Origin of the sequence: Vibrio sp. 10N, assembly GCF_036245475.1 — a bacterium.
Taxonomy (GTDB): Bacteria; Pseudomonadota; Gammaproteobacteria; order Enterobacterales; family Vibrionaceae; genus Vibrio.
This window is the reverse complement of sequence record NZ_BTPM01000002.1, coordinates 403,699-461,369: the sequence shown is the minus strand read 5'-3', so window position 1 is coordinate 461,369 and position 57,671 is coordinate 403,699. Positions and strand designations below refer to the sequence as shown.

Below are 57,671 nucleotides of genomic sequence, written 5' to 3'. Positions count from 1 at the left end.
AACTCGGCGTTGGTGGCATGAGACCTAGCCCCAGGTAATCCAGAGCAGTCAAAGCGGTAATATTGGCGGCAATCGTAAATGGGGCAAGGGTTACGATCATCACCATGGTATTTGGCAATATATGGTTAAAGACGATGCGAATATTGGAAGCTCCGAGCGCTTTAGCGGCCGAAACATACTCTCGAGCGACTTCTTTGTAAGTCATCGTACGCATGTACCATGTTATTCCCATCCACCCAAACATAACGTTAATGGCCACAAACAATGTGAAGCTAGGTTGAACAATCGATACTAAAATCATGATGACATATAGAAATGGCACCATGGACCAGATCTCAATAAACCGCTGAACAAACAGATCAAACTTGCCTCCCAGAAAGCCCATTGCACAACCTACTGCTACCCCAATAGCGTATGACGCGGCCATAGTAAGCAGCGCGAACCCCATGGCAGTCCTAAAGCCATAAACTAAGCGAGCCAGAATATCGCGCCCTATCACATCAGTGCCCAAGAAGTGCCGTGAATCAGCACTTGGCGCATTAGGTGGATAATCGCCGGAGAAATCTTGCTCATATGGGTTCCAAGGCACTAGGGGCATGACAACAAAGTCCTCCCCCTTCTGAGCCTCGAAAGAGAGCTGAAGTGCGCGATAATCAGCCTCACCAGCATTGGCTTGGCCGAACTCAGTACCTAATCGCACATCACTGATTACTGGGAAATAATAATTTCCTTGATACTTCACCAACAACGCTTTGCTATTTATTAGCAACTCCGAAAATAAAGACAACACTAACATTGTGGAAAGTATAATAAATGACCAGTATCCTCGTTTGATGCGTTTGAAGTTAATGAGCTTCTTCTTAGTAAGCGGACTAATAACCATGAACTAACTCCCAAACTTCACACGTGGGTCGACAAATGCGACGCATATATCGGAAATGATGTTCCCGAAAAGTAATAAAATTGCGTTTATCGCCACTATTCCCATAACGACAGGATAATCTCGCTCCATAATAGATTCGTAACCAAGAAGACCTATCCCATCGATATTAAATATCACTTCTATCAAGAAAGCGCCTGTCATAAAGAACAATAGGGAATTACCGAAGTGGCTAGCAATAGGAATAAGGCTATTGCGAAGTGCGTGCTTTCTAACGGCCTGTTTGAAAGGCAACCCTTTGGCAATGGCAGTTCTTATATAGTCTGCGGATAAGTTTTCCATCAGATTATTTTTCATCGTCATCGTCAACGTGGCAAAATCACCAATCAAATAACAGATAAGTGGTAATATTGCGTGCCACATAATGTCTTTCACTTGCTCCGACACTAGCTCATAGTCTTCAAAGTCATCACTGGTAAAGCCACCCATTGGCGTCCACTCAAGGTGATAGCTGAAAAGCGTGATCAGCAACACGCCAACCACGTAGCCAGGCAGTGCGTAACCGACGAAGATTGCAACGGAAGACAAGGAGTCAAAAACTGAGCCATGCTTCAATGCTTTATAGTAGCCAAGAGGAATAGAGATAAAGTAACTGATAAAGAAGGTCATCCCTCCGTAAAACAGCGATACAGGCAGGCGCTCTGCGATCATATCCGTTACAGGCTCGTAATATCGAGTAGATTCACCAAGGTCTAATTTAACCAGGTTAGTGATCCATTCTAAATAAGCCACATGGACGGGCTTGTCGAGACCATAAAACGCGTTGAGCTCTTGAATTTGCTCTTCAGATAATGCGGAGTTTGTACCAGACATAGACAGTGAACTACCACCGTCTCCTTGCGAATGCATATTTGCCAGCATTCTTTCAACAGGACCACCAGGGACGAATCGAGTAATGGCAAATATCAGGATAGTCACGCCCAAAAATGTCGGCACTACTAGAGCCAGACGACGAAGAAAATAAGACAGCATTAATCAACTTCTCCATGTTTGCTGTTCACTAAATGACGAGATGATGAGACCTATATTTTCAGCCTCCAAAATAATATTTTGCGTCCTTGCTTCAATAATTATTTCTTGCCTCATTATTATCGACAACGTTTTTATCACAAACAAACAACAGTGTCACTTTTAATTAATGACACTCATAATTTAAAAAAAAGGACATAATTTCATAAATAACTCATCATCAATATTTCAAACTCCCACATAGAGCAATGACTCTACACAAAAATGTAAGAAACGTTCCATAATTAATGCATAAATATTCACGATGCAAATATGAACTCCGTATCACATGACCACTCAACCCGCCCATTTAAAAGGCTCTAAAGCCTCATTGTTCGAATTATAGACGAACCTTCTAAGTAGTGAATTACCGCTTGATTTTACAATTAGAACATCAATCTAGTTGAATCAGCAAAGAGCAGAATAAAACACCAAATGTTTAAGTCTAGATCGAATTATGATCTGAATTTACCTCACTTGCTAGATTCTACGAGATTTTTTATAAATCCGTCTGCGTTTCACAATTTATTTACAAGAAAACACCGTTTTAATGATTAATCAGAGAATAAATCACTTTTTACAAACTAACGTTCTATTTAAATGGCTGATTTGACATTACTTTTCCAACCCGTCATAAGTTGCGCTTGTTGTTAACACCGAATTAACGACTTAATCAAAAATGCAATACACAACAGAAGCCAGCAGAAACTGGCGCAATGGAGTACAAGGATGTTAAGAAAAAGCACATGCCTCTCGGTAGCAGTGAGTCTTGCGCTTGGCACCGCGAATTTATTCGCAGTGCCGATAGCGTTTGCTGAAGAAACGGGACAACAAGACGTAGAAAAGCTTCAGAAAATGAAAGTGACCGGGTCACGTATTTCTCGAGTGGAAATGGAAGGCGCAGAGCCAGTTCAGGTCCTTTCATCAGAATACATTGAAAATACAGGTCTAGTTGCCATAGGTGATGTCTTGAACCAATTACCTGGCGTGGGTGGTACGGTACAAAGCACATCGGTAAACAACGGCAGTAACGGTGCTGCAACAGTAAACCTGCGCGGTTTAGGTGCTGAGCGTACACTCGTTCTAGTCAATGGTCGCCGCATGGTAAATGGTGGTACGGGGGCAGACGCATCTGTTGACTTGAACATGATTCCTGCCGCAATGGTAGAGCGCATCGAAGTGCTGAAAAACGGTGCATCTTCTGTCTACGGCTCTGATGCCATCGGTGGTGTTGTTAACATCATCACCAAGCAAAATTTCGAAGGCTTTGAGCTTAATGCTAAGCGTGGTACAACCTCAAACAGCGATGGTCAAGTGACTGACATCAGCATGCTAGCTGGTGCGTCTAACGATCGCGGTAATATCACCTTTTCTGCGGGCATGACCAAAGAAGACGAAATCATGGCCGGTGATCGTGGTTTCGCCAATACTGACCTACAACACGATGGGTACGGTGGTCAGTTCCAAAGTGGTAGTTCAGCGCCACCATGGGGCTATTATGACGGTAAGACATTTGGCCCAGAAGGCAGCGATACGCTTCGTGACTTTAATGCGCCTGGTGATCTTTATAACTATGCACCGGACAACTACTTAAAGCGTCCAGCACAACGTCGCTATCTTGCCGCTCAAGGTAACTACCTACTAGGTGAAACCAGCATTCTTGGTCCAGTTACCGCGACATTCGAAGCCCTGTACTCAAACTCAGAGTCTAACTATCTACTGGCTGCCGAGCCTATCTTTGGTAAGTTCAGCGGCTACGACCCAATTTCAAAAGACAATGAGTTCAACAATACAGGGGCTGATATCGTTGACTGGCGTCGCCGTATGGTTGAAACAGGCGGTCGTAACCGCTTCTTCGAATCAGACACAGGCCGCGTAGTACTTGGTTTGGATGGTGAATTCCAAAATGGTTGGACTTGGGATGCTAACTACAACTGGGGCAAAACTAAGACCAAACAAATCGAAGACGGTGTATTCATTAAAGATCGCGTCAGCAACGCGGTTGGCCCATCTGCAAACGGCCAGTGTCTGGATGCGGGCGGCAACGTCATTCCTGGCTGTGTACCAATGGACATTCTTGGCAACGTCAGCCAAGAAGCACTGGATTACGCAACCTTCACTCGCCAAGATACTGGCTTTAACCAACAGCAAATCATTAACTTCAACGTAACGGGCGACATCTACGAGACCGAGATGGGTACCATCGCTTTTGCTGCCGGTTACCAAAACCGTGACGAGCAAGGTGCAAACCAACCTGATGCGTTAGTTGTTCTGGGTAACGCTTCGGGCAATGCGGAATCGGAAACCTCGGGTGGCTACACTGTTGATTCGTTCTACGGCGAATTACTGGTTCCAATTCTGTCTGAAGTGACGATGGCAGAGTACTTAGAAGCTAAGATCACCGCTCGTCACGATAAATACTCCACATTTGGTGGCGCGACGACCATGGGTTACAGCTTCTTGTACCAGCCGATTGGCGATTTGATGCTTCGCGGTACCTACAACGAAGTATTCCGAGCCCCATCCATTGCCGACCTGTACGGTGGTGCAACAGAAAGCTTTGACGTCTTATCCGACCCAACAGGTCAAGACACCAGTGGCCGTACCCAGTTCCCTGTTTTCTATGGTTCAAACAAAGAACTTCAACCTGAAGAAGGCCATACTGCGTCGGTTGGTTTTGTACTGTCACCATCATTTGTAGAGGGTTTCTCTGCCACGGTTGATTACTGGCAAGTAGAACTTGAAAACCTGATTGATGCCGTTGACCCTCAACTGATGCTGGATCAATGTGCCAAAACAGGCGAGTACTGTGACAAGATCACTCGTGATGGAAACGGCGACATTGTTTCTATCGATGCGCGTACCACAAACCTAGGTAAGCTTGAGAAAAACGGTATCGACTTCAACTTGCGCTACGTGCATGACTTTGACGTCGTTGTCTTCAAAGCGAACTGGGACAACACCTATAACTTCAAACACGAAGTGACACAGGCGGATGGCTCTGTTGTCGATTACGCTGGTAAATTCATCAGTGACCAAATCGGTCTATACAGTAAGTACCGCTCTACGCTTAACTTGGGTGTCACTCGTGACGCATGGCGTGTGAACTGGAATACTCGCATGATTGCGGGTGTTGATTACGAACTACCAGGTGCTGCTGACGCCCCACAAGAGACATACAACTTTAGCGTACCAACCATGTTCTACCATGACTTGAGCGCTGGCTATGCCTTTGATAACGGCTTCACTTTGTCTGGTGGTATCAACAACCTGTTTGATGAAACACCGCCACTTATCCTAGACACCATCTCGGGTAACACAGACGCCACAACCTATGACGTTATCGGCCGTTACTTCTACGCCAACGTAAACATGAAATTCTAATTAATCCCTTCCTCCTGTTTCCGGCACGTTCGCGTGCCGGCTTTTTACGACTGACAAAACACAAGGATGCACATATGAAAATTAAGGATATCGCGTTGAGTAGCCTCACCATAGCCATGCTCGCTATAGGTGGTTCTAGCTACGCTGCGGATAGTGGCCAAGTCGTCGCTACACAAGCAAAAGCAAACAAAAACGCACAAACGTCACAAGCAAAAATCGATAAGTACGCAGAGAACACGGATTCAATGCTGGCGGAATACAAAGGTTTACTTCGCCAAATAGACAGCATGAAAGCGTATAACCAACAAATCGAGAAGATGGTGAACTCACAACAAGGCGAGATTGACTCGCTAAATAACCAGATCTCTCAAATCGACCAAACTGCAATGGAAGTGGTGCCACTGACTCTCAATATGGTTCAAGCACTGGAAGACTTCATTGAACTTGATCTCCCCTTCCAAGTAGAAGAGCGCGGCAAGCGTGTCACCGAGCTTAAACGTCTTATGGATCGCGCTGACGTTACGACCTCAGAGAAGTACCGAAAAGTCATGGAGGCTTACCAAATTGAAGAAGGCTTCTCTCGCTCCATTGAATCCTATAAAGCCAGCCTAGAACGTGATGGCGAAGTCGTCACTTATGACTTCTTGCGCATCGGACGTACAGCGCTGCTTTATCAATCTCCAGACGGTCTAGAAACAGGCATGTGGAATCAGCAAACTCGCGAGTGGGAAGCACTCCCAGAGCAATACCGCGGCGCAGTTCAACAAGGTCTGCGCGTTGCTAAGAAGCAAGCGCCACCAGCACTGATCAAGCTACCAATCTACACCGGGGAGAATCAATAATGACTGCATTTAAATCTATGGCCTCACTTGTGCTCTCTGGCCTATTGCTTTTGCCAACCGTTGCGAGTGCAGAAACCAAACCTATCTCTATGAATGAGCTTTTAAAAACGGTTAAATCGCAAAGCTCATTAGAGTCCAAAGAAAATAAACAACGTGAAGCTGAATTCTTAGCCGATCGTAATAACCAAAAGGCATTGCTCGAAAAAGCACGTGCCCAACTTGCACAAGAGACAGCACGTGGTGACACACTCAAGGCAACATTTGATAGCAACGATGTGCTACTCACCGAACTCACTGAAACTCTTCGCCAACGCTCAGGCACACTCGGTGAAATGTTTGGTGTCCTAAGACAGTACGCGGGGGAGTTTAAAGGGCTATTTAATGCCTCTCAAAACGCGGTTAAATTCCCAGAACGTGATGCACTTTTGACTAAACTCGCTGAGAGTAAAGAGCTACCATCTACTGCGGAGCTTGAAGGTTTCTGGTACACCATTCTTCAGCAAATTGTAGCCTCGGGTGAAACCTCAAAAGCCAACGCCACCGTGGTTTATGGTGAAGGTAACGAAGCACAAACTGAAGTGACTTTAGTCGGCGAGTTTAATGCCATCGCTGACGGTAAGTACGTTACTTACGTCCCACAAACGGGCAAGTTTGAAGAGCTTTCTCGTCAACCTTCAGCCAACATCACTACCCTAGTATCACCGTTTGAAACCACAGCAGACAGTTATCAACCTCTATTTGTTGACCCATCTCGTGGTGTGATCCTTTCACTATTGGTTCAAAGCCCAACTGTGAAAGAGCGCGTCGATCAAGGCGGTATCGTCGGCTATATCATTTTAGGCATGGGCCTAATTGGCGCTCTAATAGCGGTGGCTTGTTACCTACGCCTTCTGGTTATCGGCGGCAAAATGCGCAAGCAAGCGAAGTCTGATCAAGTACTTAAGAGCAACCCTCTTGGCGAAGTTATCGAAGCATACCAATCGCATAAAGGCAGCAACCTTGAAGATCTGGAAGCGAAACTGGATGAGATCATTATGCGCAACGCACCGCGAATCGAACGTTTTGTCGGCTCTATAAAACTGTTTGCCTCCGTCGCTCCCCTACTCGGCCTTCTTGGTACAGTAATGGGGATGATCGGTACGTTCCAGGCCATCACGCTATTCGGTACTGGCGATCCAAAACTCATGGCAGGCGGTATTTCAGAAGCCCTCGTAACGACCATGCTTGGCCTAGTTGTGGCTATTCCACTGCTGTTCTTCTACACCCTTGTCCATAGTAAGGCACGTCGACTGGTTCAGACGCTGGAAGAGCAAAGCGCTGGATTTATTGCTCGCTACCAAGAAAAACTGCACTCATCAGAGGCATAAGGAGCGGCTATGTGGTGGTTAGTCGAAGAATTTGAGTCGATAAGACGCTTTTTAGGAATGGGTGGCGATGTCCTATTCGCCATCTTTATTCTCAGCTTTTTACTTTGGAGTGTGCTACTTGAGCGCTGGTTCTATTTCTTAGCCGTTGCTCCGCGCATGGCAAAGAAAACACTCGAAGAGTGGACTGCACGCCCCGAACATCAAAGCTGGAACGCAAAAATGATCCGCCAAGAGCTTGTCTCTCGCCAGGATATCGAGAACAAGAAAGGACTACCGGTGGTCAAAGTATTGATCGCACTGTGTCCGCTGCTCGGTCTACTGGGTACGGTTGTCGGCATGATTCACGTGTTTGACATCCTTGCTGTCGTAGGCACGGGAAGCCCGCGAGCCATGGCTTCAGGCATTTCCAAAGCAACCATACCTACCCTTGCGGGAATGGTCGCTTCTCTGTCTGGCTTATTCTTTAGCACTCGATTGGATCATCTTGCCAAAGTGACCACGCAAAAGCTGGAAGACCAGCTAAAACACGTCGCTTAGTAAACGGAATTATAAGGATATAGGTCATGAAAAGACGCTATAGCAGTGAAAGCAATGAAGAAGCGGCGATCGATATGACGCCAATGCTGGACATTGTTTTCATCATGTTGATTTTCTTCATTGTTACGACTTCTTTCGTCAAAGAAGCCGGTATAGAAGTCAGTAGACCAAGTGCCAACACAGCACAGGTGGTCAAAAACGGTAACATCATGGTCGCCATTGGTGCGGCTGGCGATGTCTGGGTAGATAAGCGTCGTATCGAAGTTGATGCTGTACGCGCTAACATCGAACGACTCAAAGCAGAAAGCCCGGAAGGCGCTGTGGTGATTCAAGCGGACCAAGAAGCCAGTGCTGGTGTCGTGGTGAAGGTGATGGATCAGATCAAAATGGCTGGGGTAGAAAACATCTCCATCGCCGCTACAGATAAGGGGTAACCTATGCGTTATCTGGCCTCTGTAGCACTGGCGCTCGTTGTCGCCCTCGGACTCTTCTGGGGGATGGACAAGCTAGTAAACAAAGAGCGCCACGAGTTAGCGTCGAGTGACGATCTGCGTATGGTCGATTTTATTCGCGTTAAACCGCAAGAAAATGTACAGGAGAAAAAGCGAGAGCTACCAAAACCACCACCACCGAAACGTCCGCCACCGCCACCAGAAATGAAAGTGGCATCAACGGTCAAACCGGTGATGGAACAAATTGCCATGGATATGCCTAATCTCAACCTACCCGTCAATGTCACAGGCGGTTCGGTGTTAGGTCACTACACCCAAGGTGGTAGTGCTCAGGTTGTGGGTAATAACGGCCCGGTACCATTGGCTACTTTCCAACCGCAAATGCCACGTAAAGCAGCGCGTTCTGGCATTGAGAAAGGTGTGGTACTGGTAGAGTTTACTGTTAACGAACGTGGCACGGTTGAGGATGTCAAAGTCCTCAAAGAGACCCCACGTAAGCTCGGTCTTGGCCGCGCGGCTAAAAAGACTATTGCTAAATGGACATTCAAACCTAAGCAAGTCGATGGTCAGGCGGTCAGTACTCGTATGTCTCAAGAAATTGAGTTTTCTACCAACTAAGGAGTCGAACATGAATACGTTCAAAAAATTGGCTTCTGTGTTGCTTATAGCGGGCTGTTTAAACAGCCCAGCTATCGCTCAGGATCCACCACAGCTTTCGGACAAGACCTTTCGCACAGTAAACAAGGTGCAAAAGTGGATTGCCGAAGAGAAATACGCGTACGCGATAGAAAAGCTAGAAAGCGCTATTGAATCAACCAAGAAGAAAAAGTACGACCGAGCAGTGTTACTGCAGCAAATGGGTTTTTTGTATTCACTTCGAGAGGACTATAAACAAGCGGCGAACTATTTTGCAAAAGCACTGGAGGTCAATGCCCTCCCCGTGCCAGTCGCGCAGCAGGTTCGCTACAGTTTGGCTCAGCTCTATCTCGCCGAGGAGCAATACCAAAAATCGGTCAATACCATGAAGGCTTGGTTTAAGGTGGCGGAAACCACGGAAGACAAACCTAACGCTCATGCGTACATCACATTGGCAAGCGCATACGTGCAAATGGGCGATTACAAAAACGCCATTACACCGACCAAAAAAGCCATTTCGATGACCAAAGAGCCGAGTGAGTCTTGGTACCTGTTGCTGCTCGCTTCGCACTATGAGCTAAAGCAGTACAAGAGCACGGCAGGTGTACTCAAGACACTCACTTCCAAATATCCACAGAAGAAGCGTTATTGGATGCAGCTTTCTGGGATTTACATGGAAATGAACCAGGATCGAAACTCGCTAGCAGCTCTAGAAGCCGCGTATGAGCTCAACCTACTGGAAAGTGAAAAGGAGTACTTAAGACTTGTAAACTTTATGGCTTATCAGGGCATACCCTACCGTGCAGCGAAAACACTTAAGCTCGCTATGGAACAAGGAAATATAGAGACAACGCAAAAGCATGTTGAAAAGCTAGCGTCTTTCTACCATCAAGCGCAAGAAGTAGACCAAGCGATTTTGGCCTACCAACAAGCGTACGAGATGGGCCCAACGGCCACGAGTCAAATCCGTATTGCTCGCCTAATGCTGCAAGACAAGCAGTATAAAGTAGCCTCTGAATACACTAAGACTTATGCACCCAACGCGACTAAGGATGAAGTAGCAGAGCTGCAATACATAAAAGGCATGGCACACTTTGAGATGAAGCAGCCCAAACTCGCGCTCAACTCAATGAAAAAGGCCGCAAGCTCAAAGCAGCTACATCCAACGGTTAGCCCTTGGATCAGTTTTTTGGAGCAGTAAGACTGATAAGAATATCGAGAGGAGATGGTTGTGTTCTTCTCTTGGTTAAGTGTGAGTCAGTCGCACGTTTAGGGAAGCTTCGGCTTCCCTTTTTTCTTTTTTGAATCTCACGGAACACAATTACACTTATAAATTACAAAAACTTACAGACATAAAATAACTGTACTTCCAACACAATAACTACATCTGCCCAGATGCTATTTTCTGTTGAGCATCAGTTACTGATTCAAGCCCAAACAGCAAATCTAGCATCATCATAATACGTTTACTATCGTTACCCCATTTCTTGGGATTAGTATTATTTGGGGCGACGAACTCAACCTCACCAACCTTTTTACGGTCTTTATAGGCATTCACTTTGGCGTCTGCGATAAATGTCTTAAAATCCCAGCTCCAGCGCGATACATACGTTAAGGTAAGCTCATTGTCTTCCGGTGGTGTTCCATCACTCACGACTTTGCATTTATGAGCAGTATCCAAACACCACTCCTGCATTGAGTCTAAAAAGATGTCTCGGGTTGCGTCATCTCTAATAATCGTAACCCTATCACTCTGTTCCGACGGCTCGATTGGGGCGACACTGTATCTTGGCGCCGAGCACGCAGTTAACAGTAAAGTGAACACGAATACTACGTAGTTCCTTCTCATAGATTAATCTCTTTGTTGGGTATTAAAAAAGGGGAAGCCTCTCGGCTCCCCTAAAGTTTATATAAGCTGAAGAGCCATCCTATTTTAGTGAGACCACTTTGCCTGTTAAAGCAACACCAGCAACAAAAGTACCCGCACCACATTGAAATGTTTCTTGGCTTGATGTGAGGTTGTTCTTGTAGTTCGACTTAATATCCACCACCGCATTTGCACCTTCTTTGAGCGCGCGTTCTTGCAGCGTAATCATGGCTGATAAAAACACCCACTCACAAGCTTCTTTGTCTGACTTGTTAAATGCATTGGTTTTTTTGTTAGTTTTAAATGTGCCAAAATCATGAACTACCTTTCCGTAGTCTTGGTCACCAAAGTAAAACTTCACGCTACCACCCAGTTTTGCTATTGCGTCTGGAGAACTCAGCGCATTCTTTATGTCATAACTGCCGACATCATCCCTAGCCATTGCAGAGCTGCATAAAAGGGCGCTTGCTATCGCTACTGTCGTTGTGATTTTATTCTTCATTCTTATCCCTACTCAATCAGTTTGCGGCTAACAACGTACGTTGAATATCGCTGTTTAAGTTTTTCACCCAGCCGTTGTATTTTCTGTGAATCGTGCCGTCGGGTTTGTACTTCATATTCTCGCTATCACGATAGTCGATATCGTAAGTATCTTTATGGAGGGTAATAAGAACCGATACATAGTGTTTTCTTACCCAAATATCGGCAATGAGCTTGCTCTCATCTTCAGCTTGCTTCACGACCCAACCACGCTTTGCACCAGCTTTCGCAAAAAGCGATTTCGCTTCATCAAAACTAAATGATGAATGCAATGGTTGTCCTGTAACAGGAATTACTTTTGCTGCATGTGCCATTGGAGCAAACGCTATAAGCGCCAGTAATACCAGTTTTATTAGGTTCATGATTTTCATTGTTACCTCTTTTATTATTACAAGTAGTTGTTATAAATATTTTGCACCACAACATAAAATTGCTCCAACTCCGCCTGGTTCGGGCGTGCCATTACTTCAAACTGCTGTAGCGTTTCGATAAGTTTCCATGGTACCTCGACTTCATTACCAACAATTTCCGCATGTCCTGCGGCAACCGTAGTAGACTCACTTCGCCTCATGTTATCAACAGATAATTGACTCTGCTCATTAAGTGAGAAAACATAGTCATCTTGCGTGCATTCGCCTGATGAACTATTTGAACGACAAGTGCCAGATTCGTCAGTTTTGATTATTAGATGTCGAGAAACCTCCGGTGCTAAGTCACCGGGATAATTAATAAAGTCTGTTTGCGGCGGAATCTGTAAATATTTCTCACCTGTTACCAAATAACAAATACCATCAATAATTCCAAGTGTCGCTATTCGCAACCAGTTAATACCACAGTGTGATGATGCTTCAATACCATTAAAGGGGGCGGACACGGTAACTAACTCTAAATCAGCGTGAGTAACGGTTTTTCCATCCTGACGATCTGCCGTCACCGCCCGACGCGAAATTAGACCACCTTGGCTATGCCCTATAATAGTTAATTTTTCGCCACCAACAACTGTGTTAAGTTTATTGATACTTTGCGCTAGTTCGCCTGAAACCCGCTCCAGGCTATCTCGGTCATCATATTCAAAGCAAGCAACCTGTTGGTCTAAGTGTTCATATACACCTGCAAGCGCCTTAAATTGCCCCGCTGAAGCAAAACAACCGTGCACGATAAGCACTAAAGGCTGCTCTCTATTGATATTCAGCGGCTGTTTCGAGTTGTCGCAGCGCTTAACTGACTGTTCTGGAAATAATGTAGTCAAGTCGACTGCAGCAGAAATATCTTCCGCAGTAGCGCTTATTGTGAATATTAAGGATAAACAAGCAAGCCAATATTTGAAACTATTCATCATGCCCTCCATGGCGAGGTATCAATTGATGCGTTATTGCAGCCGCGATATTCACTGTTCTTTTGCGGCTGCTTTGTTAGCTGTCTAAATCATTTTAAATATCATTGACGTATTAATACCACCAAAGGCAAAGTTGTTGGTCATCACGTACTCACATGATATCTCACGACCCTTACCTTTAATGTAATCTAAGTCACCACATCTGCTATCTATTGATTCCAAATTTAGCGTCGGAGCAAACCACTTCTCACGCATCATATTAATAGTAAGCCAAGCCTCAATAGCACCACATGCTCCTAATGTGTGACCAAAGTAGCTTTTCAAGCTCGAAATAGGCATACGGGAACCAAACACATTATAGGTTGCTTGGGTTTCGGCAATATCCCCTAATTCTGTTGCGGTACCATGACCATTGACGTAGCCAATTTGATCAGCGGTTAGGTTGGCGTCCTGCAGCGCCATTTCCATACAAATCTGCATCGTTTCGGCACGCGGTTGAGTCACATGAGCAGCATCACAATTCGAGGCAAAGCCAACCAACTCAGCAATGGGCTTTGCACCGCGAGCCATGGCATGTTCATATTCTTCTAGCACTAAAGCGCCAGCACCCTCACCAATCACCAAGCCGTCGCGGTCGCTATCATACGGACGAGGGCTTAACTCTGGTTGTGAGTTATATTGACTGGTCGCGAACAAGGTATCAAATACCGCCGCTTCAGTCGGGCAGAGCTCTTCCGCTCCCCCCGCTACCATCGCCTTTTGCATGCCATACTTTATCGCTTCATAGGCATAGCCAATTCCTTGAGAGCCCGATGTGCATGCCGATGATGTCGGAATAACGCGTCCACGCAATCCAAAGAACAGTCCAGTATTCACTGCGGTAGTATGTGGCATCATCGCCACATACGTATTGGCGTTGATATTACGGGTGCTGTGATCGAGCAACATGGTAGCAAAGGCGGACACTGGTCCAGTACTGCCGGTAGATGAGCCGAAGGCGATACCCGTTGAGCCGTCTGTCAACGCTGACTCATCAAGGAGACCCGACTGTTGCAGTGCATACTCAGATGCTCTGGTGGAAAGTAACGATACTCTCCCCATTGAACGAATTTTCTTTCTGGTGTAATGCTTTGGTAACTCGAAGTTTTGAATAGGCGCTGCGAGACGGGTTTGTAATCCATCATATTTGTCCCATTCATCCATCGTCACTACTGCATTTTTGTACTGTTTCAGGTTTGACCAGACGGTGTCGAGAGTCTCACCTAGCGCGGTGACCCCTGCCATGCCCGTTACCACTACTCTATTTGTCATTAGTAAAGCCCTCCGTTGACTCCGATAACCTGACGATTAATGTATGCTGCTTTGTCTGACATTAAAAATGCTGCCAATTCAGCCACTTCCTCGGGCTTGCCCATTCGTTGAACCGGTATTTGAGGCATAACTCGATCAACGACGTGAGGCTCTACCATGCCGGTATCAATGAGACCAGGTGCGATACAGTTGACAGTGATTTGACGGCGTTTATTGCTGAGCTCGAGTGCCAATGCTTTCGTTGCGCCTATAATCCCCGCCTTTGCAGCTGAGTAGTTAACTTGTCCTCTATTGCCAATCTGACCGCTAAGTGATGAAAGCGTGATGATTCGCCCCTGCTTCAAGGCAATCATCGGCATAATCAATGGGTGGATCACGTTGTAAAATCCATCTAGGTTGGTATGTACCACCCCTTGCCACTCTTCACTGGTCATCGATGGGAATGCATTGTCTCTCGACATCCCGGCATTGTTAACAACACCGTAATAGCCGCCATATTGCTCGATTTGTGCTTCAATCTCCTGCTTGCAGGCTTCTCTATCGCTGATATCAAACTGAACCAATCGGCAGTGACCACCCAATGCCTCGATCGTTTGCGCCGTCTGCTCGGCTCCAGCACGATCTCGACCATAGTGGACAGTGACGCAATAGCCCTCTTCTGCCAGCTTTACCGCAATCGCTTGTCCGATGCCTTTACTGGCCCCCGTTACTAGCACATTTTTCATCGTATCCGTTCTCTCTTTTAATTCTTTTTCGATAGTTCGGCGAGCATTTCATCACTCGCGACCACGGTGTTCACCTGCCCTGTGCTCATCACGTTGCCGTTAACATCGACAATGTCACATTGATAGACAGCCATGTTGTCATCTCTCACCAGTTCATTTGCTGTGATTAGGTAAGTCATACCCTCAGCAAAGGGGCCACCTTGGTGTTGATAACGCCTCGCTCCGAGCAAAAAGCCAATCGGTGGTTTCTGCCCTTCATCGCTGGCTTCGATTCCACCCAATGCAGCGATGGTTTGCGCCATGTACTCAATGCCGACCTGTGCTGGCACACTGCTATATTGAGGCTCATAAAGAAAACTGTCTGGAGTGATCGTCACCTCACAGCAAATGTGCTTCGCACTGTGCTCTACCACATTATCGAGCAAGATCAGTGGAGCGTTATGCGGCAACAGTGCCGCAATATCTGGGTATAATTTGTTACTCATCGCATTGACCTACTGCGCTTAATACTATTGATGCATTGTTACCGCCAAAAGCAAACGAGTTAGACATCACATGGTTTAGCGGTTCAATCTGGGTATCTTGTACAAGGTGGATGTCTGCTAAAGCAGGATCTGTCTTACGTTGCAAAGGCCACTGTTTCGGAATCGGCTCATTGTTAGCACGTAACAACAGCGTGCAGATCGCAGCCTCAACGGCGCCAGCAGCACCTAAACAATGGCCTGTTAAGGCTTTAGTAGAACTCACAGCAACCTCTGTACCAAAAAGCTTATGAATCGCTGTACTCTCCATGGCGTCGTTTTGCTGAGTTGATGTGCCATGAGCATTGATGTAGCCCACATCCCTTGGCTTTACTGCCGCTTTTGTCAGTGCCATCTGCATCGCTTGATAGGCCCCGCTGCCGCAAGGCATCGGACTTGATAGATGGTGAGCATCTGCAGACTCACCAAAGCCGCTAAGTTGCACATCACTTTTGTCTTTTGTCACAATGAGCAGCGCACCACCTTCGCCTACATTAATTCCGTTGCGCTGCTGATCAAACGGACGACAAGGCTCAGCCGACACCTGCTCCAGCGAGTCGAAACCGTTCACAGTAAGCTGGCAAAGCGTGTCAACACCACCGCATACCACCGCATCACAAATGCCACTTTGGATAAGTTTACTGGCACTGATCATCGCACGCGCAGATGAAGTGCATGCTGTCGACACGGTGTAAACAGGCCCTTTCGCTCCGATGAGCTTCGCCACCACCTGAGAAACATCACCCATATCTTGATGCTGATAGTCATAAGTCAGCGGCATTTCACCCGTTTCTGCCTGCTGCTCTGTAAAGGATTCTGTCGTTTCAATCCCAGAGGTACTGGAGCCAATCACCACGCCAATACGCTCGGCAGCGTAGCGTTGATGTAATGAAACAACCCCCGCTTCTATTCGCTGGCACAAGAAGTGCGCTAGCCGGTTGTTGCGGTTGTTGGCATAGTCTGCTTCATTTGCTGTTGGAAGGTCATGGATAACCCTTGCAACGTGCGCCTCTCTCCCGGAATACACCGGTTTATCCCAAGCCATGAGGCCCGGTGCTTCACCTGCGCGTAAATTGGCAAGCAGTGCTTCGGGCTCAAAACCTAAACTGCAACTGACTGCAATATCTTCTATGTATATCTTTTTATTCACTCACTACCTTCCATTGAAGAGTTTGCAATTGGTAACTCACACCATACTCTGGATAACTCACAGAGATTGATCCATGAGCACTGTGATGATTGTCATACTCGATACTCATCACCAAATCATTGGCTGAGTCATAAAACTGTCGTCGATTTTCGCTGCTGTCTAAGCGCCATTCCTTTGCTGCTAGTAGCGGGGCTAGGCTTGGTGTTGGCCAAACAGCCAGCATCATATCGCTCATAACATTTCGCGGTTGTATCGATGCCTTATCTAAACCCGGCATTGACTCACTTTTCAGCTCAGATCCGTCCCATGTCACAGTAAACAGTGGCACTGACAGCGTTGAGAACCCAGCCAGCTTTACCTCATTGGCATCAACCTGTAATAGAGTGCGAACTCGGTGTTGCTGCTGTTGATAATCCACCGTAAGCAATTGCTGGGTGAACAGCGTTCCACCATAAGACTCAGGGGACAACAAAACCTGAGGTGTGGAGACACTCGAGGAACTCATGAGTGAACCACAGCCCGATATCCACATCACACCAATACATAACAATGTCTTAATAAACCCAGCTCGTGTCATGCTTGCTCCCTTGAATAGGCATGCTTGGTGCTGTTGGCATTTAACAACACGATTGCTGCTACGAGCCAGCTAGACAAAATGCCTATACCGACCGTGAGACCAAAGCTGGCAATAGCGTAGTTACTTGAAAGGGCCATCAAGCCAAATGACAGCAATGAGCTTATCCCAGCGACAAACACTGCCAATATCGTATGTTCAGAGTCGCCATGGCAATGAAGGAATAGACTGTAGTCGATGCCAATGCCAAAGATCAGAAATAGACCCAGTGCGTGGAACAGCGTTAATGGCTGTCCCAGTGCCGCTGGCAATGCGGCAGCGATAACGACCGCGAGCAGAGGGGCGGCCATCAATCTAGGCAGAGCACGCCAGCCAAAATAGACCCCAACGATTGCCACGACAGCAGCAATCGCCACAATAAGCAATCGAGAAACACGCTCACGGTAGTGACCTAACATCGCGCCAATATCATCCACGTAGTTGATATAGAACTGTCCTTCGTCAAGCATATGACTGTCAATCTCGCCGGTCATGCCAGATAACTGCACTAAGGCGAAGTGACGACCGTCATCAAGCTGGCTAGAGAGCGCAGGGATACCCGTAAGGCGCTGGTGGGCAGTTAAAGGCTCAAATGGATTCACTGTCGGCGCTGTATCTAGCGACGCAAGACTTGCTAACTTTTGGCTTTGCTCTGCCACTAATCGTTGATAGTGTTTCCAGTTACTGGTTTGCTTAGCGATCGATGGGATCCATTGACTCGATGCAACATAGCCTTGCAACTGGCCGTTATCGATCATCTGGTCTAGTTTGCGCGTTAATTGCTCTTCGCTTTGTGCCACACGCTCGGCACTCTCACCAACAACGATCAACCAGTCTGAGCCACCGAAGCTTTGCGTCAATGCCTTAATACGCTGTTCATCGTTGACCAGCGCTGGGTCTGGCGACTGCAGCATCCGCACATCATCATTGGTCTCAACCGCGTGCCAAGCGTACACAGCAATGCCGCAATAGATCAGCGCTACCCACCATACCCGCTTGGGATGACATAGACGTTGAGTGATCCTCATTAATCCAGAGGCTACACGAAGTGGTCGTGGCGATGTGTTCCACACTCGCATAAATGGATACCAGAACAGCACGGTCGCCAAGGCGCCAAACAGCCCAAACACCGAAAAAACCGCCATCTGATTTAGCACTGGCAGGTTGGCAAATAATAGGAAACTATAGGCTATTGATGAACTCACCACACCGGCCAACAAGGCGGTACGTAGCTTGGTCACTACGCTCTGACCATTCATCAAGCTGTCATGGCAAGCGCGATAACTTAGGTAGTGAAACGAATAGTCAAAGGAGAGGCCAATCAGGCTGCTTCCCATTACAATGGCGAGTACATGTATCTCCCCAAACCATGCTAGCGTGGCAGCAAGCCCGAAAATGACCCCGCTAATAATGGATAACAGCGTCATAACGAGGGGCTTGGTATTGGCGAATACCCACATCACGACCACTACCACCAGCAGCAAGGCTCCACCACCAATAATCGATACCTCAGAGGTAGCTTTATTCATTGCACTAGCGGAAAAGAACCCCGCTCCAGTGCGATAAACCACGACCTGATGCTGCTCGGACACCGACGCAAGGATGTCGTTAAGCGTTGCGATTGCCCCAAGTGAGTCACTACTAAAGGCACTGCTGGCTAACGTTAACTGCATCAGTGCTTGAACTTTTTGATCTTGATTGCCGATTAAAAGGTCATCTTGATAGCGAAAGGTATTCTGGTCGACAATCGCTAACATGTAACGCTCAAAGGTTTGCCAAGGATCGTTGACAAATGCTTGGCCACTGATCCCCGCCGGAGAGTACAGGCGGCGAAGGGAAGACGCGGTCAAAGCATCGCTGTTTCCGCTGCTTATCGTCTGGCTATCGGCCTCAGTAAGCAACTGATGGCGATAGCGAAATAGTGTCTCGATAAACTCAAATCGCTGCTCTGCCCCTACCACAGTAACGTCATCGATAGTTGCAGTTAACTCTGTGATTTGCTGAGCCGCTTGCTTAACCTGAGATAATTGCTGGCCCTCGACCACGACCAGTAGGCTATGCTCAAATGCTTTTGAGGCATGCTTCAGCGCGATATCGAGCGCTTCGGTCTGTGTCTCTGAGGGAAACATACTAAACAGACTAGTTTGCACCGCACCGCCGGCAAGCCACCGACCACCACTAAACAGCAGTGCGGCACCTAGCACGGCAGCCCATAACCAAGGGACCAAAGCGCGGCGCATTACTGACCGCCTCGCTGTAACCAAGACGCCAGCGCGTCGCTAGTGGCGGTTGGTAGTAGCTCTACCACCGTATGGTCACCCGTCACCTCATACATGGTGATTTGTTCAATCGCCTGCTCGGTGCCTTGCAGCACCACAAGTGAAAAAATCGCATTTAATGGTGCCGAGATTGGGGTCATCTCGATGCCCCAACCAGCGGGCGATTTAACACCTTCAGGATTGTCGATAACGGACAGCTCAAAGCTACGTTGTAATGCTTGTCTATCACCCGCAAGCATTGCAGTAAACACCTCAGCCATCAGCGAAGATACACTGGCGGGAACATCCTGCAGCACCAGTTGGTCACCTTGGCCGCTATACAACTTTCCTGCTTTAATGACCAGCAAGTCTTCAAACGGCACTCGCTGTTGCCATACCACACCATTTTCTAGCTCAATGCGGTACGTCCCCTCAGACATCAGTGGCTCGCTAAATCCTTTGATAGATTTACGCTGTTTATAGTGGCCAACTTGTACCGTTTCTCCGCCCAAGGCGGATAGAACGGCGTCGAGCTGATCCACTGTCTCAGCTGATGTTGGCAGAGCAAGAACAAGCGCCAGCGCGCCTAGCATCAGTTTACGCATGCTTGGACCTTGTCTAACAGGCACTGCGGTGAGGCAAACAGCATCTCTTGTGTTGTCAAACAGACCGCACATTGAATGGTGTGTGCTTTAATGCTTACCTTTCCCGTGGTGTGGTTAAACACCACAAAATCCATCTTGACTCGATTTTCCCACTCCGTCAGTGTCGCGGTGATCTCAAGCTTATGCGCATGTTGACTCGGAGAGACAAATTTCATTCGCGTGTCAACGATGGGAAAGGCATAACCTGCACGCTGCATGTCCGCATAAGAGAAGTCGATACGATCGAGCAAAGCACGGCGTGCCTCTTCTAGATAGCGATAATAGTTGCCATGCCACACTACCTGCATCGGATCGCAGTCTTGGAAGGCAACAGTGACAAACGCATTAGAGCTGATCATCTAATACCCCTTAAAATAGCGACCGTTAAGTCGGGTTACACACTCACGCAGTTCTGCTTCGAGCGGGCGATCGTGAGTTAAAAATGGAGAAAACTCTCGCACCTCAGCAATCGTGGTCGCAATCACAGAGCTCAGTTCACCCGATTCCAACTCTTTGCTGCTCAAACGCAGTTCGACCCCTTGCGTAGCCGCAAATAGGCAGGCTGCGGTTACTTGCTCGGTCAGTTCAATCACACGTCGGCAATCACGAGACGCGATAGTGCCCATACTGACTTTGTCTTGGTTGTGACTTTCAGTTGAGCGCGAAAACACCGAGGCTGGCATAGTGTTTTTTAGCGCCTCTGCTGTCCATGCCGAAACACCAATCTGCACCGCTTTAAAACCGTGACTGATTGGCAAGGTAGCCTCGTCAGCACCCGTTAGGTTGTATGGGAGACCGTTGTTAAACTTGTAGTCACATAACTGCGCCAATTGTCGATCTAGCAGATCTGACACATTCGCCACGGCGGTTTTTAAACTGTCCATTGCCATGGCGATATGCCCACCGTAAAAATGTCCACCGTGCAGCACGGTCTCATCTTCACCATCGATGATTGGGTTATCATTGGCAGAGTTAAGCTCGGTTTCAATCAGCTGTCTGGTCCAGGTTAACGTGTCCTCAAGCACGCCAATAACATGCGGTGCGCAGCGCAGTGAATAGCGATCTTGCAGACGGTCAGAGTTACGTGGTGGACGCTCAGAAGCAAGGTCCTCACGCAACCTTTTGGCGCATTTAACCTGACCAGGGTGAGGCTTAACCGCATGCAGACGCTCGTCATAGTGAAAGGCATTGCCCTTCATCGCTAACGTCGTCATGGCCGTAATACGCGTTGCCATCTGCGCTAGGTAATCGGCTCGTTGCCAGTTGAGGCAGGCAATGGCTGTCATCACAGCGGTGCCGTTCATCAGCGCTAGGCCCTCTTTCGGGCGCAACACAATTGGTGTCATCCCAGTTGCTTGCAGCACTTGTTTTGCCGGTACCTGCTCACCTTTATAAACAACGTCACGCTCACCAATAAGCGCTGCGGCAACATAAGAGAGCGGGGTTAGATCTCCCGAAGCACCCACCGAGCCCTCCTCCGGTATCAGAGGCATAATGTCATGCTCAAGCAGATGAACTAGGCCCTTGAGTAGATCACCTGAAACGCCAGATTTACCAATGGACAGCGACGCTAAACGCGCCGCGACAATCGCACGCGACTCGACCTGACTAAAATGGTTACCCAATCCACAGCCGTGAAATCGAGTCAGTTGCAGGGGTAGAGACTCAACGAGATGTTGTGGAATGGTGACGGTGCAGCTGTCGCCATAACCCGTAGTCACACCGTAGATTTCGCCGTCTTCTTTCAACAATCGGTCTAAGAAGGCAACCGAACGCTCGATGACATCAACATACTCTGGTGTACCACAAATAGCTGGCTTCGCGTTACGCTGTGACAAGGCATTAATACATTCAATAGTGATAGGTTGACTGCCAAACATCACTGTCTCTAAACTACTCATTATCTAACTTCCAAAAATCAAAAAAATTAAACCATTGCAAAGGGTAACGCAGCGCATAATGCTCCAAACGCGATACATAGAGATCAACGTTGTGCTGAATATCCTGCTCTCGGTTATGCCGACTCAAAGGCTTGAGAGGCAATGCTTCAAGGTGAACATCAATGCCGTCTTTGTCACTAAATCCAAACATCACATAAGTGGGATGCTTTAGCACTGATGCCAAAATAAAAGGGCCTAAAGGAAATGGGGCTGACTGACCTAAAAAGTCACTCCACACCACTCGCCTGTTCTGCGACACTGGTGTCCGGTCGCCAACGATGACCACCCACTCGCCTTGCGCCAGCTTCTGCTTCAACAGTACCGCAGTGTCTGGACCTAGATCGGTCACCTGTATTAGGTTAAGGGCACTATCTGCATTGACAGATTCCATGACTGCATTGAACTTTTCAGCGTGTTGCGTGAACACGATGGCATTCATTTTAAGTCCGGTATACTGACGACTGAGGGCCCGACATACCTCTAGATTACCAAGGTGACTGCCAATGATGAGGCAGCCCTGCTGCTGATTTGCAGCTTGATCGAGCAGCGCCCTATCATTGATCGAGATCTGATTGACATCGTACCCCCCCATCCAAGCCGCGAGCTTGTCTAGCATGGATGAGCCAAAATGGTACAGATGGCGATAGCTACTGTGCACCTTGCTCTCACTACGCTCAGCTATCGCTAACTGAAACTGTTTTGAAGCACGACGAGATTTGTGGTCGGCAAGGTAGTAGTAAGCGATAACAGGATGCAAAAGGAGATTAAACGCACCACGACCAAGCAATCGATACAGCGTAAACAGTAACTTCATTCCCAACACAGTGCCGTTCTCTTTGCGCTTAGACCAGTGGACATGACGACTTAGATTACGCAGTAACAGTTGTGGAATTCTTGGCAGCATGCCGGTAATCAAACGCGTGTGTAGCCAACTGATACGAAGGTTATCTTTCACCCCTGAGAAATGACTGAGTCCATCCTCTGGGTAATGAACCTGTACCGGCACATAGGCTATGTCCACTCCGCGCCAGTAAAGACGCACCAAGACTTCGATATCGAAGTCCATTCGCGTACCTAACTTAGTGCTATCAAACAAACAACAACACTCATCCAATGGATAAACTCGAAAGCCAATCATCGAATCTTTGATCTGCAGCGATAGTGTTTCAATCCAAACCGAGATATGGGTCGCATAACGTCCGTAAAGGCGCGCCTTCGGAACAGACTCTCCATAAACGGGCATCCCAGATACCAGCTTGTTAGGGTCTTGCTTGGCTGCATTTAATAACTTGGGGATCGCCTCTAAATCGTGCTGGCCATCAGCATCAACCTGCACTGCATGGGTAAAGCCTGCTTTATGCAAGTGACGGATCCCAGCCATCACCGCGCCGCCCTTACCTGAGTTTACGTTCAGGTGCAGTTTGTCCACCAACAGGTTGTCGCTAGCGAGTCGATCGATGATCTCCGTGGTTTGCTGATCACTGCCATCATTGACAATAACAATGGGCATCTGCAACGTGACCAGCGATTCGATCACCTTGATCAGCGCCGGACCATGATTGTAGCAAGGGACAAGGATGGCACTCTTCATCGCAGCTTTACCTTACCTCGAGAATAGGTCTTGGTTGAATCAAAGTAACAAAAGCTAAGCTTGTTGGTCGCAGCATCCAAGGAAAATTCTAGCGTGAGCCGCGTATTGGGTGGCACTGGACTCTGATACTTAATTGCTTCCATTCCAACCAACTCGAGTCTTTGCTGGTACATCAACTGGGCGTAATGAAGCACCCAATCAAGCTGAGACACGCCGGGCAAGATAGGAAAGTGCTCGAAGTGTCCCTCAAAATAGCGCAGGTTAGCGGGCACAAACAGGGTTAACGACCAGCTACCTTGGTGCTGTTGGCTCTGTTCTAGTTGGGGTAATTGCCTTTCCATCGTTAAACAAATAACTCCTCGATTTGCTGAATATTGATCTTGCCTTGGTTGTTGTATGGGATCTGCTCAATGACCCTCACCTTGCGTGGCAACGCTACAGATTCCGTTTCTTTGAGCAGATGTTGTCTTAGGAGCCTCCACCAATCACCGGACTTAAATGAGTGATTGAGTTCAACGCCCACTTCACTCAACACGATAGCGAGGTTAATGGCCTTGCGGGTATCCGTATCAATAGTAACGGCAACCGCGTGGGCAACTTCTGGCAGCGTTGCTGCCAAGCGTTCGATGGCCGTCAAAGAGATCCTTTTTTCGGCAATCTTAACGACGCGATCACTGCGTCCTAACAAGCGAAAGCTTCGCTCGTCTATGGCAACAACTCTATCGTCGGTAACGTAGTCTTGCTCTGGTAAAATAAAAGGCGAGCGGACAATCAGTTGTCCTTGTGATGTCGAATAACTGAGCCCTTGCAGTAGTTGCCACGGCTTATCGGCCTCGCAGGCCTGCCGCCAAGCGATACCGCCCGTTTCCGAGCTACCAAATACCTCGATTGGCAACAGGCCCGAGAGCGCTCGAAAACCTTGTGACGCGGTATAACTAAGTGGTCCACCAGAGCTGAATACTTTTGCAGCACAAAGCCCAGAGCCCGCCGTATTTAAGTGTTCAATAAACACCGGACTGGTAACAAACCCTGTTTGCTGGTCACACAATGCGTTCGCCGTGTCCGGGTTAGTTACCATACTGGTGTGAAACGGACGCCCAGAGAGCAGCGGCCAAACCATCAAGAACAGAAACCCGTAAATGTGAATGTGTGAAACGCTGCCGACTACCTTGGTTACTGTTCGGCACTGACCAAACTCTCGCTCCAGCACCGCCGCCTCACGCTCAAAGACCAGTAGAGGCTTGGTGATTTTTTTCGGCGTACCAGTGGAACCAGATGTGTATAGCTCAACCTGACAACTTTTCGCGTCAATGGGCTGGAACCTGACGTCAACCACTTGTCGCGTGGTATCACTCCAGCTCACCAGCAAATCGGGCGTGGCTTCGTGATTGTCTGACATCAACGCTGCATGCTGGTGATACTGAGACAATGTCGCCGGTGCTAGATTATGCGGAAAAACCACCGTTTTACCTGCCTGTTGGCAAGCAAGCATCGACACTAAGTGTAGCCATGGGTTATTAAAGGCTAAAACCACACGCTGTTGCTGCAACGAGCGACATTGTAGAAGTAGTGCTGCAACCTCTCTTTTGAGATCTAGGACAGTTTTGTTGTTGGTTCTGGACAATGCCAATATTGAATGGTCTTGTGAAGACTCTAATAATTGATGTAGCTTGGACAGCATGCGACTAGCCTAATTTCCTTTTTCGATATATCCATTCACCGCCACCCAACGCGCCAATGAGTAAGTAGCTAATAAAACCGTTATAGAGCATCCACACCTCATGGCTAATGCCTATGGTAATCGCAGCCACTGAGCCGTTGACGAGAAAAAACAGGCTCCATATTTTGGTTAGTTTCCGCGTATACACTAAACCAGCTTGATCCAGTGGCTCACGCAATTGAGCAAGCCGAGTGATGACCGGAACTCCCGAGTTCAGCGAGGAGTAAAAGGTGGTAAACAACGCCCCGTTGATGACCACCGGATAGATCAGCATTCCCAATGCCTGTTCACTCAACAGAGAAAGGACCATCACCGAGAGGCCCAGTACTGGAGGCAACCAGTGGTTGATCTCTCGCTCGCCCTGGACATAGTGCGTGAGCAGCTTACAAAGTAGTAATAGCGACATGACGCCCGCTACCAACTGAAAATATCCATTCGACATCGCCCAATACAGCGTGAACGGATAACCCAATGTAGCGAGCAGTAGCAGCGGCTTGATAAGGCTCACTAACACGCCTCGTTATGCGTCCGCAGTTGCGACGAGCTTCACCACAACGTCGACGATGTCTTTTACCTGACGAACAGACTTAAACTCTTCTGGCTTGATCTTGATTTCCGTTTGACGTTGCAAGTGAACAATCAAATCGACCGCATCAATGCTGTCGAGCTCAAGATCATCAGCAATATTGGCTTCTAAGGTGATCTCTGCTGGGTCAAGCTCAAACAGCTCTACCATCGCGTCTTTGATCAGCTCAAATACTTTCTGTTGGTCCATACTAGGCCTCCGCAGATACACTTTGTTGTTCGATCAACGCCGCTAAACTAGCAACTGAACGAAAGTACTCTTTCGCTTTAGGATCATCACCGTTGATGACGATGCCAAACTCTTGCTTAATCGCCAAGCCAAGCTCTAACGCATCAATAGAATCGAGGTTCAGACCAGATTCATCACCAAACAATGGCTCATCAGTATCAATATCTTCAACAGAGAGATCTTCAAGGTTTAGCGCATCGATAATGAGTGTCTTAATTTTATTTTGTAAAGTTTCCAAGAACGTAATCCTCTATCGTCATTTGTTCCGGTTTGAGACTTGGCTCAAGCGAAGCCTCAAAGTAGCGAGTTAATCGTCGTGCAGCAATTGGGGTCGAGCGTGAGCAGTCGACAAGTGCTTGTGTCGACTCACACTCCAAAATTACTACATCTATTTGTGGCTTTATTTGCGGGACATCGTACCAAGCGATCCCCTTGTAAAGCGTTGCTGGATTGCTAGTGATCAACACTCGTTGGATATCGGTGTTGCAACGAATAGCAAGTTGAGCAGCGCCTCTTTGGCATTTGACTACTGAATTTGGGGTCGTTCGTGTGCCCTCAGGGAACACAAGCAGTTTACGTCCAGACGACATCTTACTCTCACAGATGTCCAAAATATCTTCTGAGTCATTAGGGATATAACCCGCCATCTGAATAACATGTCGAATAAATGGGTTTTTCCACAAAGAGGCTTTTACGATGCAATCACACTGGCGTAATTGTCCAATAATGATAACCACATCAATTAATGTTGGGTGGTTCGCCACAACCAACGCCCCTTTATTAGTGACAAACCTCTCTTTATGATGCACATCAATAGAGAGTACACCGACAAAATTCATGAACCATACAAAACCTTGGAATGCCACTGATATCCACCATTGACATAAGTCTTGCCTAGCTAACTTATTTCGCTCACAGATAAATATTAGAGGAAAAATGACATAGGAAAGAATTAATCCACCAAATCCAAATAGTGTGAAGCATATCCCAAAACCTAACTGCCTAAGCCTAACTGACAACTTACTCATTATAAGGCCACTAAACAAATGTTTAATCGATTCGCTATTAAATCTGCCGACTGTTTGCTTATGACGTTACTGATAAAATCAACCAATTGCTGTTGGTTTGAATGCGTCTGTTGCGAGTTAGTATTGTTATTAATAGATGTTAAGCTAAATCGAAAATCAGTTCCGGCAGTTAACATCATAGCCAAAACACCGGCATCATCACGGTTTATGAACGGTTCCAGATCGGGTGGCGGATATTCGTCGGCTAACACCAAACACACCGTAGAGCCCGGCGACGAACCTAGGTGAGAAACCGCCTCGACCATAGCCATTGCAAACGTGTCATCGCTAGCACAAACTGTTGTAAATGAAACGTTTTGACTGTTAGCTATAGTTAAAAGACCGGCGGCAGTACTGTGAACAGACTGAGCAAACTGGGTCGGAGATAGTTCCTGATTATGTGCCAAGCTTTGCAGTAATTTCTGGGTGCGATTCAGTTCCCCATGTTTGGTAGCGAACACAAGGAAGTCAATGTCTGAACCAAAAATAAAATCACTTAGCGCCAACACCTCTCGTGTCAAGGTGCTGCTTCGTCGAAGTATTGACTTTGGGATATTCGGTGCTTGCGATGGAATGTAAACGTCATCCAAACTCGTACACCGCGCTGTAAATCCTTGGCTCATAGCGAGCTTAATCTGTAAATCCATTTCTTACATAAACGCTAAAATTATTACACCCATAATCCTATATAATATATAGATGTCGGTAAAGGGATTTGAACAGCTAATCAAATCGGTTGTCTAAAAAATTAACAATCTAGTTAGCGGTGAATATTACAAAACGAATTAAAACAAGCCATTAACACAACATTAACGCACAATGTGTTGCAACACCAATGTCATGGCAAAGTAAAATACATTCTATTGCACTAGCCTTAAAATTAAAATAGGCTATATCTGCAGTTCAATTATTAATGAATAAAAAGCACTAGATGGAATTTTATAGCAACGATACACTCACGGCGGTTCAAGCCAAAGAAGAAGCACAACGACTCGCATTTGCACCCGTTGCATTTCAAGCAGCAAAATCTTTACGTGATATTGGAATTCTCAATGCGCTAGCCACGTACCGAAAACAAGGCGCGTCAGTCGAAACTCTCGAGCAACTTGTAGACGCAGACCACTACGGTATTAAAGTGCTGTTAGATATGGGTCTATCTGTAGGACTGGTCACTCTGCAAGGCGGCAACTACGTTTTGACTAAACTCGGTCATTTCGTCAATCACGACGAGATGACACGAGTTAATATGGATTTTGTGTCTGATATTTGCTATCAGGGCATGGCTGAGTTAACGACTTCTATTTTAGAGTCTCGCCCTGCTGGGCTAGAGACACTAGGTAACTGGCCAACTGTTTATGAAGGATTATCAAGCCTTCGCGAGCGAGAGAGAAAAAGCTGGTTCGACTTTGACCACTACTACTCTGATCGCAGTTTTCCTACCATCCTTGAAACGGTCTTTTCGCGATCAGGCAAATCCATTTGTGATATTGGTGCTAACACTGGTAAATGGACGCTAAAATGTTGCGAGTATAATCCAAACATTTCAGTGACCATGGTTGACCTACCACAGCAGCTTGCCATCGCCACCAAAAACATTGAAGTTCAAGGATACAGTAACCGCGTTTCTGCTCATCCTACCAACCTACTGGACATTAATGCGACTCTACCTGAGAAGCATGATATCTATTGGATGAGTCAGTTCTTAGATTGCTTTAGTCAGGCAGAGGTAGTCAGTATCCTTTCTCGTGTCGTTGAAGCGATGAAGTCAAATTCGGAGGTATACATATTAGAGCTGTTCCCTGATCGTCAAGATTACGAGTCTGCAAGCTATACGCTTAATGCCACCAGCCTTTATTTTACCGCAATAGCAAACGGCAATAGCCGTTTCTATATGAGTTATGACTTCCTGCCTTTAATTGAAAAAGCTGGACTAAAGATCGTATCCGTCACAGACAAGATTGGCTTAGGCCACTCACTTGTCCACTGTGTAAAAGCGTAACCCTAACTAGGAGCGAACTACTATGTATCGTCTGTCTCGGTTTTTGCTCCTAAGTTGTTGCCTCTCTACGACAAGCCAAGCAGGTGAGATCCTGTTTGGCTTAGGCGCTGGCCCCCAGTTTGGAACTGATGACCACAATCAAGCCGCCTTTGTTGATGCCATCCTATACGACTACCACCGCAGCTCGCGCCAAATATTGAGCCTCGGTACCAGTATTACCCATCTAAGGACAAACAGTGCATCTGGAAGTAAACAGCTCACAGCGTTTTCTATTTTTCCGGAATTGCGATTGAGCTCGACTCTGGGCAGCAAAGAGGTGTTCTTCCATGTGAGAGCTCTGGGGCCTAGTTACCTAACCACTACTACATTTGGAGAACGAGAACAGGCAGTGCATTTCGCCTTTCAAGCTCAAGTGGGGGGCGGGATCTATCTGGATAAAGAAAAAAAATACCAGCTTAGATTTCAATACCGACACTTTAGCAACGCTAACTTAAAACAGCCGAATGACGGAATAGATGTACCATTTATCGCAAGTATTGGCATAAAATACTAATCAACCGCAATAAATGGTACAGCTCTATCATTCAACCGTCTCTTGACTACAAATCGGAAATCAGTTTCGCTCTTTTATCCTCAAACTCTTGTTCCGTGATGACACCGTTGTGAAAAGCCTTATTGAGAATTTCCAGTTTCTCGGCAAAACGCTGATGTTCGTTTTGATTATATACACTGACAAATCGATTGAACTCAGGGCTCGCGATTAGCTGCTGGAGATGCATAGCTACGGCCTTTGGAAAATATACTCCCATATTTCGACACGCTTTATCCGCCATATAAGAGCTTTTGTCATTATATATAGTGGAGACGTATGCTACAGAGTCACCCAACGTATACTTCCCATCGATATACCAATTGGTATTTCCTAAGGTAGTTTCAAAGTCAACTCGAGTAAGCCTTACTTTGATCTCTTTAGGACTGGAGACTTGGTACTTTTTACCTGCAATCAACTCACTCTCCAAAGAGCTTGCGACATACTTAGTAAAAGTATCACCATTGATTAATTTAACTGGACCGGCTCCACGACATTGCACTACACCAGTGTCAGTAAAACTGGCTGGTAAATACGTGACCGATAACTTAGTTTGTACGTTACTTAACGCATTGATATTTTCAACCTGCGGTGAGTAACTTTGAATCGGAAATGTGGAGCATCCCGAAAGCGTTAACATAGAAAAAGCAATTATTATTTTATATTTCATTGTTACATCCTGATAAAAATCAGCATGTTAACACTAAATATAAAACCAGGCGCATACCTTTGCTATATTCGAGTTGCTCATCACACTATGTGCTCTAGTCTATTATCTTAGTACCCCTAACGGCCAAATTAGCGCACAGCAGATTGCCTCGCCAGCAATGAAATATAGCGACAGTTTGCTAGCCCGAGCAGCGTAACCCAAACAAGCACGAGCTGTGAGTAAGTCGCCAAATCTATAACCGCCACAAACACCGTCAATACCCAGATTAAGATCAGTCTACGTTGATTGTTACACTTTGAAAGAAACTGCGTCGATAAATGCAACAGCCCATATAGATGCCCTGCATCTGTATTACTGCAACCGAGATCACCTAGCATAGCCGTCAACCATTCAGCTAATGAATAGAAGGCAAACGAGCTCAATCCAATACTCGCGGTAACTTTCCAAGCAAACAGGCACTTGATGAGCTACTGGTTTCTATCTCTTACTAAATACACCGTAATATCTGGTTGTATAACTGGCGACTTATTGTTTATTAAGCTATTGAAATAAAGGGAAGACTTGGAGCGTGCAGCGGGAATCGAACCCGCATCATCAGCTTGGAAGCATTATACCCACTCAATTTTTTACTGTCGAATAATTCAAATTAAACGACATTTCAGATAGTTACCGTTGCATACCCTACCAAATCTCGATCTCATTTTTCACCATTTTTGATCGATTTTTTTAATTTTGAGTCTCGAGTAATGTACACTTATTGTACATTTTATGACTTAAACGAGCGTTTGAAATGTCTCATATTTTGTCGAATCGTTCAAAAAATCGATTAGAATTTTTGATTCATAGGGCTGCCCTACCCGCCTTTTCGTTCTTTCATTCTCGGCAGTTTTGGGTGGATAAAGCGGTTATGCAGCAGTCGTCTTTAGATGAGATTAATGTCGGTCTCACACTTCAGGCCGTGCGCATATCAAACAACAAAATCGCCATTATCTCCGGATTTGAATCCTTCAGTTTTTCATTAACAACGCTGAAGCTCGTCGACTGCGAAGTGCTTGTTCACGATGAGATGAGTGATGTTGAAGTCGAGAAAAGAGCTTGGTTGGCCGTGTTACGCGCGATGCTTTCCTCAATCGACAACAAATCAGCAGAAGACTTTCGTCGAGCTCTTAATCAACAGGCGCCCAACACCATCATTAAATCTCTTTTTGATAAGAATAAATTGAGTCAAAAACAGCTCTCCGACATGACACACTCTTCGAGAAGTTCTCTCGCTCAGCAAAACGCAAAAGCCCAAACCCAAGAAACGCCGTCTAATGAAGAACCTTCCATTTTTGAGCAGCTGGTACGGGAGAAAAAACGAGATGTTTGAAGGTGTAAAAGAGCGGTTTAAACACAAGAATATCGAGCGTTTTCTAAAGCAGCTCTTCCCATTCGACGAGAGTCACAATGCCCTTATCGCAACTGAAGTCATTCGGCTATGTGCAATCATCAGAGAAGAATATAGAAACGAGTTCCCAGAAATCCCCTTTCTTGTTTCAGAGGCCCAAAGAGTACAACGCCCGCCGGTTTCGGCAAATTTGCACGACATAGTCATCTCAATTTCGAATAGTAAGAATCTTGGTGTCCACTATCTACCTGCTTTCTTGTCATCCAATCTTTTGCTTACTTCCTATGACCGCAACAAATTCGACCAATATAAAGCGCTGACTTTTTTATCCGTGGCGCGCCTTTCATTTATTGGCACGCATCAATCCAAAATCAAAGACATCTGTAATGACGTGAGGTTATTTGCCAATGGTAAACGAGAAACAATGGCCGCTTACTTGCCAGACATTGAACAGCTCAATTTTCACCAGCTTGTAGAAGCGTTTCAAACTCTTGTTGATGAAGAGAATGATGATCGTCCTCCAAATCAAGTGGTCGACAAACTTAATCACTATCGCCGGCCCTATGAGTCCACTTTAAACTACTCGGACGGCTACACTCGTAATGTTACTAGTAATGAATTCAAAAAAAGTGGTCGACTTGAACAAGGTGAACTCAAAACACTCGATGACGATGGTGAAGAAGGGTTATTTGAGCTAACACAGTTCAACGAAGGCCCCAAATCAACGAGTCATAGCTGGCAAAAAGAAGACCACCACGGTGAGAGCAGTCGAACGACAAGTATAGTGAGCAGCTACACCCACACTCAACCGAGCTATGCAGCTGGGGCGTTGCATGCTCGCGCCATTCAGGCTCGCATTGAAAAGAGAGACATGAGTCTTGCTTGCGATATAGACAGTGCGACTATTTATGAAATAGGTGCCTTGGTTCGCTATTGCATGGAACAAATCAGCACCAATTCAAACACTTTGATGGCAGCCAAGTTACTGCTTGTTATGCTATTTAGCGGCAGTACCTACACCCAAGCCAAAAAGCTGAAAAGTAAACGCTCCTCGCACCGAAAGCTCGTAGGCTTTTGCCGAAAGCACAGGCTGCCTTCTCAAAAGCAGCGTGCTGAGCTCCTACCCCTTCTGACAAAAACCTCGGAAGAGTTTTGGTTGCCTTTACCGCAGATTGTCTGTCAGAGCTTGAGCAGCCTTACTTTCAAGGGTGTGGAAGAAGCGGAGCTGAAAGGGTTGCTCAGTTACATTAACAAGCGGCATGATACACATCTAACACTGAGAAAAGTTACATCCTATCTCAGACAGAAGCTGTCGCATGAAAATGTTGACTCGACCATTATTGCTTTGCTTACAGGTGAGCCAATTAACACCATACCTGCTGTGTTTTACCTACAGCTTTCTGATGGCTACCTACTTCAAACATACAACCGTTACTTGGACTTCCTATCACACTTAACCCCAGTTCCCTCCGCGTTAACTCTGTTCGATGAAATTCCCAGTCCTTTATCACTTGGTTCACCCTTGTATATTGAAACGGACGTTTTGTCTTCATTGTTTGCCCACCTTCAGTCAAAACTGAACTCAAAGCAGCCAAAAGATGAATGCTTCCATAACAACATCACAATTTACACTCAGCTTGTTCTTGCGATTGCATCAGGCTATCGCCCCGTCACCGGTTGGTTTGGAAAAATCACGCACCTATCGCTGCAAACAGGCGACTATTGGATTTCAGACAAAGAGTCCGGTATTGGTGATAATAGCCGCGTCATCAAGCTTCCAGACATCACGATTAAAATCCTCGACAACTATTTGAGCTATTGCAAGCGACGAGTATTACAGCTCGCCAACACTCAACCAGAGCTATCACTCGAGTATAAACGTTTACTCACAGGTGAGACTCATCTCTTTTTCTACTTAAGAGAAAGTCAGTATGAGCCGTGTACACCATCAAACTACACATTTTTCATTGACTCTGTCTTCCCTCTCCAAGCCAATTGGGCACGGCATCACGCTCGGTCACTATTAACGGCAAAGGGCGTTGACACCTCAGTCATTAACGCCTGGATGGGACACATGAATCAATCGAAGCGCAGTTTTCACGAGTTTAGTACGCTCACCCGCCAACATATGGTGACGATCTCAAACATCCTTAACGAACACCTGTTAGATATTGGCGTGGAGGCCACCTATGACTGAGATTGGTGTCGAAGCTCGCCGTAAAAATCGACTGAACCAGATAGAGCGAGTCAATCAAAAAGCACAGCAAGTATTTGAAAAATATTTCCCGAACCCAGTCATAGTGCCGAAGCCTGAACGTTTTTATAAAGACTGGGCGAAGTTCATCGATGACATCACCCACATATTTGGGCGAATTGGCGATTACCGACGTGCCTTTAACATCGGTGTAAAAAACGTCCTCAGTTATCAAAAACTCTATAACTGGAAGGTCAGCCCTCCAAGTTACATTGTCACCAAAAAGTCACCTAAACCACTGCGCACGCTCGATTGGATGCAGAGTGCTTGGAAAGGCTATGAGTTCTATCAACATTGGTACTTCGGTGAGCTACTGAAGTCGCCCGCTCCATCCAAAGAGCAAGCTTTTCGAAATCTCATCCTTTCGCTCATCTATCATAGCGGCCAAGCGAATCCTGATGTTGTAGACGCCTTCCAACGATTAATTGCTAGCTCAAACGTCACAGTGCATCATTGGAATCAGTCGCCTTTTATTAGCGTAACCATCGACTCTGAACGGTTTAACACCAATGTTGATGTCGCGAGAAAGAAAGTCACCCAATTTCATTGCTACCTTCACCCTATTACACTTGGCTTACTTCGTTTATGGAAACGGTGGCAGCGCCATAATTGGCAGGCGCCTAGAGATAGAGGCGAGTTGGGCACCATATTGACAAGAAATCAATGCGACCTGACTTTCAGTCAACTTTGCAAATCCTCGGTCTACGTGGCAGAAAACCAATCTGATTTAGCAATCAGCCAGGCGCTCATTGAATACCAGGTGAGCAAAACAAAGTCTTACGGTCTTCCGCCGAGCAATCTTGCTCGCTTGATTCACCCAATGGTCTATCCATTGACGGATATCGACGTTACCCCCGCTTCGGCTTCCTCAGATTCTGAGTTAAGCGCAAAGAATGCGAAACCAATATCACAACACCTTGAACTCTTTGACAAGCTAAAAGCTTGTTTGCGCCCCAAAGGAACCCTCAAACCAGTGAGCAAAGCAACACTCAAGCAAAGCCTGGAAACGTTGATAGCGGAAATATCGAGTGAAGAAGCAATAAACCAACGCTTACTCATCCAGTGGTATCGCCATAAACTAGACTCTTGCAGTGTCGGCACCTTAAAAGCGTACCATTCGAGCCTAACACGCAAATGGCTTTACCTTAGCGAAAGATATCAACTGAATTCACTCAACAGTGAAGAGTTGGAACAAATCTATAAGCAAACCATCGACAGCCACACGACAGACAAGTCAAAGAAGTACTTTGCAGGTCGACTTAAAGACTTACACGCTTTTGCTGTGGAAGCCAATGTGCTTACGCCTATTTCGAGTGACTATTTGCACACTGACCCTACGCAAGCCCATACTCGCGCCGCGTTTGTCGATGAAGCACTATTCACAGGTCTACTTAACGGTATCTCTTCTACTGAGGGGCTAAATGAAGCCGATAAACTGTGCCTTCAATCAATGTGTATCCTCTCCTATCGATGCGGCCTAAGACTCAATGAATTGGTCAAGTTACGAATCAAAGACATTGAGCCTTCCAGAATTGGCTGGCTCTCCGTTCGAGATAATCACCTTGGTCAAAACAAAACCGCAGCGAGTTTACGGAAAGTACCGCTTTACCCAATGTTGCTTGAGCACGAAACCAAAATCATCAACGACTATTACCATATCAAGCAGGAACAACAACTTGGACAAAAACACCCCTTCTTTTCGCTTGGTGCTGACGCAAAGCTTCCCGTAGATAGCTTTCGAGTGTCTATGCTTGTAGGGGAACTGCTCAAGTCCCTTTCCCAATTGAACTATTTTGTGTTTCATCACCTTCGCCATAGCAGTCTAAGTAGGCTGCAACTTATCTTGGAAGTCGATGACTTAAGATCACTACCCCAACAGTTATCCCCATACGATAGAAGCCAGCTCCAGAAAATCAAAGACATCGTGTTTGGACGATCGGCCATGAACGGCTACGATGCCATCGCCGCTATGGCGGGTCATGAATCGCCACGGATGACCTTTGAGCATTACTTCCATTTTTCTGATTGGATCGTTGCTCAAAAACTGAGAGAGATCGACTTTTCACTTCCTCAAGGCGCAATGAGCCAAGTGGGCTTATTGCCTCAAAGGGTCCCACTTGAGAAAAGACTCAAACGATATGTCCTGCCCTACTTGATGAAAAAGCTCGCGATTCAAGAGCTATCAACAAACATACACAATGGTATTGTTCCCAAGCTCCATATTGAAGAGGATAAAGAACTCCGTTCCATTCCGGTTTGCCAAAGTGCTCTAGAGCGTTACCAACAAGGCTTTAGCCGTGAAGATATTTGTGCGAGGCTAAGAATCAGCGAGACAACATTAGACAAGTGGATTAGCAATGCCAAACACATCAAAGCATTTTCCACGGAGTCGGCTGGTCAGCAATACTCCCGTCATTTTTCTAATGCCCGCTCGACGAAACTTCTGCCCTCAGCACTCAAAACTTCCATAGAAATCAAAACGCAGAATCAATACATAAAAGATCTAAAAGAACACCACCAGCTACACCATGAAGCTATTGTCGATGCCATTAAGTACGCCCTCAACCACGCCAGTGTTTCTCGCTCAGGTATCCATTTCAACTCACCCATTGAGTTGAGCAAATTTCTTGAGACAACCCACTTATTTATCCCTAAATCTCACTGGCGCGCGGCAACGCAGTACCTCGATAGCAGCATTAAAAAACCGGAATGGCTCGATGCCCTCAAAGGTATTAAAACGTACAAGGAGAGGAAGCCATCAGGGCGTAGTAAAAAAGCACAAGGGGCGGTTAGGTTAGAGTTAGCGCACCCTAGTTCACGAATGAACAACAAGTCAAAAACTAAGCGATCATCCCCACTTTTGCTACATTTGTTCCATATGATGGGGATTATGATGATGAACCTAAATGGTGGGGATGAATCGACCCCCTAAAAGGAACACCTATTTAAGATGCTAGGTCTCCACTTAATGCTTAACGTCACTTTTGAAAGCAAAGAGATCAACCACGTTATCTGGGATGGTCGCTTTTTCTTGTGACGTTTCATTCGTCATCGAGGCCGCAACCATTTCCATTTGTGCCTGGATTTCCGCTATTTTTGCTTCACCTTGAATACTATCTATCATTTGACAACGTAGGGAGGAGAAAAACGGACGAACTAGCTCCAATTCATTGTCGTGCAACTGACCATAATGGCTTGCCCACTGCAGGAACATCTCTTCATCAGGATAGAAGTAATCTTTACTTACTTTAGTTTTGCGAAGCAAGCTATTCACCCACTCGTCAAACGAAGCGGATTCAAACTCATTATCAGGCAGCGTACCCACTTGATAAACACGGTCTTCGAATTGCCAAGCTACATCATTAATATGGCTTTGCACGCTGCGGTCGCCTCGTTGGCAGAAATAAGGACGTGGATGAAGAGTAAGGAAGCAGTTAAACATCTCATGAAAGCTGTCATCATCGCCCCACTCAAACTCCTCCATAAAAAAGTGAAGATTGTTAAACAGGCGCTCGACAAGTAAGTTGGTAAATTCAAGCCAATCCCCCTTCTTCACGCCGCAAAATACCATCGCATAACGCGTATGTACATGCATCGCTACAATCACATTTTTTCGCTGGACCTTGATGACATGCACAAGCCACTGTGAAATGGGCTCAAAAGTAGTACCTACGTCGGAAATGGATTCGGTGGGTTTATCTTCAATAGGTGTCTGCTTTTGACCTCGACGAGAAACAGTAAAAAAGTCCGAAGCGGCTTTAGTGCAATTGAATACTAACAAAACGTCTTCCTAAGTTGATTAATGGTCACAAATCACGCTGCCGTTTCTTGCTGATATGACGACAATTATATACTGAAAGCATCTACCAACCTTACTCACAAGTCATCTCGATGTCACTATGAAAGCTCTAAACAGCCGCATATTCCTTGAAGTTCGCTGCACATAAACTAAAGTTACAAAAGGTAGTCGGTAGCTCGCCGTTAATGAGTATGGCTTAGCGATGGGAACTCGCCTCAGTGAATACGTGTTCCCCTTGATGTATTCACTGTTCTTTCCAGTTTTGCTTGCAATATATCAACTCTATGAAGCAAACGTTTTATTGCAAGTTATCCACTAAAACTGTGTACAAAACTCAACCAAAACCAGTAACACCGTTCAATCGAGACACTGATAAAATACCCCTTTAAATTCAGAAGAATAAAGTCTAAGCCTGTGAGTTAATGAAAATACTGCTTAATGCGAGTGCGCATTTTTCATACAGCAACTGTTAATTTCTATCACTTGAGCCAATTTAACGACGATTAGCAGAAATAGTAGAGAACAACCAGGGTCGAAACAACCTCAAATTATACATAACCATCTGAAAAAGTTAACTTTTATATAACTTTCAGTTTGACACTGGAAACACAATATTATTAGAGGACTCCTTTGCCCTATGCTAACCTCAAGTTGTGTTTAACCCACCTGAGGGCTTTGAAATGTTTGCTCAAATCCATCACACCGAAAGACGTAAATCACTCAAAGTAGCGACCAAAATCCTAGAAAAATGGGGGTGTACACAACATCAGGTGGATCGACTACTGAACACAAACTATTTCGAAGAGCCTGAAAACGACAGCTTGATACGAGTCAGCTACATTTTGTCGATCCATTCATCATTAAGTCTATTTTTTTCGAGCAAGGAAAGTGTTTACAGCTGGGTATCGAAAAAGAACCTTCACCCCGCTCTCGGTGGTTCACGTGCTCTTGATTTGATGCTTACCGGAGAACTGCGAGAACTGAAAAAAGTCGCAGACATTGCCAAGTCAATGATCTACTCAAACTAAGGATGTGCGCATTATGAAAATTCTATACTTTATGGCCCGCCGTACTCTATATTCTTATAGTTACCTGACGCAAATTGGAGCGACTACCATTGGGTTAACTCAGTCTCAATTGTTCAAAACCATACCGTTCGACGTTAAGGCTGTAAATGCTCTATCCACAGCAGCAAGAGAGCACGGGTATTTACTTTACCCTATCGACAACCCAGAGATATATAGAGATCTCGTCAATAACCACGTATTTCCTGAAGAAATCTTAGCACCGGATATCGACTGGGTAGGAAGAATGAGGCTTGATGATGCAGACCCAGTCAGACGCTTATTAGCTCATTCTCATCAATTAAACGTAGATTCTTGGTTCGTTTATGGTGACGTTGACCTATCGCATCACTCAGCCTTCGCTGAGCGCCAGTTCCTCAGTAAGCACTGCAACAATATTAATCGAGATCTCGCTGACAAGATTTCATCGTACATTACAACGAAATCGCATTAAACCGTGCGTGATTTGCCCAAGTTACAAGATACAGGAATCAACTTGGTGTTAAAATCTCACACCCATACATCGAACCCAAACCATTGGGTGCGTGAATTCCTGGTAACATTGGCAAGATGCTCATAGTCCCAATGTCAGCAAAACTTGTAAGAGATCGTCCATAGCAATGGACATAATGCATCTGGATTCATTGCTAAACCTACTTGGCCATACACATAACCCTCTGTTTTATCGTTCTACTAATCCGTACATTGCTTTATCAAATCAATCTTTACCTCGCGTTAACACCCATTTCATTCCCTAAGCACGTAAAATGTCTCTCATCGACGGTGCTAGTCGAGTACAAGGAATGCCTTTAGAGATAGGCATGGTTTTTGAGGATAGGAAAACCAGAACGGAATCATAAGGACACCGCGTATGGATGGCGATTTGGCCTGATAAGGATACTGCAACTCCAAGGAATAATTATGGACACCGCTAGGACAGCGATGGGAGCCAGAAGCTGAACGATATCAGCCAGTTCATTAAGGATGATTTTGCATGGAGCAACATAAGTAGCATGGGGGCTACTGCGTCAATTTAGGCTCCGATGATGGTTTTACCTCTCGGGGCTACTTTATTTATTTTGACAAATAGCTTTTTGCGCATAAAAGGCATACAAGCCAAGGAAAACAACACATGGATTTGAATCACATTGAAGCTCGTATTCAAGAAGAGCTTACTCATACTCTAGCGAGTATCGACAATACCCGCGCACAGTTAAGCCAATCCGCCGTTCAATCTAGCGATTGCTGTGACACAGCTGACCAATTGCAACACCATTACCAACTGAACACGATTATGGGTCGTTTGAATGCACGCGCAAATGCGTTAACTCTCGCTAAAGCAAAATTGTCTTTGAATGATTATGGGTATTGTCACGCATGTGGTGACGACATCGAACCGGCTCGCTTAGCCTTTGATGTCACGTGTACACACTGTATTAGTTGTCAAACCAAAAAAGAAATGAACCAACACCTTTACGCTCAGTAAAACTGATGTATTGGTAGCAGGACACAACCTTTTTAATACTATGAATATTAAGGAAAATATGATGAATGCCACTTCTCATTCATTTAACGATTGGTATAGCCTCACTGGACAAAGAATGGCCGACTGGGATAAGAATGGACTGTCTTTAAAAGAAGCAGAGGCCTACTTAATGGAATATTTCAGTGACTTCCCTGCGGCAGGTCTTGAAGTAGGAAAATACATTGCAGAAAACTGGACCAGTCGTCGAGTTAAAATGTTAAACCCAAGAGCAAGACAAATACTGATACAAGTTTGTAATGATTACGAGCTTGTCATCAATGAAGGCCACATTAATAGATAACGTATTGCCCTGAGATCTGCCTTAGGGCTCCTTCCAGTTTTACTTGCAATCTACCAACTCTATAAAGCCAACGGTTTATTACTATCACCCTACATCTACCGCTCATTACCCCTACAGAACTTGCGCGAGTTCACAATAATAGATTCATTACTTAGCAAGTCTGTAAATAAATACCGAAACAGAGTACTAATTAATTCTTTTACTTCATAAGGTTAACATTCACGTTCGAAAATACGGACAAGAAACATTCACGACGGGAATGGGAAAATCCAAATGCATTCCCTGGCAGTATTTGAAGTATCTGACAAAAATGTATATATTTCGCGCAAACGTTTTCCTAATACTACAACAACGTCCTTCAGGCTTATTACATGAATCATTCAACATTTGATCTTCTTAAAAATACCACACGTGGAAAAATAAAAAATATCGAAAGGATCCCACCTTGCAGTAAAGAATCGTTGCTCGATGCCGTCGACAATGTGACAGATCTAGACGATATTATCGTTATTAATCAGGCGATAAAAAAACTTATTGCACACGAGAAAGCTTCAACAGTACGTTCAAGTAAGGCGGTAAGATACTGAAAAATGATCCATTAAAAACATATTCTTGGCATTATAGACTGCAGTGGCCAAGTCGGATTGGCCACGGTTTCACAACTTCATTAACTCTCTTTATAAGTCCGAGTCCAAGTCAGCCGCTGCCTTCAACCAGTAGCCCATCGACTCCTCACTAACCTCTCCGTACTCTTTCGCAACCTTAATCACAGCCTGTTGAAATTGGTAGCTAAGCTTGTGTTGTCCGCAAAGCGCAAGGCTTCTGATGATTCGTGAAATACGAAGATGGTTATGGCCACCCCGCTTCAACCAAATATGCTCGCGGATGTTTAACTGAGCGCTAGGAACGATTTCCCCCTCTTGCCACTGCAAACCAAAAAAGTGCAGCAACAAATCTAAAGATTTTCGTTGCACTTGCTGAAGCACCTCCGACTCAAAAAATGCAGCTCTGTCATCTGTGGTCAAAACTGGCGCATGTCGGTTGAACTTAGTTTGCGCATCGATTGGAAATAGCCACTGGATGTACTTATGGTCGTGCTCAAGCCAAAAACTATTGAAGTCCCATATCTCGCTAATGAATCGCCCTTGGTGATCGGTACCTTTTCCGAGTTGAAAGGCGAGCAATGCCGACTGTTCAGTCTTCATAAATGACATCCAGAAGTCGAAAATCTGGGTCGGTTACATAGCTGCCTTCAAGGAGGGGATAAACGGCCTTATAGGTTGCCGCAGCACGCTCAGGTTCTGGTGATACCAATCTCAGCTGATAGCTGCAAATACTGCTGAAGCAATGCATTTTAAAGGCTTGATAATAGCCTTGGTATTGTGTGCTTTCGCTAAACCTAAACATTCGCTTGCGGTTGAAGCCTTGTTCAAAGCCAGCCAAGTCTGGAAGGAAATACTCTGCACTTTCCATCGGGACGTAGTAGTTTTCACCATCTTCAGAAACGTGCTGATAATCAGTAACTAACACTCGTTCAGGTACCAATGTCCATGGAAGTTCAACCGACAAAAAGAAGATACCTTGCTCTTCAATTTGCTGTTGAAGAAAATGATACATCTCAGAGCCATCAACAGCGAGACTAACCACTTCTCTATCTTGTTCGATAACCAATTTCTCAGTTAATGTAATGCGAGCCAGGTGATACGGATATGGCTCTACCTCCGCCTTAGCGGGTAAAGAGCACAGTATTAGTTGCGCCAAACCTAAAAGGCCAATTAGCGAGCGTTTCATATTTTTCTTTTCAAGCAAATGTGACGACACCTTTCCAGTAAAAAGCCGGAAGCTTAAGCATTGTGGACGCCCCATTAGTTCTTTTTAGAATTTCTCAAAAACGCTGGAATATTTAGGTATTCCATTGCTTCTCTGCGCGTTTCTGGTTCTGTGCGAGTTGCTGCTACCGTATTACCCTTAACGTTCGTCTCAAGGTTTTCTACAGTGACAGGCGCTTCAGTTTGGCTGACGGTATCTTTTGGTGTCTCATTAGAGACAGCAAGTTTGATGGACTGACAACCTTCTAGCGCACTTTCCTCTGTATCTGAAATACCTGTGCCGATAACGAAGATCTCAATCAGATGCTGCATATCCGGCTTTTCAGTAATACCGCTAACGAGGAGAGTGCTCGGTTTGAGCATACTTGTGATGGTGTCATTGATCTTGTTGTAGGTGCCCACCGTGATTTCTTCTCTGACATTAACCTGCACCAACGCGCCCTTCGCCAAGGTCATATCGCGATCTTGATATATTGGATTGTTTACGGCGGCTTTTACAGCTAGTTCTACAGCAGACTGGTCATCAGCCTTACTCGTGCCCAAAATTGCATCACCCGTCTGAGACATAACAGTAATAAAATCATTAAGATCGATATTCACGTAACCTGTACTGGTTAACATATCAATCAAAGCACGAAGGGTATCTTCCAACATTCGGTCTGCATGTTTGAATGCACTGAACACACCAACACTCTCACCCAACGTTTCAAGTATATTATCGTTCGGTAACGTGACGACCGCATTTGCTAACTGTTTGATTTGCTTTAAGCCCTCTAAGGCATTCTTCATTCGAAGCTCGCCTTCTGTCTTGAACGGCAAGGTAGGAATACATATGACTGGCTTGTTGCTGTTTCTGGCCAATTCAATGATGAAAGGCGTCGCACCTGTTCCCGTGCCACCACCTAAACCGGCAGTAATAAAGATAATATCTTGACCGTCAAACAGCGCCTTCAAATCATCTTCGTTCTCTTTTGCAGCATCAAGCCCTACTTCCGGTCTTGCTCCAGCACCAAAACCATTGGTCAGCGAGCGACCAATCAAGAAGTTTTCGCCCGATTTACAACGCTCAAGAGCCGAGGCATCTGTGTTGATGTTAATGATTTTAAGGTTATCATCCTCGATGGCATCTCCAATGGTCGAAGAGGTATTGCACCCGCAACCACCAACTCCTAAAACTAGGATTTTGGGCATTCCATTGTCGCCATCAACCGTAAAAATCATCTGTAGTCCCTTTCTTTACTGATTGATTACAAATATATATGAAATTATTCGCGCTTTCACGCGTCTGGCATGTCTTCGTTTAAACGATAGACAATTGAGGTAGTGTAATTGATAGAAATGTGCTTGAGCGCAAACTCTGCATTGTACTGTGTAACCCTCTAGAACGGATATCATCATCGTAATCAGTCAAATTGCTCTCTGGCGAACTAGGGGTAAGACGATTACCCGACATACCTTGGCTCTCTCTATTTTCAGGCAGAACCGTTGGACTTTCTTGCGGCTTATGAGGTGACATCGACAATGTATTATCTGTTAAATCGCTTCCCGAACTCGGGCGATTCCCCACTAGCTGCACATTACCACTAGGCCACCTAACGACAACCTCTGTGGTATACCGGTCTTGTCCATTTTGATCCTGCCATTTTCTGGTTTGAAGCTGTCCTCTATATATAGCTGAGCGCCCTTCTTAACATAATTTGCAAAGAAGTTAACGGATTGCCTTCTATTAATGCTCTTCCTAGCTCAACACCAGCGGATGTTTTAACCCTATTTGTTCCCTATAAAAACGGAAGTCCGAACAATGCTCCAACAATCCCAATAGGGCTAATAGGCAGAGCAACATCGGCAACTGCCTCTGCCAATCCCTCACTGACTGTATCACTTGCTACGCTTTCAGCAATATCAGTTACCACATCATCAGACAGGGCTTCTGCCACGGCCTCGCCCAACACCGCATTATCAATTCCAGAATCAATCACCATGGTACTATCAAAACTATCGGCGACTTCGCTCGTTACAATGACTGGTATATCTGGGTTATTAGCAAGCGTCTCGTTGATATAAGCAACGCTATCAGTCGCTTTTAACTGCACTTCAGCTGCGATATCACCGTCACTCATTAATGCAATATCAGAAACAGGATGGTTAGTGGCTTCAAAGAGCACGGCATTCATATCCTGCTCATTAAGTGCAGTAGCAACTTCTTGCTCAAACACCATGCCTTTGATATTGCTGATATGCCCCGACATAACGTCGGGGTTGACATCAGCAAAGTAATCCTCAATTTCATCGTTGCTAGCGAACTCTAGTTCACGGTAGCCGCGGTGAACAGAATCAAAGATAGACTCTTTACTCAACATCAATAAAATGCCCACTCAACGTCAAAAGAGAAATAATGTCTTTATGTGCTGAGTCAATTACCTCTTTATCAAAACCAACTTTTGGTGCAGCTTCCATTGCAAATGATTTAGCACTTCTATTTGTGTCTTTGGTTCTAAGAGCAATATTTGCATCGTTATCAACTAATAGACTAGCTACTTCTAAGTACCCATTCTGAGCGGATATCATTAATGGCGTTGTTTTGCTTTCACCTGCGAGGGCGTTGATATTAGCTCCACTTTCCAACAACAGCTCAATCGTAGTTTTGTGGTTATATAATGTCGCAGCATGAATAGCGCTAACTCCCTCAGTGGTAGATAAATTAACGTCTGCTCCGTTATCTATAAAGAGTGAAACTAATTCATCTTTACCATTTTTAGCCAACAATAATATCGCTGGCCGAGAATTCATATCTCTTGCATTAGGGTTAGCACCCGCAGCAACGAGCGCTCTGATCATGTCATCATCACCTTTAGTAATGGCGATAATCAACATGGTTTCTTTATCTTCGTTTTCAACATCTGGATTAACGCCATCGGCCAGTAGCTTCTTAGCGATGCTGATATGCCCATTTTGATACGCTGACAGCATGGCAGCTTCTGAATACTTCGCACTAAACACCGCCCCATGAGCAAGGAGCTTGTCGACGACTTCTAAGCGTTGTTTAAAGTAGGCACCCGTTACCGCATTCCAACCATCGTTGTTACAAACATCGACTGCGGCACCGTGCTTTAGCAAAAATTCAACCGCTTTAATTCGGCCTTTCATTGATGCCCAAATTAATGGCGTCCAACCCTTGTCGTTTCGGATGTTAACTTCAGCACCTTTTTCGACCATCAACTCCGCGAGTTCAAAATATTCGTTGTCCAAGCACAGTAATAATGCACTGCTCAATTGCTTCGGTCGATAGTTTGGGTTAGCGCCTTTATTTAACAAAGACTTGGCAATATTCAAAAAGCCAAGATCGATGGCAAGTCGAAGTGGGTTATGGCCTGAATGGTTTATATCGAAACCGTCCACCTCGATGAGTACTTCGGCCAATGATGAGAAACCATATTTCAATGCCAACTCAAATGGGGTTGCTTCCTGCTCATCAAACACGGTATTAACCAGTGCAGGCTGCTGTGTAATAGTATCCTTCAATAACGTTAGGTTACCCGATTCTATGGCGGCAAACAGTTGGTCAGTCATTGGCGCTTTCTCCTGTTTTACATCGCTCAGTTTCCCTTAAAGGCAATCTATCATTCATTGGTGTTTAGTTCCGTCAACTTTATCGCTTTCCAGTTATGGCGAGATTTTGATTTATCCCAAGCCATAATTCGCATTGCACGAACTGTGGTTTCGTTAGCTAAATTGCCAATCAAAAAAGGAGGAACAAAGGTTCCCTCTACGAAACCAAACCCCTTTGGGGCAATGCGTAAAACGCCTTCAACAAAAGAAACATCATCCATCGCTACTTCTTTGCTAAGGATTGAATTTACAACTTCTTTTCCGTCATCAGTAGTAGATAACGACAACTCGACATAATCTCCCGCACTCGGTTTTTCCTTACTCTTATGCACTCCCATTCGAACAGGTAACGAAGTCGAGCGATCAATAAAGGCTTGAAAACCCTTACCCGACTTATGGATGTTCTCAACGATAGCCTTAACGGTTTCTAATGGACCATGTAGGTAATCTATAGCATCAGTACATAGCGATTTGAGAAAAGAATTGAGGTTCGTTTCGTCAACACTCGAATCAAACCATTCTTGCTGCGTCTGCTGTTGTAGTTCAGGTTTAACTTTCCAACCGTTCTTTTCATAGGTAGATATTGCAAGTTTTAGACACATCGACGCTTCTGTTGATTGCTGATTGGACAACAGTAATGGAGTAATACCTTGCAACAATCGCAAGCTAAAGGTCACATCATGCGCTGATACAATCCCCTTGGCAAAAAACTTTATTGCTAAATGCTTATCTTGATTAGTATATGTGGCTGCTAATGCACCCCATGCCCAAGATTCTCTCTGTTTCTTTCTTAAAATAGGAAGAATTAAATTTCGCGCTTGCTCATATTGTCCAGCAACAACGAGACACTTTGCCTGGTCGTAATCAAGCCAAATCATATGTTTGGTATCAGCAGCTTGCTCACGTGTTTGATTCAAAAATGCCAACACAAGCTCAAGGTCCAGTTGCCAGTGGTCTCTCGCTCTGAGCCAAGCGCTGGCGACTTGTCGAGCAGTGGAAAGCATTAAACTAGGCACTTCACCTTTTTCAGCTTTAAAAGGTTTTTTCGTATCTTCATCAAACAAAGCGCTTTGATGGCTGAGTACGAGGTGAACTAAACTTGGGAACCACTCCAAACTCTTTTTAAATTGCACCAACAGCATTTTGTACTCCAAGCCACCAGTGGCTATGTCCAAATTAACAATGGTTTGCAATAGATTTTCAATCTGCTCGAACTCAAAATCAGTAGGGCGATAGTTGTTAGACGTATTTGCGCGTTTATTCAAGTTTTCCAGTTGCTGTTTCAAAAGCTCATAGCAAACCCAGAACAAAGAACCTTTCAAGTAGTTATCTTGAGGGGCACCCTGTAATGCTTTAAAACCAAAATCCCAAGCGCCCTGCAAATCACCATTTTTTCTCAAATTATTGACTGTACGATTGGCGGGTTCGTTCATGCTAACACTCCAATATGTTCAATAACCTCATCAATAAGTCGTGTAGAGTTACTTAGCTGAGGCATAGGCTGTACTTTAGTAAACTGACTCGATTTGTTATACCAAAACTCTATTACTGCCAGCTCGTTGCCACATACAAAAACATACCTCTCACAAAACGAACGTGATTCAATTCGGTTGATTTCCACTTTAATGCTCTGGATTTGGCTAAGAATGTTATGATAAAACTCTTCTAGAAAGGGCTCTGAAAAATGAAAATGTGAAGCATCAGAGGGCTTAGCAACGTCAAGTAGACTACCTTCTAAAGGCTTCAGCAAGGTCAAAAGTTCAACCTCAAAGCCGCTTTGCGTTACCCCTCTAACCCCCGATACTTTCCAATTTCCTTTATAGTTAAAGCTGATGGAGCCCTGCTCACTACCTCGTTGCAATACATATCGCTCTTGATAATTGTAATGCAGCACATCCGCTACAACGATTCCCGTACCTTCAATACACGATGTAACAAGTTGTAGTAACTTCTCAAGCTGTGGAGTATCTGTTTGTAATTTAAATGTCTGTGGTATCACAGTGTCTGTTTCTTTCACGCGCGGTGGTGTAATTTCAGTAACTTTTGCATCTTCCAAAGATAAAGTTTTAACTTTAGGTTGATATCCTCCTGAAATCTTCATCCCTCCCCCTAAACGTAACTGTGGCGGATTCATCACATATAACTTTTCCGACGCTCTGGTAATTGCCGTATATAACCAACGAAAGTAATCTTTAGTTAAGGACTTTTGATGAGTCTGACACTGCAGGAATACATTTTTCCACTCACTACCTTGAGCTTTGTGACCAGTAATGGCATATCCAAACTTAATTTTAAATGCATTAAAATAAGGGTCTTGCAATAGTGCTATTCGAAGTTTTTGCTCATTACCTCTTCGCCTTAACTCAGGGTTTTGATTTAAGAAGTGAACGTAGAGTGCCTTGTGTTCATCAGATGATAAAGTAGGCTGGTCGTTATAAAGCAGGTTCTCAATGATTTTGGCTTCAAAATAAAAAGGCTCTCCATAATCGTTGCGAAAGCCCAGCACGACATCTCTAAAGCTAAGATCCACTTTTCGCTTGACCATTTCCCCGTTATCACCTTTTACACTAATAACAACACTGACCAACTCTGATTGTGGTGACAAGACATCCTTAATCATACCAAATTCGCCATTGGTGATGCTGGCATCAGCACGATAGTGGTTGGCTACTGAAATGATTTTATCACCCTTAACCATCTGCAGTTGATCACCGAAGAAGTGCTCGCGTACTAAGCGATTGTATTCAGATACTTGTCGGTTCGACGAGGCAATAATCACATTCTCACCTGTTCGGCTAACTTTTCCATCGCATGAGTCTAAAAATGTACTAAGCAGCTTATTCGACTTTAATTCAAGAACGTCACGTTCATTGACGTGAAATTGCAGTTTATTAAAAATATTTTGCTCTAATCCACTGCGTAACATATCTGCATTAGTCAAAACACCACTATCACCTTTTTGACGCACCACTTCCATTAAGTGTCCTGAAGTTACGGTCACTTGATATTTTTCTTTGAGGTACTCTGCATCCAAGGCAGGGGAAGTGTTCATGCCAACAGGTGGTAGCTGTGCATTATCTCCGATAAAGATAATTTTCTTATTATGATCGTTGTGGTCAATATTGATGTATTTGAGCAAGTCTTTTAATAGGTAGCCTGAACCAAACCGGAAAAATTCACCATCCGAATATCGATCGGACACCATAGATGCCTCATCAATGATATAAACCGATTCAGCAGTATCAACATTAGCTTTTAGCTCAGCGTAACAACGGTAAGTTTCTGAGCCTTCAACACCATCTACTTTATATTCTTTGACATTGTCATAGTTGTAGATAACCCGATGTATTGTACTGGCAGGTTGCATCGTTTTATCTGAAATAACCTTTGCCGCTTTGCCCGTAGGCGCCATAAGTGTAAATTCACGCCCAATTTTTTCTAAATACTGAGTAATTCCTTTCGTAATAAAAGTTTTACCTGTACCTGCATAGCCATTAAGTAAGAATACATTTTGGTTTTTGTCGTTGAAAAGTGAACCTATTTGCTCGACGATCATACTCTGATCATTAGTCAGCTTCATATCTTCAAAGCATTCAAAGATATTAATATTACGACGAGTGACTTCCATATCAAGATCAAAGCTCGATGCAGAGCTCACACTTGCTTGCTTAAACGCTTCACGCAAGTGATAGTCAGCCACGACCTCTTGTGTAGCAACTAAGTCTTTTTGCTTTTTTTCTAATTCAGCTTGCAACAATACCTGCTCTCTTTTTACTTGAGATAGGGCATCATCTTTAGTGCGCAGTTCAGCTAGCAATTCATTCGTCTGCTGCTGCAAGGTTTGTTGACTTAAAGAAAGCTTTTCATGCAGTTCGGATTCTCGCTGTATAAGCTCTTGGCGCTGTAACAACAATTCTTGTTCTAAACGAGCTGTATGATCCACCGGTTTCTCTGGCTCTATAAAATCTGGTGGCGTCAGTGGCTCATTAAGAATAGTTTGTGCGTACCAACGCGCAATCAAATATGCTTCTTTTATCAGCCAAAATACATCTTTTTCAGAGATATCTAACTCACCACTGGCAGAGTGTGCAGCTTTGTTTCCTCTGCGACGCAAAAGATCTAATTTTGCCCATATAGCGTTATCACCAATTGCGTCTTTAAGTTCAAGACTACGTAGCCGGTTAAATAAGTCATCTTGAACAGGAGGTATAAGCGATAAATGTGAATAAATATCGCCTACAACCAGCTCAGTAAAGCATCGCAACTTGACAAGTGCAGCTTGCTTATCATCATGACAATAAAGCTCAGCGCTAGAGCCAAGGTTTGCTAGCTCAGGTTTCACAATTTCTAAAAAACTAAAGTTACTCATCTCGGATTGCACTTAATTTCCTTGCTATACATATGAATTTTTTACTACTAGCCTATTCTTAATGCGAGCTAGAGGGTGATCTTTCTACTTCGCTAGCTACTTAACCATCAATGAGTAAGCATTATACAAACTCATTTGACTGCGGCCTTTATACTCAGTGATAACTCCCTTACCACATACTGTTTTACCAACCAACTTATCAAAACTACCATGCTGCTGGTTGAACTGAGACAAGTCATCTTCCCACGCGATTAGCGTTAATGCTTGCTTCGGATAACGAGCTTCAAGGTTGAGGTAAATACCGCGCTTAAAGCGGGATGTTTGCACAAGCTCACCACATGCAATGACAGTTTCGCCGGTATGAAAAGGCGCATCTTTTGCAGCTATTTGAGTGGTACTATAGGAAAGAGGGCTGAATAGGATTAAGGCGGTAACGAAGATACGACGCGTATTCATATTTGCTTCAATAATTACAAAAACATCAATACAGCATAGTATCCAATATCTTGAGCCCACCTACAATCAACCTGCAAAATACATACCCCAAAAACCATTTGGAAATGTAATTTTAGGTCAATAACTCATTGATAGTTTTTACTATCTTTGTTTACTTCACCCCACTCCTAAGTCAGCTCAATGTCAATAAATGTGAAGCCAATCTACTTTAAGTCCAATTTTCAAGTGTCTTACGATGATTGAGCTACCCGTATCGCTTTAAGGTCGGCCCAAACAAGTTGTAGTGAACTATCAACCCCTCTCCCTTATTGATATTATTAACACCAAAAGATATCCGAAGTAACTATGACTCATGTACACATATACACCAAAGAATTACCCATCCGAACTTAAGTCTACTCAAAACTCTATCACCGCCTACAGAAACCTAGTCGATTGCCGTGATAAAACCCCGACACAAATTGAAAATGAGTCATTCCATGCACTCGATAGTTGTTTTGAAGACATTTTCTTCGTTGAATTAGAAGGAACAAAAAGCTTCTTAAGGAACACTAGTCGTGCACTCGGGGCTATTACCTCCCTTGGTGGCTCTTATGTTTTTGCTCTTCAGCAAAAACATTACTCAGACATTTATGATGCACTCTATCAACCTGGACTCAATGAACTAGAAGATTTACAGAAGCAAACAAACTACATTTTGGATGAAATCGGTAATTTGCTAGCACACTACAGTCACACAATGAAGAAAGCAGAAAAGGTGTTAAAAACTAATTCTAGCTATCAGTTCAAAAATTCATCAAAGCAAGCAACTCCACACTCTCAAGTGCGAAAGTTCAATACAAAATATAATTCTATTTTAACCAATGGTTTTGGTGGCTTAGTTGGTGGAAGCACCGCAATTGGCGCTTGGAGCATCGTATCTATTATAGGTAGCGCGTCCACTGGTACAGCAATTTCCTCTCTTTCAGGAATCGCAGCGACAAACGCCACTCTTGCATGGTTCGGTGGGGGGTCTCTCGCAGCCGGCGGTGCAGGCATGTCCGGTGGCTTCTGGGTACTTGGTGGAATTGTAGCTGCGCCACTAGTGTATTTTTCTACAAAGAGCTCTTATAAAAAGGCGAAACAAATCAAAGCTGAAAAACACAAACTAGTAACAGAGCTTGAGAAATTCAGAAAGCTCAAAGTTGAAGCCACTCACCACCTGAAAGAGGTCAAAGCCCAACTTATAAAGGTGAAAAGTGTTGTTAGCACCACTGTACCTGAAATAGAAAAAGAACTATCTTCGTTCAAGTCTGCTAGTTCATTTACCTATCGAGTTTTCGGTGGACAAATGAATCCGGCACAACTTTCATCAATCAAATCTATCGAGACTTTATGCGTAGAAAGCATGACCGAACTTGGTTTTGCTTGAGTAGACTATGGCACCTAGCCTGTATTTCTCGATACTAGGTGCCTATTGCCAGATTTTTCAGAGTTAATGTTAATGGCTGGCGATTGTCTTTCTTCAATCAACCGAGAAAAATATCGCTGTCGGCCACTTACCACTTCGCAGTTTCCAATCAGCATATAGCAAGTCACGAGCCGAATGCTCTATTGGCTCATGCGGGTCTAGCCCATTCTCGTTAGAATATTTATCAACCCACCAATACCCAAACCCTTGATCCAGCCAAATCTGCACTGTCACGCCATCATCAAAAACTAGCGACATAGTTCTGGCATGAGGTAACGAATACTTGTCTCTTGTCTTAAACGCGATATCTAAACCAGACTGATAAATGGCCTCATCCAAAACTAATTGACGCTCTTCCTCACTTCGCCAGTTATCTTGAATAGTTTTATTTTCGCTTTGATTCTTCCTGTACGGTTCTTTTTCTAGTTCAGCTTCTGTTTTCAGTGCTCCCGTTACTATACGAGCTCGGCATCCTTCGTAATGACCAAGTATGGCACCAACTGCTCGAAGGCATAGGCTCATAGGAAGAGGTGCCACCAGGTATCTATCTTGATATATGATTTCTGTTATCTTGTGCTTCTGCATTCTCTTCATTAGAAGATCAGATGACCTAAGCACGCTTGTCCAGAATAGGGCTCCGAACCGATCTGCTGGTCCATCAAGTTCTTGGTGAATGGAAACACTCCCAACTTTTTCAGGATCCTTTAGGATCTCTAGAACGCATTCCGCTAGTGCAGGCGCCTTTCTAAAGCCCTTTATCAGCTGTGACTCATGCTCATCGACAATACCCCAACACTGAGCTAGATCGTCTTCTACAACTTCAGCGAATATAGTCTGTCCGTCCGGTAATACATTTTTCGTTTGCCTCAAAGCAATGTTTGGGTGACTTGAAAGCCAAGATAAACTAATTTGCTCTGAAATATCTAAGTGGGATAACTCACTCTCTGACAGCACTAGGTTCAGCCTTCGCTCTCTCGCCCAATCATAAATTGAGTTAATCAATGGCCAAGCTTCAAGTTCTGCCAGTGCTTTCTTCGATATATATACATTGAGGACTGGCGTCCTAACATGTGCAATAGCCTGTTCAATGGCAACACCCAGTGGTTTTAATTCCCTCTGGTTGTCACGTTCGAAAAGCTCAAACTTGCTGGGCAGTAACATTCGATTGAAAAAGTCATTATCTAAAAAGCCAATCACAGCCCTTCTATCTAATAGCTCTAGCGCGTGTTGAGTAGAATAATCAACTAAGCAACGGTGACATGCCCTATCACACGAACAACTGACCGCTTTGCGCTTAGATTTCTGCAATAACTCAACGATATACTCAGAGGCCTTGATTGAAAAACCTGCGCCTCCAGCAGCTGAGTCGTAAAGCACAATAGCTTGAGCTTCTTGTTCAGCATAATTAACCGGCTTTGTAGTACAACCAATTTCATCACTGTTAATGCCAAGCTTCTCTGCCAACTCATTTCTAATCAGAACAGAAATGGAACGAGCGATGGTTCTATTGCTCAAGACAGAACCGTCCGCATTAAATAGCAGCAGTTCAAACACGTCAGTATGTGTACTGTGACCCAGTTCGATTGGTCCTTTTATCGCAAAATCTCGCTCATTGCCTCCACAAAAGACTTCACTCTCACGCTCTAACTCACCTTTACCTCCACGAAGGCGCGTATGTCCTTCAAGAACCTTATGAGCCGTTACAGAGTCATCATCAGGCATAGGTTCCATTCGACCACACTCTAAGCAAAGAGCGTACCCACGATTAGATAAGCCGGTACTATGGTAATAGACATGACCGTCATGGCTAGATTTAAACAAAACGCTTGGGTTTACACTCATTTCCACCCAATCTTTTTTCTCAACTGTCACCCACGGATCTTGAAAAGGGATATGGGTCAATTTTGAGATATCGTTATGTGGTTTGTTACGAATATCAATCGCAAAACTACCTGGCTCGATGAAACGATGGTAAGTGTTTGGTTCCAACTCAGAATCACAGCTTTTACAACTGGTTGGCAGTGCTCTGTCAACACCGCTAGAGCCACAATGGTTGCAACGCCATGCCCACAATAAGGATTGGATTTCACTGACTTGATCTGCTGATGCTGGGCTGTGCCAATTGAGAATGACACCACCTGATTGATAAACGCGTCCGTCCAGAACAACCTCCGCTCCCGGTGCGTAATCCCTGATGGCGACAGACAGATCACGCGATGGATAGTCTCTGGCGCTATATAAGTTATCGATACGATGCTCTAGCTGATTATCCTTCGCAGACTTCGCCTGCTTTGCTGCTTGTATTACGTTTTTGCGGCGATTGATCGATTCGATATTGTCATTGTTAAGCGACACAACATCCGTAGGAAAACCATATCCAGGTAAAAAGCCTTTTCGAGCCAGCTCAGAAAGCAAATACTCCCCTTCCAAGCGTTGAATTTGAGTTTCTACAGCAGCTTGAGCAGTGGATAGCCTATTGCTGTCACTCTTTATCTCCTCGCTTTGTTCAATCAACAACTCATGTTCTTTTTTCCAGCGCCCTAGAATGTCTTCAATTTGACTAGCGGCATCTCTCACTAGTTGGTGCTTCGCTGTTTCCTGCAATATTGTGCGCTTAAGAAGTGTTTCTAGGCCTGCGTTAATCTCATTCAAAGCATCCGTTCGACACCAGCTTGCAAACAGCTCTGCGTGGGCTGGACAGCTATCATGGAGAGGAATAAAGAAATTGCCGCAGCTCAAACGCAGCGCATTGTCACTAAGAGGATGCGTCCTCAAAAATACGGAAAGCAATAGCGCATTGATATGACGCTTAACGATATACTCACTCGACAGTGAAACATTGGGAACATGGATAGGAGTATCAAAAGCCCAACGAGTTTGCTCGAATATATGCTCACCATGTGGAGTATTCTTACAGAGCGTCAGTGCTACGGAACGACTTTCTCCACGGCGGCCAGCTCGACCCGCTCGCTGCAGATAGTTTGCAGGGTTTGGCGGCGCATTATTCATGGCGACGACCGAAATACCACCGATGTCTACACCCATCTCCATAGTAGTGGAACAGCTAAGAACATTAATAGCCCCTGCTTTAAACTTGTCCTCGTAATCTCTTAGCAAACTCGCAGGTAACTGTGCAGAGTGCTCCGCAACCCTGAAGTATGGTGTTCGTTCGACAATTCTGTCTGAAATATCAGACCAAGCATTCTCACGACGTAGGAACGTTACCTCTTCGTTTTCTTGCCAACCTCTTACTTGTTCCAAAGTTACCTGAGAGCCATCTTCAACGTTTCGTCCATAGGGGTACGGGTACGATGGCGTAGGTAGAAGGCGGCAAAGCTGGTCTTGGCGAGCTCCCTTAACATTAAGGTAAGGTGACACCTCTTGTAAGGGTGTATCAATGATCTTTTGTGTATGAGGACACTGCCACTTGTCTTTTGTAAGGCTAAAGCTGGCCTGTTTCTCGAGTTCCAGTCGGTAACCATCTCCACTGGCAGAGAGAACGTGACGTTGTAATACTTTCCACGCCTCCTGCAGAATGATATTTATTCTTACCCTATCCTCTTTCTCGTCAAGGTTAAGATTAAACGCAGTAACCAACAACCTTACAAGTCGTGGTTGTACGCTACCACCTTTAACCTGCGGCCAACTTTGAATGTTACGATATTGACTGTCGTCACCCGGCGCTATAATCAACCCAGGAGAGAATTTGGCACCAATCCAACGCTGCTGTTCTTCACTGAGAGAAATCGCTTTGTTAGCTCGCACATGGAAGTTAAGGCAAAGTGTCAGAAATTCGACCCACGATTTTTGAGCTTCATCTACTGACGAGTTTAATTGCCTCCACTCTGGTGGTGCTGTGTTGCCTTTATCTTTTATGGCAGCAAACTCCAATCGAATGAGCCCCAATGTCTCCAAGGTGTTTTGTCGCTTTGGTCGGCTGTTAAACTCTCTTAATAACAGCAATCTCGCAAGCAATAGCGGGTTCTTGACCATACTCATTTGCTCATCAAAGCGCTGATAAGAGTCCTTAATCCAATACTGAAGCTCCTTCTCTTTGGCCAACTCATGCTCAACATCAGACCAAGGAATAGAAACATCACCAGCATTTGCTAGCGACGCAATTTTTTCCTCAATGATTTCAACCATGTCATCATCACCTAACTCTTTGAACGTATCCAATCGAGCTTTATATTTTTCAAGGTCTGCACGTTGTTCAGGGGTCAAAGTACCACTTTTCAGTGTTCTGTCCGCGACTAAATGGAATAGAGCTGCTCGTAAAAACTGTCTTTCCGCATCTTGTTGTGATTTAGCAGCAAAACGAGCTGTGCCTTGCCGACTATCTGTAAAAGTAATCATCCGACGGCCGTTCCACGGACCTTTTAGTTGCTCTTTTTTGCCATCTTGGCAGAACTCTAGCAAGGTAGGGATCACCGTCGATAACATGAATGGCGCACCGTTGCGGAAGTGACGGTAAAATTCAAAGTTTTGGATCTTAGTATGTTGGCAACAAGGGCAGCGCAACCCCAAACCATTGCCGTTGGACTTCTCATAGCCTTCGACTTTATTGACCAAATATGCCTGTTTGAAGCTCGCACTTTTCAAAACTCGATCATTATTCAGCCAGTAAGAACCCGTCTCATCCGATGGTTGCTCCGCTAAAATACACAACCTAGAGTGTACATCACCATCATCAGCGTCAGCATCTTCATACGAATCGATGTCGTCGGACTCAATATCCAAAGAGAAATCGTCCACACTGGATTCTGGTTTGGTCAAACTTAGAACGGTATCACCAGACTCTTTAGCAATACTTTCATCTGCTAATAGAAGACTTGTGCCACAGCCGTTACAACTCGTCATTTCAAACACAGGAGAACCGCACGAACACTTTTCTCTACGTGACATGTACACCATGCCAAAGCGCCACTCTATGCTATCGAGAGGCGTGTTCGTTTTTGCAGAGCAACTCGGATTTGAGCACGCCCAAAGGCCGCCCGAGACTCTATGGAAAAGGTGCATACGAAATGGAATAAAGGCCATTCCGCTGGAATCTTTGGTTGATGCACATATGTCTAACCATTTAAGTGTGATTTCTTCACTCAGCAGC

51 protein-coding genes and 1 pseudogene (2 of these 52 only partly in view) are annotated in these 57,671 nt (G+C 45.1%); 17 read left to right on the top strand and 35 right to left on the bottom strand.

Annotation, left to right across the window (positions count from 1 at the left end; translation table 11 throughout):
* On the bottom strand, positions 1 to 883 hold the 5' portion of the coding sequence (locus tag AAA946_RS18240) for an ABC transporter permease (protein WP_338166205.1). 158 nt of this gene lie to the left of the window's left edge; only the first 883 of its 1,041 coding nucleotides appear in the window; its start codon is at positions 881 to 883; its stop codon lies off the left edge, out of view.
* A gap of 3 nt (positions 884 to 886) precedes the next feature.
* Entirely contained in the window at positions 887 to 1,912 is a 1,026-nt protein-coding gene (locus tag AAA946_RS18235; RefSeq protein WP_338166204.1) for an ABC transporter permease subunit, read from the bottom strand.
* A gap of 765 nt (positions 1,913 to 2,677) precedes the next feature.
* Here AAA946_RS18235 and AAA946_RS18230 point away from each other — a divergent pair.
* The 7 genes from AAA946_RS18230 to AAA946_RS18200 all read left to right on the top strand — a co-directional run bounded on the left by AAA946_RS18230 (position 2,678) and on the right by AAA946_RS18200 (position 10,367).
* Positions 2,678 to 5,332: a TonB-dependent receptor gene (locus AAA946_RS18230; protein ID WP_338166203.1), complete on the top strand. Its 2,655-nt coding sequence runs from the start codon at positions 2,678 to 2,680 to the stop codon at positions 5,330 to 5,332.
* A 74-nt stretch (positions 5,333 to 5,406) separates the two neighbouring features.
* The gene (locus AAA946_RS18225) at positions 5,407 to 6,174 is read left to right on the top strand and encodes a DUF3450 domain-containing protein (protein WP_338166202.1); all 768 of its coding nucleotides are present in this window, start codon (positions 5,407 to 5,409) and stop codon (positions 6,172 to 6,174) included.
* Complete coding sequence (locus AAA946_RS18220) at positions 6,174 to 7,541, top strand: MotA/TolQ/ExbB proton channel family protein (protein ID WP_338166201.1); 1,368 nt, start codon at positions 6,174 to 6,176, stop codon at positions 7,539 to 7,541. Before AAA946_RS18225 ends, AAA946_RS18220 begins: the two co-directional genes overlap by 1 nt.
* 9 nt (positions 7,542 to 7,550) lie before the next feature.
* Positions 7,551 to 8,078, top strand: a complete 528-nt coding sequence (locus AAA946_RS18215) for a MotA/TolQ/ExbB proton channel family protein (protein WP_338166200.1) — start codon at positions 7,551 to 7,553, stop codon at positions 8,076 to 8,078.
* 26 nt (positions 8,079 to 8,104) lie between these two features.
* Positions 8,105 to 8,512: an ExbD/TolR family protein gene (locus tag AAA946_RS18210; protein ID WP_042497468.1), complete on the top strand. Its 408-nt coding sequence runs from the start codon at positions 8,105 to 8,107 to the stop codon at positions 8,510 to 8,512.
* 3 nt (positions 8,513 to 8,515) lie between these two features.
* The gene (locus tag AAA946_RS18205; protein ID WP_338166199.1) at positions 8,516 to 9,148 is read left to right on the top strand and encodes an energy transducer TonB; all 633 of its coding nucleotides are present in this window, start codon (positions 8,516 to 8,518) and stop codon (positions 9,146 to 9,148) included.
* A 10-nt stretch (positions 9,149 to 9,158) separates the two neighbouring features.
* Positions 9,159 to 10,367 (top strand): hypothetical protein, encoded by a 1,209-nt coding sequence (locus AAA946_RS18200; RefSeq protein ID WP_338166198.1) that lies wholly within the window; start codon positions 9,159 to 9,161, stop codon positions 10,365 to 10,367.
* A gap of 180 nt (positions 10,368 to 10,547) precedes the next feature.
* On the opposite strand, the gene AAA946_RS18195 is transcribed toward AAA946_RS18200, so the two are convergent.
* The 21 genes from AAA946_RS18195 to AAA946_RS18095 all read right to left on the bottom strand — a co-directional run bounded on the left by AAA946_RS18195 (position 10,548) and on the right by AAA946_RS18095 (position 27,910).
* Positions 10,548 to 11,015, bottom strand: a complete 468-nt coding sequence (locus AAA946_RS18195; protein ID WP_338166197.1) for an Sbal_3080 family lipoprotein — start codon at positions 11,013 to 11,015, stop codon at positions 10,548 to 10,550.
* Between the two features lie 79 nt (positions 11,016 to 11,094).
* Positions 11,095 to 11,535 carry an excinuclease gene (locus tag AAA946_RS18190; RefSeq protein ID WP_338166196.1) on the bottom strand — a complete coding sequence of 147 codons (441 nt, stop codon included), beginning with the start codon at positions 11,533 to 11,535 and terminating at the stop codon, positions 11,095 to 11,097.
* Positions 11,536 to 11,551: 16 nt separating this feature from the next.
* Positions 11,552 to 11,944, bottom strand: a complete 393-nt coding sequence (locus tag AAA946_RS18185) for a hypothetical protein (protein WP_338166195.1) — start codon at positions 11,942 to 11,944, stop codon at positions 11,552 to 11,554.
* Between the two features lie 17 nt (positions 11,945 to 11,961).
* Positions 11,962 to 12,909: an esterase/lipase family protein gene (locus AAA946_RS18180; protein ID WP_338166194.1), complete on the bottom strand. Its 948-nt coding sequence runs from the start codon at positions 12,907 to 12,909 to the stop codon at positions 11,962 to 11,964.
* 84 nt (positions 12,910 to 12,993) lie between these two features.
* Positions 12,994 to 14,220: a beta-ketoacyl-ACP synthase gene (locus AAA946_RS18175; RefSeq protein WP_338166193.1), complete on the bottom strand. Its 1,227-nt coding sequence runs from the start codon at positions 14,218 to 14,220 to the stop codon at positions 12,994 to 12,996.
* Entirely contained in the window at positions 14,220 to 14,945 is a 726-nt protein-coding gene (gene fabG, locus AAA946_RS18170; protein ID WP_338166192.1) for a 3-oxoacyl-ACP reductase FabG, read from the bottom strand. Before fabG ends, AAA946_RS18175 begins: the two co-directional genes overlap by 1 nt.
* 17 nt (positions 14,946 to 14,962) lie before the next feature.
* Positions 14,963 to 15,430 carry an ApeP family dehydratase gene (locus AAA946_RS18165; protein WP_338166191.1) on the bottom strand — a complete coding sequence of 156 codons (468 nt, stop codon included), beginning with the start codon at positions 15,428 to 15,430 and terminating at the stop codon, positions 14,963 to 14,965.
* The gene (locus AAA946_RS18160; RefSeq protein WP_338166190.1) at positions 15,423 to 16,616 is read right to left on the bottom strand and encodes a beta-ketoacyl-ACP synthase; all 1,194 of its coding nucleotides are present in this window, start codon (positions 16,614 to 16,616) and stop codon (positions 15,423 to 15,425) included. The genes AAA946_RS18165 and AAA946_RS18160 overlap by 8 nt, the downstream gene beginning before the upstream one ends.
* A complete protein-coding gene (locus AAA946_RS18155) occupies positions 16,609 to 17,193 on the bottom strand; it encodes a DUF3261 domain-containing protein (protein ID WP_338166189.1) in 585 nt (194 codons plus the stop codon). The genes AAA946_RS18160 and AAA946_RS18155 overlap by 8 nt, the downstream gene beginning before the upstream one ends.
* A complete protein-coding gene (locus tag AAA946_RS18150) occupies positions 17,190 to 19,469 on the bottom strand; it encodes an MMPL family transporter (RefSeq protein WP_338166188.1) in 2,280 nt (759 codons plus the stop codon). Before AAA946_RS18150 ends, AAA946_RS18155 begins: the two co-directional genes overlap by 4 nt.
* Entirely contained in the window at positions 19,469 to 20,092 is a 624-nt protein-coding gene (locus tag AAA946_RS18145) for a LolA family protein (RefSeq protein ID WP_338166187.1), read from the bottom strand. The genes AAA946_RS18150 and AAA946_RS18145 overlap by 1 nt, the downstream gene beginning before the upstream one ends.
* Positions 20,080 to 20,490, bottom strand: coding sequence for an acyl-CoA thioesterase (locus AAA946_RS18140; RefSeq protein ID WP_338166186.1), 411 nt, complete (start codon positions 20,488 to 20,490; stop codon positions 20,080 to 20,082). Before AAA946_RS18140 ends, AAA946_RS18145 begins: the two co-directional genes overlap by 13 nt.
* Positions 20,491 to 22,032, bottom strand: coding sequence for an HAL/PAL/TAL family ammonia-lyase (locus AAA946_RS18135; protein WP_338166185.1), 1,542 nt, complete (start codon positions 22,030 to 22,032; stop codon positions 20,491 to 20,493).
* A complete protein-coding gene (locus tag AAA946_RS18130) occupies positions 22,025 to 23,662 on the bottom strand; it encodes a glycosyltransferase family 2 protein (RefSeq protein ID WP_338166184.1) in 1,638 nt (545 codons plus the stop codon). Before AAA946_RS18130 ends, AAA946_RS18135 begins: the two co-directional genes overlap by 8 nt.
* Positions 23,659 to 24,003 (bottom strand): ApeI family dehydratase, encoded by a 345-nt coding sequence (locus AAA946_RS18125; RefSeq protein ID WP_338166183.1) that lies wholly within the window; start codon positions 24,001 to 24,003, stop codon positions 23,659 to 23,661. Before AAA946_RS18125 ends, AAA946_RS18130 begins: the two co-directional genes overlap by 4 nt.
* A gap of 2 nt (positions 24,004 to 24,005) precedes the next feature.
* Entirely contained in the window at positions 24,006 to 25,343 is a 1,338-nt protein-coding gene (locus AAA946_RS18120) for an AMP-binding protein (protein ID WP_338166182.1), read from the bottom strand.
* Between the two features lie 4 nt (positions 25,344 to 25,347).
* Positions 25,348 to 25,890 carry a hypothetical protein gene (locus AAA946_RS18115; RefSeq protein ID WP_338166181.1) on the bottom strand — a complete coding sequence of 181 codons (543 nt, stop codon included), beginning with the start codon at positions 25,888 to 25,890 and terminating at the stop codon, positions 25,348 to 25,350.
* A gap of 12 nt (positions 25,891 to 25,902) precedes the next feature.
* A complete protein-coding gene (locus tag AAA946_RS18110; RefSeq protein ID WP_338166180.1) occupies positions 25,903 to 26,157 on the bottom strand; it encodes an acyl carrier protein in 255 nt (84 codons plus the stop codon).
* 1 nt (position 26,158) lies between these two features.
* Positions 26,159 to 26,434, bottom strand: coding sequence for a phosphopantetheine-binding protein (locus tag AAA946_RS18105; RefSeq protein ID WP_338166179.1), 276 nt, complete (start codon positions 26,432 to 26,434; stop codon positions 26,159 to 26,161).
* Positions 26,415 to 27,062, bottom strand: coding sequence for a lysophospholipid acyltransferase family protein (locus tag AAA946_RS18100; protein ID WP_338166178.1), 648 nt, complete (start codon positions 27,060 to 27,062; stop codon positions 26,415 to 26,417). Before AAA946_RS18100 ends, AAA946_RS18105 begins: the two co-directional genes overlap by 20 nt.
* A gap of 161 nt (positions 27,063 to 27,223) precedes the next feature.
* Entirely contained in the window at positions 27,224 to 27,910 is a 687-nt protein-coding gene (locus tag AAA946_RS18095; RefSeq protein WP_338166177.1) for a beta-ketoacyl synthase chain length factor, read from the bottom strand.
* A 284-nt stretch (positions 27,911 to 28,194) separates the two neighbouring features.
* Between AAA946_RS18095 and AAA946_RS18090 the strand changes: the two genes are divergently transcribed.
* On the top strand, positions 28,195 to 29,262 hold the full coding sequence (locus tag AAA946_RS18090; protein ID WP_338166176.1) for a methyltransferase: 1,068 nt from the start codon (positions 28,195 to 28,197) through the stop codon (positions 29,260 to 29,262).
* A gap of 22 nt (positions 29,263 to 29,284) precedes the next feature.
* On the top strand, positions 29,285 to 29,815 hold the full coding sequence (locus tag AAA946_RS18085; RefSeq protein ID WP_338166175.1) for an acyloxyacyl hydrolase: 531 nt from the start codon (positions 29,285 to 29,287) through the stop codon (positions 29,813 to 29,815).
* A gap of 46 nt (positions 29,816 to 29,861) precedes the next feature.
* Here the strand turns inward: AAA946_RS18085 and AAA946_RS18080 are convergent, their stop codons facing one another.
* Positions 29,862 to 30,521: an SHOCT domain-containing protein gene (locus AAA946_RS18080; RefSeq protein ID WP_338166174.1), complete on the bottom strand. Its 660-nt coding sequence runs from the start codon at positions 30,519 to 30,521 to the stop codon at positions 29,862 to 29,864.
* Positions 30,522 to 31,311: 790 nt separating this feature from the next.
* Between AAA946_RS18080 and AAA946_RS18075 the strand changes: the two genes are divergently transcribed.
* The 3 genes from AAA946_RS18075 to AAA946_RS18065 are packed head-to-tail and all read left to right on the top strand — an operon-like array spanning position 31,312 to position 37,094.
* On the top strand, positions 31,312 to 31,890 hold the full coding sequence (locus AAA946_RS18075) for a hypothetical protein (RefSeq protein WP_338166173.1): 579 nt from the start codon (positions 31,312 to 31,314) through the stop codon (positions 31,888 to 31,890).
* The gene (locus tag AAA946_RS18070; protein WP_338166172.1) at positions 31,883 to 34,105 is read left to right on the top strand and encodes an integrase; all 2,223 of its coding nucleotides are present in this window, start codon (positions 31,883 to 31,885) and stop codon (positions 34,103 to 34,105) included. The genes AAA946_RS18075 and AAA946_RS18070 overlap by 8 nt, the downstream gene beginning before the upstream one ends.
* Positions 34,098 to 37,094, top strand: a complete 2,997-nt coding sequence (locus AAA946_RS18065; protein ID WP_338166171.1) for a tyrosine-type recombinase/integrase — start codon at positions 34,098 to 34,100, stop codon at positions 37,092 to 37,094. Before AAA946_RS18070 ends, AAA946_RS18065 begins: the two co-directional genes overlap by 8 nt.
* A gap of 33 nt (positions 37,095 to 37,127) precedes the next feature.
* Here the strand turns inward: AAA946_RS18065 and AAA946_RS18060 are convergent, their stop codons facing one another.
* The gene (locus tag AAA946_RS18060) at positions 37,128 to 37,943 is read right to left on the bottom strand and encodes a DUF6933 domain-containing protein (protein ID WP_338166170.1); all 816 of its coding nucleotides are present in this window, start codon (positions 37,941 to 37,943) and stop codon (positions 37,128 to 37,130) included.
* Between the two features lie 698 nt (positions 37,944 to 38,641).
* On the opposite strand from AAA946_RS18060, the gene AAA946_RS18055 reads away from it, so the two are divergent.
* The 4 genes from AAA946_RS18055 to AAA946_RS18040 all read left to right on the top strand — a co-directional run bounded on the left by AAA946_RS18055 (position 38,642) and on the right by AAA946_RS18040 (position 40,851).
* A complete protein-coding gene (locus tag AAA946_RS18055; protein WP_338166169.1) occupies positions 38,642 to 38,989 on the top strand; it encodes a hypothetical protein in 348 nt (115 codons plus the stop codon).
* Positions 38,990 to 39,002: 13 nt separating this feature from the next.
* The gene (locus AAA946_RS18050) at positions 39,003 to 39,479 is read left to right on the top strand and encodes a hypothetical protein (RefSeq protein WP_338166168.1); all 477 of its coding nucleotides are present in this window, start codon (positions 39,003 to 39,005) and stop codon (positions 39,477 to 39,479) included.
* Between the two features lie 678 nt (positions 39,480 to 40,157).
* Positions 40,158 to 40,511 (top strand): TraR/DksA family transcriptional regulator, encoded by a 354-nt coding sequence (locus tag AAA946_RS18045; protein ID WP_338166167.1) that lies wholly within the window; start codon positions 40,158 to 40,160, stop codon positions 40,509 to 40,511.
* A 58-nt stretch (positions 40,512 to 40,569) separates the two neighbouring features.
* Entirely contained in the window at positions 40,570 to 40,851 is a 282-nt protein-coding gene (locus tag AAA946_RS18040) for a hypothetical protein (protein ID WP_338166166.1), read from the top strand.
* A gap of 677 nt (positions 40,852 to 41,528) precedes the next feature.
* Here the strand turns inward: AAA946_RS18040 and AAA946_RS18035 are convergent.
* The 9 genes and pseudogenes from AAA946_RS18035 to AAA946_RS17995 all read right to left on the bottom strand — a co-directional run bounded on the left by AAA946_RS18035 (position 41,529) and on the right by AAA946_RS17995 (position 51,114).
* A complete protein-coding gene (locus AAA946_RS18035; RefSeq protein WP_338166165.1) occupies positions 41,529 to 42,056 on the bottom strand; it encodes an opioid growth factor receptor-related protein in 528 nt (175 codons plus the stop codon).
* Positions 42,046 to 42,642 (bottom strand): hypothetical protein, encoded by a 597-nt coding sequence (locus AAA946_RS18030; protein WP_338166164.1) that lies wholly within the window; start codon positions 42,640 to 42,642, stop codon positions 42,046 to 42,048. The genes AAA946_RS18035 and AAA946_RS18030 overlap by 11 nt, the downstream gene beginning before the upstream one ends.
* 74 nt (positions 42,643 to 42,716) lie before the next feature.
* Positions 42,717 to 43,901 carry a cell division protein FtsZ gene (locus AAA946_RS18025; protein ID WP_338166163.1) on the bottom strand — a complete coding sequence of 395 codons (1,185 nt, stop codon included), beginning with the start codon at positions 43,899 to 43,901 and terminating at the stop codon, positions 42,717 to 42,719.
* Between the two features lie 366 nt (positions 43,902 to 44,267).
* Positions 44,268 to 44,375: pseudogene (locus AAA946_RS18020) on the bottom strand (single-stranded DNA-binding protein); the annotation flags it as partial.
* 83 nt (positions 44,376 to 44,458) lie between these two features.
* Positions 44,459 to 45,040 (bottom strand): hypothetical protein, encoded by a 582-nt coding sequence (locus tag AAA946_RS18015; RefSeq protein WP_338166162.1) that lies wholly within the window; start codon positions 45,038 to 45,040, stop codon positions 44,459 to 44,461.
* Complete coding sequence (locus AAA946_RS18010; RefSeq protein ID WP_338166161.1) at positions 45,030 to 46,250, bottom strand: ankyrin repeat domain-containing protein; 1,221 nt, start codon at positions 46,248 to 46,250, stop codon at positions 45,030 to 45,032. Before AAA946_RS18010 ends, AAA946_RS18015 begins: the two co-directional genes overlap by 11 nt.
* A 50-nt stretch (positions 46,251 to 46,300) precedes the next feature.
* The gene (locus tag AAA946_RS18005) at positions 46,301 to 47,722 is read right to left on the bottom strand and encodes a DUF7017 domain-containing protein (RefSeq protein WP_338166160.1); all 1,422 of its coding nucleotides are present in this window, start codon (positions 47,720 to 47,722) and stop codon (positions 46,301 to 46,303) included.
* Positions 47,719 to 50,670, bottom strand: a complete 2,952-nt coding sequence (locus AAA946_RS18000; RefSeq protein WP_338166159.1) for an AAA family ATPase — start codon at positions 50,668 to 50,670, stop codon at positions 47,719 to 47,721. The genes AAA946_RS18005 and AAA946_RS18000 overlap by 4 nt, the downstream gene beginning before the upstream one ends.
* Positions 50,671 to 50,754: 84 nt before the next feature.
* Entirely contained in the window at positions 50,755 to 51,114 is a 360-nt protein-coding gene (locus tag AAA946_RS17995; protein WP_338166158.1) for a hypothetical protein, read from the bottom strand.
* Positions 51,115 to 51,466: 352 nt separating this feature from the next.
* Here AAA946_RS17995 and AAA946_RS17990 point away from each other — a divergent pair, with 352 nt between their 5' ends.
* A complete protein-coding gene (locus AAA946_RS17990) occupies positions 51,467 to 52,525 on the top strand; it encodes a hypothetical protein (RefSeq protein WP_338166157.1) in 1,059 nt (352 codons plus the stop codon).
* 93 nt (positions 52,526 to 52,618) lie between these two features.
* Here AAA946_RS17990 and AAA946_RS17985 read toward each other — a convergent pair whose 3' ends face one another.
* Positions 52,619 to 57,671, bottom strand: the 3' portion of a protein-coding gene (locus tag AAA946_RS17985) for a DEAD/DEAH box helicase (protein WP_338166156.1). The gene runs 1,175 nt beyond the window's last position; 5,053 of the gene's 6,228 nt are visible here — the last part of the coding sequence; its start codon lies beyond the right edge, outside the window; its stop codon occupies positions 52,619 to 52,621.

Bases quoted from the DNA above. Each gene is read 5' to 3' on its own strand.
- AAA946_RS18190 (WP_338166196.1), bottom strand. From the start codon at position 11,535: ATGAAGAATAAAATCACAACGACAGTAGCGATAGCAAGCGCCCTTTTA.
- AAA946_RS18140 (WP_338166186.1), bottom strand. From the start codon at position 20,490: ATGATCAGCTCTAATGCGTTTGTCACTGTTGCCTTCCAAGACTGCGAT.
- AAA946_RS18010 (WP_338166161.1), bottom strand. From the start codon at position 46,250: ATGACTGACCAACTGTTTGCCGCCATAGAATCGGGTAACCTAACGTTA.
- AAA946_RS18030 (WP_338166164.1), bottom strand. From the start codon at position 42,642: ATGAAACGCTCGCTAATTGGCCTTTTAGGTTTGGCGCAACTAATACTG.
- AAA946_RS17995 (WP_338166158.1), bottom strand. From the start codon at position 51,114: ATGAATACGCGTCGTATCTTCGTTACCGCCTTAATCCTATTCAGCCCT.
- AAA946_RS18050 (WP_338166168.1), top strand. From the start codon at position 39,003: ATGAAAATTCTATACTTTATGGCCCGCCGTACTCTATATTCTTATAGT.
- AAA946_RS18040 (WP_338166166.1), top strand. From the start codon at position 40,570: ATGATGAATGCCACTTCTCATTCATTTAACGATTGGTATAGCCTCACT.
- AAA946_RS18025 (WP_338166163.1), bottom strand. From the start codon at position 43,901: ATGATTTTTACGGTTGATGGCGACAATGGAATGCCCAAAATCCTAGTT.
- AAA946_RS18005 (WP_338166160.1), bottom strand. From the start codon at position 47,722: ATGAACGAACCCGCCAATCGTACAGTCAATAATTTGAGAAAAAATGGT.
- AAA946_RS18220 (WP_338166201.1), top strand. From the start codon at position 6,174: ATGACTGCATTTAAATCTATGGCCTCACTTGTGCTCTCTGGCCTATTG.
- fabG (WP_338166192.1), bottom strand. From the start codon at position 14,945: ATGAAAAATGTGCTAGTAACGGGGGCCAGTAAAGGCATCGGACAAGCG.
- AAA946_RS18035 (WP_338166165.1), bottom strand. From the start codon at position 42,056: ATGAAGACTGAACAGTCGGCATTGCTCGCCTTTCAACTCGGAAAAGGT.
- AAA946_RS18075 (WP_338166173.1), top strand. From the start codon at position 31,312: ATGTCTCATATTTTGTCGAATCGTTCAAAAAATCGATTAGAATTTTTG.
- AAA946_RS18155 (WP_338166189.1), bottom strand. From the start codon at position 17,193: ATGACACGAGCTGGGTTTATTAAGACATTGTTATGTATTGGTGTGATG.
- AAA946_RS18230 (WP_338166203.1), top strand. From the start codon at position 2,678: ATGTTAAGAAAAAGCACATGCCTCTCGGTAGCAGTGAGTCTTGCGCTT.
- AAA946_RS18175 (WP_338166193.1), bottom strand. From the start codon at position 14,220: ATGACAAATAGAGTAGTGGTAACGGGCATGGCAGGGGTCACCGCGCTA.
- AAA946_RS18205 (WP_338166199.1), top strand. From the start codon at position 8,516: ATGCGTTATCTGGCCTCTGTAGCACTGGCGCTCGTTGTCGCCCTCGGA.
- AAA946_RS18180 (WP_338166194.1), bottom strand. From the start codon at position 12,909: ATGAATAGTTTCAAATATTGGCTTGCTTGTTTATCCTTAATATTCACA.
- AAA946_RS18145 (WP_338166187.1), bottom strand. From the start codon at position 20,092: ATGCGTAAACTGATGCTAGGCGCGCTGGCGCTTGTTCTTGCTCTGCCA.
- AAA946_RS18080 (WP_338166174.1), bottom strand. From the start codon at position 30,521: ATGAAATATAAAATAATAATTGCTTTTTCTATGTTAACGCTTTCGGGA.
- AAA946_RS18090 (WP_338166176.1), top strand. From the start codon at position 28,195: ATGGAATTTTATAGCAACGATACACTCACGGCGGTTCAAGCCAAAGAA.
- AAA946_RS18125 (WP_338166183.1), bottom strand. From the start codon at position 24,003: ATGGAAAGGCAATTACCCCAACTAGAACAGAGCCAACAGCACCAAGGT.
- AAA946_RS18055 (WP_338166169.1), top strand. From the start codon at position 38,642: ATGTTTGCTCAAATCCATCACACCGAAAGACGTAAATCACTCAAAGTA.
- AAA946_RS18215 (WP_338166200.1), top strand. From the start codon at position 7,551: ATGTGGTGGTTAGTCGAAGAATTTGAGTCGATAAGACGCTTTTTAGGA.
- AAA946_RS18200 (WP_338166198.1), top strand. From the start codon at position 9,159: ATGAATACGTTCAAAAAATTGGCTTCTGTGTTGCTTATAGCGGGCTGT.
- AAA946_RS18235 (WP_338166204.1), bottom strand. From the start codon at position 1,912: ATGCTGTCTTATTTTCTTCGTCGTCTGGCTCTAGTAGTGCCGACATTT.
- AAA946_RS17990 (WP_338166157.1), top strand. From the start codon at position 51,467: ATGTACACATATACACCAAAGAATTACCCATCCGAACTTAAGTCTACT.
- AAA946_RS18085 (WP_338166175.1), top strand. From the start codon at position 29,285: ATGTATCGTCTGTCTCGGTTTTTGCTCCTAAGTTGTTGCCTCTCTACG.
- AAA946_RS18095 (WP_338166177.1), bottom strand. From the start codon at position 27,910: ATGGATTTACAGATTAAGCTCGCTATGAGCCAAGGATTTACAGCGCGG.
- AAA946_RS18195 (WP_338166197.1), bottom strand. From the start codon at position 11,015: ATGAGAAGGAACTACGTAGTATTCGTGTTCACTTTACTGTTAACTGCG.
- AAA946_RS18130 (WP_338166184.1), bottom strand. From the start codon at position 23,662: ATGAAGAGTGCCATCCTTGTCCCTTGCTACAATCATGGTCCGGCGCTG.
- AAA946_RS18165 (WP_338166191.1), bottom strand. From the start codon at position 15,430: ATGAGTAACAAATTATACCCAGATATTGCGGCACTGTTGCCGCATAAC.
- AAA946_RS18045 (WP_338166167.1), top strand. From the start codon at position 40,158: ATGGATTTGAATCACATTGAAGCTCGTATTCAAGAAGAGCTTACTCAT.
- AAA946_RS18135 (WP_338166185.1), bottom strand. From the start codon at position 22,032: ATGAGTAGTTTAGAGACAGTGATGTTTGGCAGTCAACCTATCACTATT.
- AAA946_RS18110 (WP_338166180.1), bottom strand. From the start codon at position 26,157: ATGGACCAACAGAAAGTATTTGAGCTGATCAAAGACGCGATGGTAGAG.
- AAA946_RS18065 (WP_338166171.1), top strand. From the start codon at position 34,098: ATGACTGAGATTGGTGTCGAAGCTCGCCGTAAAAATCGACTGAACCAG.
- AAA946_RS18185 (WP_338166195.1), bottom strand. From the start codon at position 11,944: ATGAAAATCATGAACCTAATAAAACTGGTATTACTGGCGCTTATAGCG.
- AAA946_RS18070 (WP_338166172.1), top strand. From the start codon at position 31,883: ATGTTTGAAGGTGTAAAAGAGCGGTTTAAACACAAGAATATCGAGCGT.
- AAA946_RS18210 (WP_042497468.1), top strand. From the start codon at position 8,105: ATGAAAAGACGCTATAGCAGTGAAAGCAATGAAGAAGCGGCGATCGAT.
- AAA946_RS18225 (WP_338166202.1), top strand. From the start codon at position 5,407: ATGAAAATTAAGGATATCGCGTTGAGTAGCCTCACCATAGCCATGCTC.
- AAA946_RS18150 (WP_338166188.1), bottom strand. From the start codon at position 19,469: ATGCGCCGCGCTTTGGTCCCTTGGTTATGGGCTGCCGTGCTAGGTGCC.
- AAA946_RS18120 (WP_338166182.1), bottom strand. From the start codon at position 25,343: ATGCTGTCCAAGCTACATCAATTATTAGAGTCTTCACAAGACCATTCA.
- AAA946_RS18015 (WP_338166162.1), bottom strand. From the start codon at position 45,040: ATGTTGAGTAAAGAGTCTATCTTTGATTCTGTTCACCGCGGCTACCGT.